Here is a 57,671-nt window from a genome sequence, read left to right as displayed (position 1 = left end):
TATTTGTTGAATTAGACAATGCTATCCCACCAGTCTTTTATCCGACGCCTGCAACCGTTAATCGCGGTGGTATGATTGTTCGTGTGATGGATTCTATCAGCTCAGCTGCCAAAGGTAGTGTGGTGGCAATTAACTTGGGTCGCATACATGGTGCGAAGCCGGGTGATGTATTGACTGTTTATCAAAAAGGCGCAGTCATACGTGATATTAAGGACAATGATACACCGGTACGTTTGCCGAGTGAGCCAAGCGGTATGGTGATGGTGTTCAATAGTTTTGACAATATCAGTTATGCTTATGTGCTTGAGTCTGAGCTGCCACTGAGCATTGGTGATCAGCTGTTGCCACCTCCTTATTTATAACCCTGCCTCAAGTTTTAGCGAGCAGATCTTAGATAAGCCTATAAGAGTCATACGATGATGACGGTAGCCACTTTTACTTTATCAGATGAGCAGCGTGCAATACTGGCGCTGTGGTTTGAGTTAAATGCGTCATTATCATCTTATCATAAACTCATTCATAACTATGATAGTGCGCAGCTTGCATGGCAAGCTGGCGTAGAGTCGTGGCGTCAACTAGGGATTCATCATAGCCATTTAACTCGTCATGAACATCCAGAGAAAACGCGCGCCAGCATCGATACCATTCAACAAGCATTGATAGAAGAAAAGTACGGTCTATTATTTGCCGACCAACCTAATTATCCTGCTCAATTGTTAGAAATCTACGATCCACCGCCGCTGTTATTTTATCGAGGTAATAGTGAATTGTTGCGTTGGGCACAAATCGCTATTGTTGGCAGTCGCAAGCCGACGGCACACGCGCAAAAAATTACCTTTGATATGGCACAGTATCTTGCACAAGCAGGCTACGTCATTACCAGTGGACTTGCCATTGGTGTGGATAAGCGCGCCCATCTTGGCGCATTGGCACAGACCGATGTAGCGTGCCAAGGTCGCACAGTCGGCGTTATGGGGACGGGTATTGATGTCAATTATCCCAATCATCATGATCGTCTGTTTAGCCAAATTATTGAGCAAGGTGGTTGCATCATCAGTGAACTATTACCGCATACGCTACCACATAAGCATACTTTTCCACGTCGCAACCGCTTGGTTGCAGGGTTGAGCCTTGCGACCATCGTCACTGAGGCAACGATTAAAAGTGGCTCGCTTATTACTGCGCGCCTCACATCCGAGCAAGGTAAGCAAGTTTTTGCAATTCCAAGTCATATAGACAATAGCAATGCTGAAGGGTGCCATCATTTAATACGTGAGGGTGCGACCTTGGTTTATCATCCTCAGCAAGTATTGGATGATATCAGTGTGCAATTGCCAAGCCAGTCTAAGCAGCATCAACTTGATCATAATTCAAAAGCACAAAGTCTTGATAAGTCAGTATTTAAGCAGTCTGCTACCATTAAAAAAACAATAAAACCTCAGGAAGTGAAGCCAGCGCCTAGTATTACTGTACCTGAGCATCTAACCACCTTGTTTGAAAAGTTGGACTGGCATGGTCAAGATTTGGATGCACTTATCCTTGTGACTGAGCTTGTGCCCGCACAATTGATTGGGCAGTTGATGGAGCTAGAGCTATTGGGCGCAGTGACGGTCCAAGGTGGACGCTATTTACGTATTTAATGATACTGATGTTTTTAAATATACTTGCAGCACTGCATTTTTTGTAAAATAAATTCACGCTATCTCTTTTCATTCTCTTTGTTCTAAAGGCATTATTTATGTCCTTATCTACACCTCTTATTACTGACTCTACTATACAAGCAGCTACTTGGCTTAAAAAGGGGCAGCTACTTGCTTACCCAACCGAAAGTGTGTGGGGCATTGGTTGTGACCCATTCAATAAGCAAGCAGTCATGCGGCTACTTAATATCAAGCAGCGTCCAATAGAGAAGGGGATGATTGTGGTCACTGATAGTCCCAGCCGCATTACGGCTCTGCTAGAAGGTTTGAGTATTGACCAACGTCAAAGGGTGCTTGATAGCTGGCAAGCTGATTCGAAAGACGCTACTGTCAAACAAGCGCATACTTGGCTACTACCTATTCCAAAAAATCTGCCGATTACTATTCCATCGTGGATTACGGGTACTCATGGTAGTGTTGCCGTACGTGTGATTGATCATCCATTGGTTAAGCGACTGTGTGAGCAAATGGTGTCAGTTAGCAATCCTTACGGTTTTGTCGTCTCAACAAGCTGCAACCCATCAGGAAAGCCACCTGCTCTGTCACTCATCGAAGCACAGAGTTATTTCTTAGGTGACAATGTAAACTCAAATGAGTGCGTTGGTTATCTTAAAGGGGAAACACTAGGCTATCAATTGCCAAGCCAAATAGGCGATGCATTGACAGGACAAGTTATTCGATAGTTTAATATTTAATAGCCAAAATTTCGCATAACTATCTCTGCTTCTTATTACTCAGCCCTGACGTCTACACTTGTCCCCTTGTTTTCATAGTGTGCTTTTTGTCACACTGATGAGAATATAATCAATAATAAGGATAATAAGTGATGAATATTTTAATTAGCGGTGGTTCGGGATTTTTGGGTAGTGCTTTTAGCCAAGAGCTGCAGAGGCGCTACCAACAGATGGGAAAAGAGTTACAGATTACTTGGTTGACCCGTGATAGTAATCAAGCACATCCTAGTGATATCACGATGATGACCTATGATGAACTTGCAAATTCAGATGCATACTTTGATGTGATTTTAAATCTAGCTGGCGCAGGTATTGCTGATGCGCGCTGGAGTGACGATCGTAAAGAGCAATTGCTAGCCAGTCGAATCAAGCCGACAAAAAATATACTGGCATTTGTTGCCCGCAGTCATGTAAAGCCAAAATTGCTTGTTAGTGGTTCAGCGATTGGTTGGTATGGCAATCAAGGCGATAAACCCTTGACCGAGAGCAGTGGTTTTCAGACAGATTTTGCCCATCAGTTATGCGATGACTGGGAGCAACTGGCGCTACAAGCAACTGAGTTTGGTGTACCAGTGACGCTTGTGCGTACGGGTGTGGTCATCCATCCTACAGGCGGTATGCTTAGCAAGCTCTTAACCCCTTTTAAAATGGGTGTTGGTGGGCAGTTAGGTAATGGTCAACAAATCATGAGTTGGATCAGCCGTGATGATTGGGTAGCGGCAGTAACATTTATTATAGAGCAGCAGCTTGATGATAGTACTTTTCAGGTTAATGAGAATACGCTCCATCCAGCAAACAATAACGACATGAAAATTTATAATTTAACCGCGCCAAATCCTGTAACTAATCATACTTTCACCAAAACATTGGGCGCTTGGCTACATCGTCCGACCTTTTTTACTTTGCCGGCGTTTTTACTCAAGCTGATATTTGGTGAAATGTCGACACTACTTATTGATGGACAGAAGGTGCTGCCGAAAGCATTGCTTGATGGTGGGTTTGAATTTAAACATCAAACGCTTAAAGAAGCCTTGGAACAACAAGCAGTAAAATAGTACTCATCAAATCTGGCATAATAAATCTATAGTAAGCGCTATAGCTATTTCATAGACTGAAAAAGCGGATTGTTTCACATGAAACAATCCGCTTTTTTGGTTTTTATAAAGGGATAAGCACATAAATAGTGTCAGGTTTCAATAAACAAAAACTCTGTCTTCAACAGGTAAGAATATTGACGTACTATACGTGCGTCTTTGGCTGGTTAAATTTTGTTATGTGGCTTTTTATAATAGGTACGCAACTACTGGCGTTTATGACGAGTATGATATTTTGGTGGTTAATCAAACCAAAATTTCGCTTTAGTCGTATAAGTTTAGTCCTCAGTATTTTTGTGATTAATAATACTTTTCTTATCTACGGGCTGAGTGAGTTTTGGCGAGAGCGCTTTCATGTCTATCTGGCCGCCAGTATTTTGCAAGGCTTTATGTTGTATGCTGGTTTGGTCACCGCTATCATTGCTATTATTTATACTCAGGTTTTTAAACAGAAGCTCAATAACGTATCCATTCGCGCGTTTGCAGTCGCTGTTTATACGGGGATTATAAGCTTGGCAGTGTTTAATGCCTACTCTCCAGTCATTCATCATTTGACGGTAAAAATGGAAAAAAATTTAGTCAAACCGATGAGAATAGCTTTAGTTTCTGATACCCATTTGGGTAGATGGTTTGGTAATCAGCAGATAGATAAAATGGTTGCGCTAATAGATGGGCAAAATCCTGATGTGGTGCTTATCGCCGGTGACGTCATGAACGATTCTACTGATGCTTATAATAAAACCAATATGCATGAGCATTTATCAAAATTAAGAGCGCCACTTGGTGTCTATGCAACTTTAGGTAATCATGATTACTCTGGTAATGAGATTGCGATTGCCGAAGCGATTGAGCGTGCCGGCATACAGGTGATTGATAATAAAAGTGTATGGTTGGATGATGCTGTATTGCTGGTTGGGCGTTCAGATGCGACAGACCCTAAGCGTCCTGCGGCAGCAGATTTGATGGGTGACATTCAAACTGATAAACCAGTGCTGTTTTTGGAGCATAGTCCTGAGGCTTTAGCAGAAATAAAGGACTTGCCAGTTGATTTACATTTATCAGGGCATACCCATGGCGGTCAAATATTTCCTTTAACCGTTTTACTAAAATGGTTTACGCCTTTGGTTTATGGCTTTAAAGCAGTAAATGGTAGCCAGTTTTTGGTCACTTCAGGCTATGGTATTGGAGCAGTGCCATTTAGGTTAGGAACGCGCTCTGAGATTTGGTTGATTACTTTACAACCGACCTAATACGCTTCAATATATTGTGATTAAATGAATTTAGCTCAGAATAAACACACAGTGCTTAAACCCCGCTCAAGGATTTGCTCATGCGTTACGCCTTTATTCTCACCATTATTGTGCTGCTAGAGCTTTTTAGCACGGGTGCAGCGCTCAGCTTGCAGTGGTGGCTGCAGCCTTGGATAGATTCGACAACTACATCGATTGCGGTATGGATAGGGGTGTTTTTAATTACTCATGTTTTATTATTACTAAGCGTTACCAAGTTATTTTCTAATAGCTATCGCTGGATGAGTGGTTGGATGTTGGTGATGCATTTCATGATACTGACTGCGGTAGCGACTGGTATATTGTATGGAGGGTCTTGGCTTTTAACCCCCTTGCTTGATAGTACGCTTGACCATTCAGAGATAATTGCTGCTGGATTACGCGTTTTTGCGCTGCTGTTTTTTATAGGGCTGTTTGCATATGCTTTATATAGCGCATATATACCCGTTGTGCGTGAGCTGTCGATTCATATTCATAAACCTTTAAACAATCCATTGCGTATCGCGGTCGCTAGTGATTTACATTTAGGTCGGCTATTTGGTAATAAAGCTATTGAGCGGCTGCATACCATGCTAAGCAAGTATCAAGCAGATATCTTATTGATACCAGGCGATATCATGGATGACAATACACAGGCATTTAACACTTATAATATGAAAGATAGCTTGGCAAAACTTGTCGCCAGTTTGCCATATGGTGTCTATGCGACGTTGGGTAATCATGATTTATATGGTCATGAGCAGCCCATCAGTAACTCTTTACGCGCGGCGGGCGTGCAGTTATTAAATGATGAAGCAACACACTTCAGCCATCAAGGAGAAGTGGTATGGCTTATGGGACGCTTTGATAATCATAAGCGTCAGCGCGTCGCAACGACTGAGCTGCTCGCACAAGTAAATAGTGCTGAGCCCGTGGTTCTTTTAGATCACAGACCCAGCGCTATCATCGAACACAGTCAGCTACCAATAGATTTACAAGTATCAGGACATACCCATAACGGTCAAATATTCCCTGCTAATTTTATCGTCAGCGCGATTAACCGTTTAGGTTATGGCTATGAAGCCATTGGCAAAGGACATTTTGTTGTGTCCTCAGGCTATGGATTTTGGGGGATACCGTTTCGACTAGGCTCCCGATCAGAGATTTGGATAATCAATCTTACAGGTACCAATGTAGGTACTTAAATTTAAGATCAATAAGTACTCAAATATTAAAATTCTAATTAAGCGCTCAATAGCGCTCTTGTTTTTATGATTTCACGCACAAAGTTAGCAAATCCTGTGATGATATGCTGAGTTTCTTGCCCTAATCTTTGGTGAACGCTCATAAAGTGAATAAATCCATGCGGTGCGCCAAGTACCGTATGGGTTTGTACGGCTATACCATAACTCTTTAGCTGATTGGCATAAGCAAACGCTTCATCACGTAAGACATCTAATTCTGCTGCAACGACATAACTTGGACAAACCTGTCGATTGTCCCCAAGCATCGGTGAGGTTAGGATATGCTGACGCGGTAACGGACTATTTTCTAAACAAGCGGCATCAAAAATGGCAACATCAGCATGGTCGAGTAATAGACCTTCACCATATAATTCCCAGCTTGGATAATCGGTCTCAATATCGGTCACAGGATATAAGGGCATCTGTGCCATAGGATGTGGTAAACCTTGTAATATATCAAAGGTCTTTTGACCTTCATCACCTAGATCCAACCAAGCCTCTTTATTTGGCGTGATGATTTGCTGAGCCATCAAAGTAGATAATCCACCACCTGCGCTATCACCTGCTAATACAATGCGTGATGGCAAAGCACCAAATTCTTCACAATGTTCAGCCAACCAAGCATAGGCACTGATACAGTCTCTTACGGCAGCAGGGGCAGGGTGTTCAGGTGCTAAGCGATAATCAACACTAACGACCGGCCAACCCGTCTGCTCACAAATAGCATGACAAAATTCATGATGGGTATTAAGATCACCAATACAAAATCCACCACCATGAAAAAACAATAGCACGGTCTCATCAGGATTAATGGTTTGCTCTTTTTTAAAGCCAAAACCATTATCAGAGGTCTCATTTTGATAGCAGCGAATGGTCATATCACAGTCGTCGGCATTGGTAATCGTCCTATCTTGCCAACTGATAGCGCTATCGCCTTTTTTATGAAACTGTTTCAAATTGATAAGCAAGTTGTCAGAAGCCTGCTGCCATACTTTTGGTGCTTGCATAGCGACCGCATCTGTTGCAAAACGTTTACGCAGCTCAGACATCTCTATCAGCTGCAAAGGCGTTTTTAGCTTGCTATTGACCGCAAGTATTAAGCGCAGATGGGCATCAACATGCAAATATTGCTTTGAAGTAGGTCCATCTAGACACTTTATCAAACTCTCAAGAATCGGCGTAGGTAAGCAGCCAAAGCTTTTTATGGCATAGTGCAGTAGATGCGGTTGATAGTTGGTCATCAGATGATGCTCGAGTATCTTTTCTTTAATAGATAAGCCTTTATCCTCGCGACTATCTTGCAAGACACTCTCTTCTATATCCGTTATTTCAGCTGATACATTGATATCAGTGCTTTTAGGGTTCTTATCTTGTCCAAATGACATAAGATTTAGGGTCTTCACCGCTTTATTGAGTAAGGTGTTGACTGATAGTACTGTTGAGTTAGACATAACACCTCTTAAAAATCATGGTGAATACTTATTAATGGTAAGTATTCACTGTTAGTATTTTGCTGACATTTGGCAAATGTGTAATGACTGTTATGCAGTCAATTTTGATTATAGCAATCATAAAATAATCGAAAATTAAGTTGGGTATTCTTTGGTAATAGTTTGGGTACAAAGCGTAAAGGATTGGGAATAAATGACGACTTTTTGTACCTTTTGTTGGTGTAACTACATATTTATGGTTAATAAAGATCAGCAATGTGTATGCGAAATTGATAGATATCCGACTGTTTTTTCTTTATTTGCATAGGGTTTTTTAGTGGTGAGAAAAATTCCTTGCATTGGGCTTGAAATTTGCCTTCATAACCTTTATCAAGCAGCTATTGAAAGGTGATTACATATAGTTATACAAAGAACCAGTAATAAAGGTTCAGTAGGCAGTATAAGCCTATGAATTATGAGTAAATGCATTAGTAATAACCACAAAGTGGCGAGCACTGCGCCAATTTTTTGTGTGCTACATTGCATCATTATTACGACACTATTAAATTATGACACTATCAAGGAGTTATCATGAGTGAGCAAAATAACAACCACGAATCGATCGATCAAAATGTTTCACATGACAATGTCTCACATGACAACGTGGCACACGATGAGAGCATCTTAGAAGAGACTTTAAAAGAATTTGACCCACAAAATAATGCTGGTGAAGAAAGTGTCATCGAAAATGATATTGATCTTGATACTTTTAAAGCCCGTATCGCTGAGCTAGAAGACGAAGTTAAACAAGCTAAAGAAAGTACCGCTCGTGCCAATGCCGAAACTTACAATGCGCAAAAGCGTATGGAGCAAGAGGCGGATAAGAGTAAACGTTTTGCCCTACAGAAATTTGCCAAAGAGCTTTTGGAAGTGGTGGATAACTTGGAGCGTGCGATTGAAAACGTCAATGCAGACGATCCTGTTACTGAAGGCGTGAGACTGACACATAAAGCATTGCTAGATGTGCTGAACAAAAATGGTGTCGAAGTGGTCGAGCCACAAGGCGAAAAATTCAACGCTGATTTTCATGAAGCAGTCGGTATCGACGCTGATGCCCCAGCTGATACGGTGGGTACAGTCTTACAAAAAGGCTATAGCTTAAATGGACGTTTATTACGTCCGGCGATGGTACGTGTCGGTCAGTAGTAGGACAGCCGTTAAAGCGATAGTATGTTAAGCATATAACGTCGTCAACGTAGTCCTAAATGGTCATCGAGTATATAGGCAAAAGATATTCAGTCTTTAACTGTGCTAAACCTTATTATTAGTGGGGCTTTTGACAAAAAATCACACAAAAGGCATTATTTGCATGGTTAGCGACTTGAAAAAATACATAAGCAAACCGATATAAAGCAACAAGTGACCGACTACGATCTAGTGATCGACGGTCTGATGCAATAAAATTTTATTTAAAAATAAATTAGGAGCAATTCAGTATGGGTAAAGTCATTGGTATTGATTTAGGTACAACCAACTCATGTGTCGCAGTAATGGAAGGTGATAAAGTTAAAATCATCGAAAATGCTGAAGGTACGCGTACCACCCCTTCAATTGTCGCTTATAAAGATGACGAGATCCTTGTCGGTCAGTCAGCTAAGCGTCAAGCGGTTACCAATCCAAACAACACCTTATTTGCTATCAAGCGTTTGATTGGTCGTCGTTTTGATGACAAAGTTGTGCAAAAAGACATCGGAATGGTGCCTTATAAAATCGCCAAAGCAGATAACGGTGATGCATGGGTAGAAATCAACGGTAAAAAACTAGCACCACCACAGGTTTCTGCTGAAATTTTGAAAAAAATGAAAAAAACAGCAGAAGACTATCTTGGTGAAACGGTTACTGAAGCTGTCGTAACCGTACCTGCTTACTTTAACGATTCACAGCGTCAAGCAACGAAAGACGCGGGTAAAATTGCGGGTCTTGATGTAAAACGTATCATCAACGAACCAACTGCTGCTGCTCTTGCTTACGGCATGGACAAAAAGCAAGGCGATAGCACTGTTGCCGTTTATGACTTAGGTGGTGGTACCTTTGACGTATCAATCATCGAAATTGCTGACGTTGATGGCGAGCAGCAGTTTGAAGTATTAGCGACCAATGGTGACACTTTCCTTGGTGGTGAAGATTTTGACTCAGCATTGATTGACTTCTTAGTCGCTGAATTCAAAAAAGACCAAGACGTCAATCTAAAAGGTGACTCTCTTGCGATGCAGCGTCTCAAAGAAGCGGCAGAAAAAGCAAAAATTGAGCTATCAAGTGCCCAAAGTACTGAAGTAAACTTGCCGTATATCACTGCTGATAGCAGTGGTCCTAAGCATTTGGTTGTGACTATCAGTCGCTCAAAACTTGAGAGCTTAACTGAAGAATTGGTACAACGTACCATGGGTCCTTGTAAGATTGCCTTGGAAGATGCAGGTATAAAAATCGGCGATATTGACGATGTCATCTTGGTTGGTGGTCAGACTCGTATGCCTTTGGTACAGCAAAAAGTACAAGAATTCTTCGGTCAAGAGCCACGTAAAGACGTGAACCCTGATGAAGCAGTAGCAGCCGGTGCAGCTATTCAAGGTGCGGTATTGTCTGGTGAAAAAACCGACGTATTGCTACTTGATGTGACACCATTGACGCTAGGTATCGAAACCATGGGTGGCATCTTGACGCCAATCATTGAGAAAAACACCATGATTCCGACTAAGAAATCACAGGTATTCTCAACGGCTGAAGACAACCAGCCAGCGGTTAGCATTCAGGTTTATCAAGGCGAGCGTAAAATTGCGAACCAAAATAAACAGCTTGGTCGTTTTGACTTAACTGATATTCCACCAGCACCACGTGGTTTGCCACAAATCGAAGTAAGCTTTGACATCAATGCTGACGGTATCATGAATATCTCAGCGACGGATAAAGGTACTGGTAAAGCTCAAAGTATCCAAATCAAAGCGGATTCTGGTTTATCGGACGAAGAAGTTGAACAAATGATTCGTGATGCTGAAGCCAATGCTGCTGAAGATGAGAAATTCGCAAATCTTGCGCAAGTGCGTAATGAAGCGGATGGTCGTATCCATGCAGTACAAAAAGCGCTAAAAGATGCGGCTGATAAAGTATCTGACGATGAAAAATCATCAGTAGAAGCGGCTATCTCTGAGCTTGAAGCAGCGGCGAAAGAAGATGACCATGAAGAGATCAAAGCCAAGCTTGAAGCATTAGACAACGCCTTCTTACCAGTTAGCCAGAAGATTTATGCTGATGCAGGCGCTAGCGCCGAAGGTATGGATCCAAACCAGTTTCAACAAGGTGCGGATAATGCTGGCGAGAGCAACCAAGCAGACGACGATGTGGTCGATGCTGAGTTCACTGAAGTAGAAGACGATAAAAAATAATTATACGGCTAATAAGTAGTTAAATAAAAAACGCATCCTTCGGGGTGCGTTTTTTTATTTCATTAATAAGATTGCAATTCACATGTCACGCTTTAAAAGCGCTTATCATCAGCACATCATAAGTCAAATTCACATGAGGTTGACCATCTTTATTTAATTCAGAAAACTGTTGCCAGTAATCTTGCTGAAATTGTTTTAGACGGGACTTGGTCCATGTAAATGGCTGACCACTACTTGACTGATCTTGCGTTCGATTAGTCGAAACCCCTGTTAGCTTCATATGTTTAAGAACAGCGTAGGGATTGGCAAAAGGTACATCAAAGCGCTGAGTTGATAGTTTGATATTCTCAAAACCTGCGACTTCTAATGCTGATTGCCAGTCACTGATAGCTGGATAATGTAGCCCTTGACCCGTTAGTTGCTTAATTTGCAAAAAGTTATCTGGCGTAAAAGTATTAAAGACTAATTGCCCTCCTGCTCGCAAACGCTGAGCAGATTGTTTTATAAAGCTCAATGGGTTATCAAACCACTGTACCGCATTTGCACTGACTATTAGGCTGTGCTCTATCAAACTAGGGTTTATTGAGTTAGAGACTTTGGATAATTCAATGGTTTCAGCATCACCAATTATTATGTTGGCTGTTGGTACTATCGATTGCAATATCGCTGCCCTTTCAGAACACAGATCATTGATAAACCAGTGCTGACTTTGAACGTTCTCTGCCAACAACCGCGTCATTTGACCTGTGCCTGCACCGATTTCAAATACGCTATCTTGCTTATTACGAGCGATAAGGGCAAGGAGATGCTGACAGATTTGCGCTTGAATATGGGCATGCTGGTCATAATCGCTAGCAGTGGCAAAATGACGCGCGATGGTTTGTTTTCTTGTGCTGAGAATGTCAGGTGTAGCAGGAGGTTTCATGTTGTTTGTTGCATCCAAATAATTCGCTTAACGCCAAAAGAAAGTAGTTACTAAAAAATAATCGCATTATAAATGCGCTATCAGCCGCTGACAGTCCTCATGGCTAAGCGCTGCATTCATCACTAAGCGAATACGAGCAGTATTGGCAGGAACAGTAGGCGGTCTGACAGGTAAGGCATAAAATCCTGCTGCTTGTAGCTGCTTTGCTTTTTCGACAGTGAGTGCATTATCGCCTAGTATATAAGGCACAATAGGGGAGGCATAGCCTGCATCTTGATGAATTAACGACACGCGATATCGTTCGGGAATAGCGTCACTAAGCGTGGCGGATAACCGTGCCAAATGAAGGCGCTGCTCCGTTAAGCTTGGCATTTTTGCTAAAATAAAACGTGTCCATGCGTGATTAATGGGTGGTAATGCGGTGCTAAAAATGAGGGGGCGCATCTGATTAATTAGCCAGTGTTTGACGACATCATCACACATGATATAAGCGCCAATAGAGGCAAAAGCTTTACCAAAAGTCCCCACCAGATAATCAATATCAGCCAGTGTTTGGGTTTCTTCTGCCAATCCTAAACCTGAATCACCTAAGATACCGATAGCATGGGCTTCATCGATATACAGCTCAATACGAGCATCTTTTGCTTTTAGTTGCACCAATTGCGCCAAGTCAGCGCGGTCACCATCCATACTAAAAACACTCTCCGTGACAATGATAATGCGCTCAACACTTGAATCTGCTTGCTCAATAAATTTGGCTAAATGCTCATAGTCGTTGTGACGATATCGACGATAGCTAACCAGCTTACTTTGGCTGAGGCGTATGCCATCAATAATACTAGCATGCACCAGTTTATCTGCCAAAATGAGCGTTTTAATTGGCAATGTCGTCAGTGCAGGCAAAATACCTATATTGGCATGGTAGCCGCTGTTGAATACCAGTACCGATTTTGATGAGGATAGGTTTTTCTTGTCTACAGCGTTTTGATACCAGTCTTGTAGTTCAGACTCCAATGCTTGCAGATGTTCATCGTTACCTGTCAAGAGCCTAGAGGAGGTGGCACTCATCCTAGGCATACTATCGACTGGAAATTGATTGAGTTGATTCAGGAAATCGCTCTGGAGTTGCTTATTACTGCCCAAACCAAGATAATCGTTGCAAGCGATATTGAGTAATCGCTTGCCTTCGCTAATGACATATTGCTCATGGTGTTGTAAGTTAGGTATCTGACGGTATTGATTCGCTGCTTTTAGCGCGTTAAGCGATTCTTGCAGACGATTGATAATAAGAGCAGTCATTGAGGTCCCTTTTTTTATTTAATCGCTTTTATTTGATCGTTTTTACTTATTAAAATGAGTTTCTGAGTAAATCGTCTCAAGAATAAGTAGGGATTATTGCACAAACTAAGTGGGTTGTAACAAAAGATTTCATATATCGGCCTTTGTAACTTGAACATTGATAAACACTTGCAAAACTTAACTTTCTTACCATTAAACACTGACAGAGTTTCTGACATGGTTTGTTACTATGTATACATCGTTAGCAAACAAGGCGATATGACTAAAAAGTCCACATAAATAAATAACTTGTTTGTCCACAGTGATTTTAAGGAGATACATATGAAAACTCTACAGAAAACTCTAATTGCATTAGCAGCCGGTTCATTACTAAGCATGGGTGCACAAGCTGCCGTTTCTTATGGCAACGGCTACACTGGTCAACCATACGTTGGTGCTAAAGTCGGTCAATTTGATTTAGACGTTGATGGCGCTGATGATCCAACCGCATATGGCGTATATGCAGGCTACAATTTCGATCCTAACTTTGGTATGGAAGCTGAATTTGTAGGCTCAGATGACGCAGATTACAGAGGCGGTGACATCGACGCAAAAACTTACGGCGCTTATGGTACCTACCGTTATGCTTTCCCAAATACTGGTCTATATGCTAAAGGTAAGCTAGGTGTTGCAAGAACTGAAATAGAAGCGACTGGTACTTCTCCAGCAGGTTTTTATAACGGTTCAAACAAAGATACTAGCTTAGCTGGTGGTGTAGGTCTTGGCTACTCAGTGAACCCTAACTTCAGTGTTGAAGCTGAATATGACAAGCTAGGTAGTGACGCAGATCTTATGACTGTCGGTGCACAGCTAAAGTTCTAATTTCTTGATACTTAATCTCTTTATATTAAAGTATTAATAAGAACGCCAAAAATAAAAAACGATCGCTTCGGCGGTCGTTTTTTTTGCTTTTTTTAAGCACAATATAACTAGTCTTAGTTTAAGGCAAATATGGATGTGATTTAATACTAAGAAAGTTAATTGGATTAAGACATTGTTTTTATAGCGCTTTTAAAACGTCCTTAGAGGAGTAAATGTGCTACATTGAAAGCTAGGATAACAAAGATAGGGAATAAGGCAATGATGGAGACTCTTTGGATGATTGAACCTTGGCATTGGCTGGTATTAGGCTTTTCGCTGCTGATTGTCGAGATGTTTGTGCCAACCTTTGCCAGTCTTTGGTTTGGTGCTGCTGCTATCATAGTGGCTGCGCTTGCATGGCTTCTGCCTGTTTCGGTATCCGTACAAATCATTATCTGGTTACTCCTCTCCGCTATCTTTTTGCTGGCATGGTTTAAGTTTATCAAACCTTTAGCGGTTGATCGTACAAAAGCAGGACTTGGCGGCAGTGTGATTGTCGGTGAAACAGGCATGATTATTGTGCAGCCGCAGCCAGATAGAGCGGGTATGGTGCGTTTTAATGTGCCTATTGTGGGTGCCACTGAATGGATGTGCCGTACCCGAGGTGAGCAAGTGGCAGTCGGTGATCGAGTAGTGGTAACAGATATCGTTGGTAACGAGTTGATTGTGAGTAGCATGATATCGAAGGCAGCTGTGAACCAAAATATGCACGTATAATAATAAGGATAAATTATGGAAAGCTTTAGCATTGTTATGGTGGTTTTGGTTGCACTGGTAGTCTTTACCGTGTTTAAAGGTGTGCGAATCGTACCACAAGGGTATAAATGGGTAGTACAGCGCTTGGGGAAATATAGCCAAACGTTAGAGCCAGGTCTAAACCTTATTATCCCTTATGTCGATGATGTTTCTTATAAAGTAACGACCAAAGATATTGTCCTTGATATTCCGTCACAAGAAGTGATTACCCGTGATAACGTAGTGATTATCGCTAATGCTGTGGCTTACATTAATATTATTCGCCCTGATAAAGCGGTCTATGGCATCGAAGATTATGAGTATGGTATCCGTAATCTGGTACAAACGTCTTTACGTTCAATCATCGGTGAGATGGATCTTGATAGTGCCTTATCTAGCCGTGATGAAATAAAAATGAAGCTCAAGCATGCCATCTCAGAAGATATTGCAGATTGGGGTATCACGTTAAAGACAGTAGAGATTCAAGACATTAACCCCTCGCAAACCATGCAGGCATCAATGGAAGAGCAGGCAGCGGCAGAGCGTCTACGCCGAGCGACAGTAACCCGTGCTGATGGTCAAAAGCAAGCGGCTATCTTAGAAGCGGATGGGCGTTTAGAGGCCTCACGCCGTGACGCTGAGGCGCAGGTGGTACTGGCGAAAGGCTCAGAGGAGTCTATCCGTCTAATCACTGCGGCAATGGGCACTGAAGAGATGCCGATTGTCTACTTACTTGGCGAGCAGTATATTAAAGCGATTCGTCAGCTGGCTGAGTCTGACAACTCAAAAATGGTGGTATTACCCGCTGATATTCTAAGTACCGTAAAAGGCATGGTCGGTGATAAGCTTAAGGTTTAAGCAAATGTGCTTTGACCCCATGCTATAAGCACAAAGTATAAAAAAAGCCAGTGAGTATGCTAAGCACTGGTTATTTTTTTGCCTTTAATTTATCTATCATTTTTTATGAAATACCGTTTTTGAATACTAAGAATATTGAGATAAGGAAAATGATAATGACTGAGCAGAAGCTAAATATAGAAATAATCTCAATTGTGGATTTTCCGCAAGGCAGTCCATTACCTTATAGCGTGCTTGACGCAACGCATACTAATGCTGCCTATCCTGAGAAAAATTTAGAAATACGCGGCGGCGGTTATGGTTCAGATGCGGCGGCACATCCAAGCAATACCAATCAATTCTACGTACTTACCGATCGAGGTCCCAATGCGGACTTTGATGGTATTGCAGGTAAAGGCAAGCAGTTTTTAGTGCCCAATTATACGCCGTCTATTGGACTGTTTGGGTTGCAAGCTGATGGCAAAATCATCAAGATAAAAGACATTGTGCTTAAAGATAGCAATGGCAATCCTATCTCTGGACTACCGAATCCAAAAGCCTTTGGCGGCACCAATGAAGTACCTTACGATATCAATGGTCAACCGATGACGGTGAATCCAGATTTACCGTTTGATGAAGTGACCAACCCTATTAAAAGTGATATCAATGGCTTAGATCCCGAAGGACTTGCAGCACTCATAGATGGCAGTTTTTGGGTCAGCGATGAATATGGTCCACATCTCGTCCACTATGACGCGGATGGGGTGGAAATTGCCCGTATCAATCCTTTTGCGCATGACGAACGCAATAATGTGATTATTAACGGTAAGCAGGTGTTATTACCGGCAGAGTTTACCAAGCGCCGCGCCAATCGTGGTATGGAAGCATTAACCATTACGCCAGATCAGACTACGCTTGTAGGTGTCATGGAGTCCTCTATGGACAATCCTGACAAATCGGGTCGTGGCTCTAGTTTGGCACGTATCGTCACTATTAACTTAGTTTCAGGGAAAATAGAGCAATATTTATATCGTCTTGACGCAGCAGAGCATGTAGCGTCAGGGATAGTCGCTATCAATGAACATGAATTTTATCTCATTGAACATGACCGCAAGTTTCCTTTACAAGATAAATCGGCAAAAAAACTTATTTATAAAATAAATATCTCTCAGGCAGCAGATATTGAAACCATTATCAGTGCTGATAATCCACATATCATCCAACAAAATGAGACTTTCGGCTTGACTATTGACGGTCAAGCGCTCGAGCAATTGATAGCAGAAAACGAAGCAAGCTGGCAACTACTTGAAACTATAGCTATCAAGCCTGTTAAAAAAACTTTGGTCGTCGATGTGCTTGCTACGCTAGATTATCCGCATGATAAGCTTGAAGGCTTATGGTTACGGCAAGACGGCTCGTTAGGTTTACTCAATGATGATGATTTTGCGCTGACAGATACAGAGATAGTGGATGCAAAAAGCACGATTGAACAAAAATACCTAGATAAAGAAAAAAACATAGAGGATGCCAATCGATTATATCTTGTGATGCCTACTGCATAAAGACGGTCTCTAATAATAAGACATTACATTTATCACTAACCAAAAAAAGACCTCAATCGAGGTCTTTTTTATTATTTATATTTTAGAGACTAATGATTTAAATAACTTTTGAGAAGCGGTCTTTATGTTTTTTATCCAGATATTCATCGAATACCATGGCTACATTACGACCCAATAAGCGACCTCTTGGTAATACGCGAATGCCAGCAGCATCCATATCAATCAAGCGGTCTTCTTGCATTTCACCAAGCTGTTGAATCTCATTGATAAAGTAGGTAATAGCATCGATGCCAAATTTCTGATTGATGTCTCTAAAATCCATATAATCGTGACATAGTAAATTCATAATCACGTATTCACGTAAGCGATCTTTGATAGAGGTTTTAATCACATTGACCGCTGGCATGATGGTAGGATTATTACGTGCTGCATCAATATTGTCTTTATATACTTGCAAATCAGTATGGTTTTGTAGGATATAACTGCTGTTGGCATTGGCAATTTGACTGATTGAAGACACGCCAAAGCCCAATAAATCACAATCGCCCATGATGGTATAGCCCTGAAAATTACGATGCAATTTGCCTTCACATTGGGCAACGGCAAGCTCATCATCAGGTTTGGCAAAATGGTCAATACCAATATATTGATAACCGGCTGCATTTAAAGTGTCGATGGTATTACCGAGCATCGTGAGCTTATCAGATGGAGTAGGTAAATCGTCCTCTTTGATTTGACGCTGCGCCTTAAAGCGTTCAGGCAAATGAGCATAATTAAATACCGACAAGCGATCTGGCGACATCTCGATAATACGGCGTACGGTTTTATCAAAGGTTTCAGGCGTTTGATGTGGTAAGCCATAAATCAAATCGACATTGATAGAATGAAAGCCTAATTCGCGCGCCTCATTTAATACATTTTCAATAAGCTCTGCTGAATGTACACGATTGACCGCAATTTGTACGGTCTCGTCTAAATCCTGTACGCCTAAGCTGACGCGGTTAAAACCAAGAGTACGCAATACTTTTAAGGTCTCGCTACTGAGCTCGCGCGGGTCAATTTCGATAGAGTAATCACCTTGATCTTCTGGTAAAAACTCAAACTGGGTCTGCAAAAACTCCCACAGTTGTATCAACTCATTATCTTGCAGGAAAGTTGGGGTGCCACCACCGAAATGCAGCTGTTTAACCAGTGGTTTTTTACCGTCTTCTGGTGGCGTTAATAAGCCACGTTTGTGTTTAATTTCAGCAATTAGATAGGCTAAATAATTGCCTGCATCGCTATTCTTTTTGGTGACAGTTTTATTGCAAGCACAGTAATAGCAAAGATGGCGACAAAACGGGATATGGAAATAAAGCGATAACGGCGCATGGGCTTCGCGCGCTTGGAGGATTTTTATTTCAAGCCCTTCTGGTATCGGAGAAAACTCTAAAGCAGTTGGATAGGAGGTATAGCGCGGTCCGGAACGATTATACTTATTAATGATATCTTGATCGAATGCTGGCAGCTGTTTGCTGGTGATACTGCCACGAGTACTGGCATAGGGATTGTCCGGCTGCATAACAGGACGCACCGTGGTAGGCTGCTCGCTTGCATTAATTGAGTGCTTAGGTGTGCTATTGATATCAAATTGTTCTGACATGCGAGATTCCTCGTTTGACTGTATCGACCGCTATTTTGCATAAGAAAATTATGGCTTTGCTAATAGCTGTATTTCTTCCGAAAGCTAATAAAAAACGATTGAAATAAGTAATGACTAGTATAACAAATCACAGCTTATAGTGGCATGGACAGCGAGGTTAGTTATACAGCGCCGTTAATCATATAGCTATCAAGTTGTATAGTTAGGTGATAAAAAAAAGACTCTAGGATTGTCCTAAAGTCTTTTCTATTACTATCAAATATTACGCTAATTTTATTCTCTTAATTGAATCTTATTGCCAATGGCTTGCTTAGAGATTTCACCAGCGCTAAAAGGCAGACGAATCCAGTCTTTAGCAGAATAACGACGGGTCTGATCACGATGGAAAGGACGAGTCGTATCACCAGCTTGCGAGAAGGCTAACAGCGCTTCAACGACAGGGCCTTTACTATCAAACGTTACTGATTGCATATAAGTTGGACCATTGGTCACTGGACCATAAGTGCCATCGCTGTTTTGACTTGAGCTTGCGACGTTGAAGACGCCTTCAGGACCAAAGCCACCATGCATAGGAATTTTCTCACCGTTTTTGCTTGCATCAATAACGAATTGCAAGCTGCCTAATGGGGCATCAAGCGCGATATTTTTACTGTTAAAGTAAGCAATTGAGTCACCTAATGCTCTACGCGTGTTCTCATTAATGATTAGATCACGTGGTGTATTCACTGGATCGGCTTCGTTAAAAGGAGTTCTGAATCCTGCATTAGTAAGTCCACTAACACGAAGGTTGGTCCAAAATTTTCTAAAGATATGAGCGCCTTTGCTATCAAGATTATTACGACGATCCCAAGTAGCTAAGACATTACATGCTTGAGTAGCATCGATAGTACTACCGCCAGTCAGAGGTAATATAGGAAGTTGCTTACAATTATCTATTACATCATTGAGTACCAGTTCAGCCGCATAACTACGATTACCATAGACAACTTCTTCCATATTTTTTATGTTAAAAGTAGTACCACCTAAACCATCTTTATTATCTAATCGATCCAAGATTTGCGTAAACGCCATGCGAGTCCGCAATGACAATGGAGTGGCTTCAGGAGTTGATACTCCAGCGAAAGACACTAAATTACGTTGTAGTAGTGGTGAGAATCCAGTTAATGGTTGTTTTGCATTACTGAGCCAATAACTGTCGTTAGAATTAAGGGCATAATCATCACGTATTATGAATGGTAAGTTTGAACCACCAAAAATTCCTGCTTGCGGAGAGTCAGCATCATTACCCCATTCACAGGCAGCAGTACTACCATTAAGTGCAGGTAAGTCTGAGGCAATCAGCAGAGGAAGAGCAGCTCCAGCGTTAGCACTACAGGCTGCTAGCTTTTCTCTAGTGACATTAGGTACGGTTGAAATATCAGCATAAAGCGCTTTACCGTTACGATCAGTAGCAATGGTATTGACAAACCCTAGGCCTAGAATGTTTTGCATTCTATCGACGAGATCCTCAACGCTAGTGGCCATATTCATACTACGCCACTGATTAAGTGCTCTTGGATTTTCAGAAGCCGCGTCACGGATAGTATAAACGACGTTATTAGCATCACCCCATGCTGGTAAATTAGGATTAAGTAGTTTAGCGTTTAAGATTGGTCCATATTGTGAAACATATATGTTTCGAGTCATTGTTTGATTGTTTGGCATCTTAATAGTGACTGGAACCGTTTCAATGTCACGTTGTTCAACCATGCCTGCGCTGTTGACATAGTTGTATTTAAAAGGATTACCCTTAACTAGACTAAGCTGATAAAGCGTAAAGCGCTTAGCAGTCGATACCGTATGGCTCCAAGCCACGTCTTTATTAAAGCCGATATTGATAAAAGGTTGCCCTTGCTGAGCCGAACCCATCACGTCAAGCTCACCTGGTATTGTGGTATGAAACTCATAAAAACGCTGTACGCCTTCCCATGGTTCATGCGGATTGCCATACATCACGCCACTATCAGTACCTGTTACTTCACTACCAAAAGCATAGGCATTACTACCGCCATCTAATACATTGATAGTCGTCATATCGAATTTTTCAACCGGCTCTGCTATAGGTTCAGGGCTACTCATTCTAGAGCTACCCATGACGATACCTGACACTGGGGGAGCTGTGTCTACGATTTGTCTGACGAAGTTAGAGAGTCCGCCACGTAAGTTGGCTTTGCCATAAACCGTCAACAAATCATCTAGCGTGATCTCACGTACCCATTCGGCATTGGCACAAGCAGGATCAATGTTAGCCACACCTGTATCACGTAGATAACGGCTAAAGCCTGCAGCATAGCCTGTGACCGCATCGATAGTTTCAGGGTCTTGCGCTGCTAAAAATTCAGCACGCCTAGCGGGAGTGTTATACCAGGTGTAAAAAACGTCGCTTCCTTCGTTGCCTTGAGCACCTAAATAAAGCAGGCTTTCACCTCTAGCAACGACAACTTCACGCGCTAGCGAACAAAAATTATCTTCGGCAAAGGCATAACCTACACCGTAGCCCAAGCCTTTATAGTCTTTAGCGGTGATATGCGGGATACCAAACTCAGTGCGCTGGATATCCACTGCATAGGTGTCATTAGTATTTCCATTGCTACTAAGATTGTCACTATCCGAACAACCAGACAATCCCAACGAGACTGCTGCCGTTAATAGCGTAAGCGTGTACACACGCCGATTAAGCACTTTGATGCTCATAAGCTTACCCATCCATGGTTAATTGGTATTATTTAAAGCTGTAGCAGAAAATCATTCAACATGCTTTAAACGATCAATAAATTCCTTTTATTGCTCATGCTTTTTTATTGTTTAGGTTTATTAACCGTCAGGCTTTTCAGTGGTTAATCTTGATGTCAGTTAAAACATCAAAATGTACTTAAAACCTATAGAAATTTGATGAATAAGATAAACAAAAAGCATTTCTCAATCATATAACAATTTCAAACGTCTACGCTAGTGAATAAACCAAACAAATAAATACGCAACATTTGCGCACTTATTAATAATCCTCTATGATCGATAAATCTCTCTATAGGAAAGGCTTATGTCGTTTGCTCAAGTCTATACCCGCTCGGTCGTCGGGCTGCACGCACCTGAGGTCATCATAGAAGTGCATCTGTCGCAAGGACTGCCAGCATTGACCATTGTTGGTTTGCCTGAAGCGGCGGTACGTGAGAGCAAGGATAGAGTGCGCTCAGCGATACTCAATTCTGGATTTCAGTTTCCTAATAGACGTTTGACAATTAATTTAGCACCCGCCGATTTACCAAAGGATGGTGCTCGCCTTGATTTACCGATTGCTATCGGTATTTTGGCAGCCAGTGATCAGTTGGATCCAACGGTATTGTCAGGGTTTGAGTTTATTGGGGAGCTGGCGCTCAATGGTGAGCTGCGGCAAGTAAGCGGTAGTTTGGCGGTTGCACGAGCAATGAAAGCTGAGGTATTGGCGACGCAACTGTTAAAAGGTGATGAGAAGATGATGTCGTCAACACGGCAACTCATTGTCCCAACCATCAATGGGGCAGAGGCTAGCCGTGTTGAAGGAATAACCGTATTGGCAGCGCCAAATTTAAAGGCTGTATGTAATCATTTGCAATCACTTACCGATAGCAGTTTTTTGGATGAACGCTTGACCGAAGTAGAACCGAATCAAATCCAGCAGCATATAGGCTATCAAGTAGATTTAGCAGACGTCAAAGGACAGCATCATGCACGGCGCGCTTTAGAGATTGCCGCAGCAGGTGGTCATTCATTGTTACTTACAGGACCACCGGGTTCAGGCAAAACCTTGATGGCGTCACGCCTGCCAACTATTTTGCCGGATTTGAGTGCAGAAGATGCGCTAGAGGTTGCCAGTACGTATTCGGTTGCCGATAGTGATTATGATTATGGCACACGACCTTTTAGACAAGTTCATCACACCATATCAGCGGTGGCATTGGTCGGTGGCGGTTCACGTCCCAAACCGGGTGAGATTACCCTTGCCAATAAGGGCGTACTATTCCTTGATGAGCTGCCTGAATTTGATCGTACGGTGTTAGAGGTACTGCGCCAACCACTAGAGGCAAAACAAATCACTATTAGCCGTGCCAACTCACAGATGACCTTTCCAGCAAATTTTCAACTGGTGGCAGCGATGAACCCGTGCCCGTGTGGCTATGATGGTGATGGCTCAGGGCGTTGTCGTTGCAGAGCTGAGCAGATTAAGCGCTATCAAGATAAGCTATCAGGTCCGCTACTTGATCGTATTGATTTGCATATCACCGTACCAGCATTACCGATTGCGGATCTGCAAAATGCTCAGGCGGGAGAAACCTCCGAGCAAGTACGTACTCGAGTATCGGCAGCACATAATCGCCAATTAATACGACAGAACAAGGTCAATAATGAGCTCAATCCTAGTGAGATGGATAAATATATTCAGCTAGGTGCGGGCGAGCAACAGCTATTACAGCTTGCTCAGCAGCGCCTTAATTTATCTGCTCGTGGCTACCATCGGGTACTACGCGTTGCACGAACGATTGCTGATTTGGCGGACAGCGCGGATATCACGAGCGTTCATTTATCTGAAGCGCTCAGTTATCGTAGTAAATGATAGTTTTGAGATCCAATTATAATAGATACACTTTTAAAAGAATACAGTGCTACTGGGATTAATTATTCGCAACCTCTGTCTGCGTAGGCGCAGTAAGCAAGAAAAATTAATCCCAGTAGCATCTTATAATTTTTGTACTTCTTTTATTTAAGACTGACTATATTTGCAGGCTAAATCTTTAATAAATAGTCCACCAAAGCGCTAAAATCATCAAAGGCTTCGGTAGGGTTGAGCTCACGAATATCTTGCCCATAGTTATAACCATAAGAAAGTCCAAGCGTGTCCATATTGGCATTTTGCCCCGCTAAAATGTCATTTCTTGAATCACCAATCATAACCGCTTGTTCTGGATTAACATTCAATGTCTCACAGACATGTAATAACGGCGCGGGGTCTGGTTTTTTTCTAGGTAAGCTATCACCGCCAAGCACTTCGCTAAAGATGTCTTGCCAGCCAAAGGATTGCAGTATTTTTGGCACAAAACGAATCGGCTTATTGGTGACCAATGCCAGCTTATATCCTGCTGCTTGTAGCTTTCTGAGCCCACTATCAACATCGGGGTAAGCAACAGTTTTGCTGCCACTGATATTTTTATAAGCATCAAAAAACACTTGCTCAGCATGGTCGATGCTTTCTTTAGTTAATTCACCCTCTAACACCTCTATCTTACCAACCAAAGCACGCTCAACAAGCATTCTTGAGCCATTACCAACCCAGTTACGAATGCTATTGAGAGGATAGGGCGTTTTGCCAAGGGTAGTCAGCATCGCATTAGTCGCATCTGCCAAATCTGGCACGCTATCAATAAGGGTGCCATCAAAATCAAAAATTAAAAGTTGCTTATCCATTATTTCTACCCGTTAAAAGTGCTGTATTTTTTATTGATATTCGGTTAATGTTGATTACCATAGCATAAGAAAACAGTAAGCCTTAATGTTGCTATCCTATTCAATATCTTTATAGCGCTCACGGTGTTCAGCTTTCATCGCTAAATAATCTTTATTTTCACGGCATAAATCCCATTTTTCTTTAAAGATACGTGCCGACTCTGCTTTGATAGGGTCTTCAATTTGTCGTGGTAACTCTTCGCGACCATGCGCGCCGCTTTGACCTTTTTTATCATCAGGGACAGCCCCTTTATATTTTTTGCCACCTTTATGATTGGCATAGCGGCGGGCACGGGTAAAACCCATTTGAATAAATTTGCGTGCCATATCAGCGCCTACAAAGTCATTGGCTGCTAGATAATCTAGAAACATCTGATAAATAGTATCGCTACTCTCAAGCGCAATCTCAGGAGTGGCAAAGCGCCAATGCTGTAGGATTTCAGACTTATAAGGCTCTACCAATAATACTCCTTGCTCACCGCGACCGACACGGTAAAGCTCAGGCTGCGCGCGCAAATCTAAATTTTTATAGTCCAAGTCATAATCAAATTCTCTCATTATCTTACCTATCGGCTATCCATAGATGCCTTAGTATAAAGAGACTACACGATTTAAATGTAGCATAGATATGTTATAGATCGGTGAAAGTGAGCATTAACAGAAGGGAGTCATTATTGCAGGCATAAAAAAAGCCTCAAACATCACTGTTTGAGGCTTTTTAGAATACTTTAAACGAATGGTGGCTCGAGGCAGGTTCGAACTGCCGACACACGGATTTTCAATCCGTTGCTCTACCGACTGAGCTATCGAGCCGTCTTCGTTGAGGCGCTATTAAACTAAATATAGCGCTTACTGTCAAGAGGTTTTTGCATTATATGTAATAAAAGGGCAAAAATAATGAACGAGTCATCGAAATAAGCCTATTTAGGCTAAAATTAATCCTTGACGCGTAGTAGCTCGTATTCACTCATAATACGATGAATCTCGGCATCAACCGGAACAAATGCACGCACGCCTTTTTTGACTTCAGCATCATAAACCAGTTTGATAAACTTAGCATCGATAGCACGACCGCGATTTTGCAGATGTACGGTGAGATACTGCAAGCGTTTGGCATCGGTCTGCCCATCATCAAAGCAGCCAACTGCGGCGATAGGCTTGTCATTAAACATACCGACATACAGCGTTTGACCACGTTTAAAACCTTGCTCAATAATAGCCAATACTTCAGCACCATCAGGCTGGCTATCATCGGTGTTATAGAGCGCCTCTAAGCGCTCGGCTAATTCGTTTTCACGAGCAGGCTTTTTGATGAGTGGCGCATCCAAACTATTGATGGCAATGGCTTCTAAAGGCATGTTTAATTCCTATAATTTGATACAGCAAGGCATAATAGAATCAGCAAAGGTGACGATTGATAAAACTGAAGCTATTATTTTAGCAGAATACGAGAATTTTGTGCGTGGTTTACTGCTTGGTCATGGCAGTAAATGGTAGGGTTTGCTATGATGAAGATAGACAAGGTTCTGTGTGCATCAAGCCTCATATTTTGGCTTATTGAACAGGTTTTTTGAATAAGCATTGAACTTATTTTTAGCCTGATTGTTTTATTATCTATTTTAGACGCTAGTAAGAATATATTGGGCATTTTTCGCCCTATTTTATTGACCGCTTTTCATTTATAGAGAGTAGCCATGACCGCCAATTTAACGACGACAGCCAATATACCCAATACAGCTGAGCAAGATCCTACGCAAAAACTAAATTTACATGGTCGCCCTGAACGTATCGCGACTGTTGAGCGTATTACTGCTGAGACCCAAGTGACCTGTACGGTCAATTTGGATGGTACAGGGCAAGGCACTGTGGACACTGGCGTCCCGTTTTTGGATCATATGATTGACCAAATCAAGCGTCACGGTTTGTTTGACTTAGACATCAAATGTACGGGCGATACTTTCATCGATGATCACCACAGTGTTGAAGATACAGGTATTACGCTTGGTCAAGCATTTAACAAAGCATTAGGTGATAAAAAAGGCATCCGTCGTTATGGGCATTTTTATGCGCCACTAGACGAAGCATTGACGCGTGCAGTGGTTGATTTATCTGGTCGTCCAGGTCTGCATATGGATATTCCCTTTACGCGCTCGCATGTCGGCACTTTTGATGTCGATTTATTTAGCGAATTCTTCTATGGTTTTGTGAATCATTCGTGGATGACCGTGCATTTAGACAATCTAAAAGGCAAAAACAGTCATCATCAAATCGAATCTACCTTTAAAGCCTTTGCTCGTGCGCTACGTATGGCGTGTGAATATGATGAACGTGCGCTAAATACCTTGCCATCGACCAAAGAGGCGTTTTAGATGAGTCGTGCCACAAAAATTGCACTATTAGATTATGGTATGGGTAACTTGCACTCAGCCAGCAAAGCATTGTCAGCGGTCGGGGCAGAAGTCTCTATCACCAATGACCCAAAAGTCGTGGCGGCAGCAGATAAGATTTTCTTCCCCGGTGTTGGTGCCATGCGTGATTGTATCGCTGGTATGCATGAGGCAGGTATTGATGACGTCATACGTCAGGCGATATTTAATAAGCCTGTTATGGCTATCTGTGTTGGCATGCAGGCGTTATTTGAGCAGTCTGCTGAAAATGGTGGCACGCCTTGTTTGAGCATCTTAGATGGCACGGTACCCGCTTTTGATCCAGCATGGAAAGATGAAAAAGGCGCACAAATAAAAGTACCACATATGGGCTGGAATACTATTAGTGGTATGGATTTTGAGCATCCATTGTGGAGTGGTATCGAAGACAAGGCGCATTTTTACTTTGTACACAGCTATTACTGTGAGCCAGCAGATAGCTCGCAAGTGGCTGCTATTTGTGATTATGGTCAGCCGTTTTGTGCCAGTATCTTGCAAGATAATTTATTTGCCACCCAGTTCCATCCAGAAAAAAGCCATACCGCAGGTTTGCAGTTATTAAAGAATTTTGTAGACTGGGATATTTAAAAATAAGTATGACATATTTGGTTGCGCAGTCAGGTTGGCAAAGGCACAATCTGAGCGAGGAAGGAGCACAGTACTTCTTTGCTCTCGCGCAAAAGAGTTTGCATGGTCGCAAACTCTTTTTTATTCTTATTTTAAGCTTAATGACTTCCTACTCTCTTATATGTGGAATAAATAGTGGACTTTTATCTCTTTAAAAACGGCGTCGTGAGTGCCACAGGATTAGAAAAAGATGCCCTACATATCTATGTGGGCATCAGTGTTTATCTATTGAGCGTTATTTTGCTGCGTCCAATCTTCAAAAAATACAGTATCAGAGCGTTTATCGCTTTAATTATGGTGACCTGTATTGCTTTATTAGGCGAGTATTTGGATAACCGTCAGACCATTACCGAGCTAGGTCTCGCAGGGATAGAAAGCGCAGAGCTGATGGCAAGTATCCACGATATTATCAATACTTGTATGCTGTCGTATGTGCTTTATGGACTTACCATGTGGACGAAGATTTTTCAGTCAATCAGTACAGTCAAACCTATGATTAAAAGGCAGAAAAAAACGGACTATTCATAAGTCCGTTTTTTTTTGCTATTTAACTATTTTTATCATTGAAGTTATGATGCTTTGCTATTTTTAGCCGCATCATACAGCTCGCGTACCACCTCACCAATCACTTTAATACCATCAGTAAGTGTCCGCTCATCCGCAGCGATACTCATGCGGATACACTCGTGTGCATGCTGATAATCGCTAACATCGACACCAGGGAAGAAGTACTCGCTTGGCACAATAAGGGTGCCTTTTTCTTTTAGGCGCTCGTACAGCTCAAGCGTACTAATCGGCAAGTCTTTAAACCACAACCATAAGAAAATCGCGCCTTCAGGCTTATGAATCATTAATGGGTAATCACCCAATGCTTCTTTTAATAGCTTCACAGCGAGGGTCGCCTGCTGCTGATAAAAAGGTTTAATCTCATTATCCGATAACTGCTTGATACGGTCGTTTTCTACTAGTGGCGTGGCAATGGCTGCACCAAAACGTGTCGGCGCTAGGTTTACTACCGCATTCATTGCGCTGACGGCTTCGATCACTTTCGCATCGGCCACGATAATCCCCGTACGCATACCGGGCAGACCAATTTTAGACAGGCTAAAGCAAAGAATCGTATTGTTATCCCAATTCAGATGCGCGTCAGAGTAGATGATATTGGGGAAGGGCATACCGTAGGCATTATCAATGATAAGGGGTATATCATAGCGTTTGGCAATCTTGGCCAAATGTGCCATTTCCTCATCCGTTAAGACATTGCCCGTCGGGTTGGTAGGACGTGAGCAGCAAATCGCGCCGATACGACCTTCTTTTAGGGCTGGCAAGTTCTCTAATGCGTCAAAATCGACACGATATTTAAAGAAGCCTTCCTCGCCATCATGCGTCACTTCATCGATATGTGGCAATACCGCTGCGAAATGCTGACCTTCGACATGCACGTCGCTATAGCCGATATACTCAGGGGTCAATGGCAGTAGAATGGACTTGTCTACAGATTCATTCATTTCATCAACGAAAGCGCCGCCAAATAGATTAAACAGATAGAAAAACGCATTCTGTGAGCCATTGGTCAGGGCGATATTTTCTGAGGTCAGACTCCAATCGTAATGACGGTTAAAGAAGCCAACTAAGGCGTCAATAAAGGCCGAATCACCTTGCGGATTAGAGTAATTCGCCATGCTGATAATCGCACTACTATTGGCCTCACCTGCATCGTTATCATTACCAAGCGCCTTATACGTCTCCAAAAACAACTCATTGACGGCATCAATTTTGGCAGGGTTACCACCGCCCAGCATGTTGACAGGCTGATCACTTTTTAGCGCATCGCCCAGATCATCCATCAATTGTGAGATGCCAGTGGGCTGGGTAAATTTTTGACCGAATTTTGAGAATTTCATAAGACTACCATGCTGTTTTGGAGGATATTGTAAGAAGGAATTTGATTGATAAAAGTTAGGCTAGTATAGCAAATGGGGGCTAGGTAATCCCCCCCAATAAATAAGCAAACTGCAAGGCTGATATTGGTTTATATTCTGAGACATTTGATGAAGCAAAAAACGCCTTCTATATGAGTAGAAGGCGTTTTGGTTTCAAGGTAATGTAAGCGCGAGAGTCTACCAAGCTACCGCTTCAATCAGGGTTAAACCGCGTCTTAAGGTGACTGTTTTTAGGTGAGCAAAGCTTTGCTTGTTTTCTAACAGCGACTAAAGAAAAATAATCACAATATCAGAATATCCTCTGTTATGATGTACTAACGTTAAATATATACTACATATAACCTATGCTTAATAATGATTAAACGAAAGTTATAATATTTGAACAGATGTTAAACGATAGGAAATAGAGAGATAAAAATGACTATGTCATCAAATATTAATATGTCCATCCGTGATTTCAGAGCATTAAAGTATGCCGATATAGCTATTGATGGAATAACCCTAGTAGCTGGAGAAAATGGTTGTGGTAAAAGTACACTGTCGAAGCTATTATATTATTCAGTAAATAATATCTCAAATTATGACTCTTTGGTTAGAAAGAATCTATACCGAGATATGAGGGATGTTGCGCAATTATTTGAAATTATGCTAAGAGATCTTCCTGAAGAGTCCGAAGATGAAAGTGTCAATAGAAGAAGCTATATAAATGAGATTCCTAATTTAGTCAGAAATATAAATGATGTAGATACTCCTTTAAAGATATTAGAAGATAGATGGATACTTCTTTTAAGGGAAGTAAAGAAAATTTACTCGGACAGTGCAATTGATTTTAGTGGTGAGATTCTAGGGCTTGATAAGAGTATACCAATAAGTAAACGTATACGAGTGAGCAGAATGAATCGGATACTAAAGGTGGTTTTGCAGGATGATATAGATGACATTAATTTAGAAGAAAATAGTGATCATAATGAAGTGATTCAGGAAGCAGACCCCTTTAATAAAATAGAAAAATTTATTCTTAGTAAATTTGAAATTGCTAGTCAAGCTATAGATATTCGACCAATATCTCTAATTGAAAAAGAGCTCAGTAATATTTTTAGTGAAGGTGATTTGCCCACAGAGTTTTGTATCAAAGAGTTTGGTGAAACTATACTATCTAGAAGCATTCAAAGTACTTCTTTACTTTTTTCAATTAATGACGCTATATATATCGATAATCCAATGATGTTTGCAGTCGAAAGTTCAGATAATCCTCACTGGAATGATTTAAAAAATCTACTTCGTGGTAGCGGTAGTACCTCTAATGAAATTTCGAATTTGATTAGTAATGAAATTATTAGTGGTGATGTTGAGTCAGTTGATGAAAATCATATAGTAAATGATTTCAAATTTAAGAGAAGTGATAATGCTGTGTTTAACTTACTAGATATGGCAACGGGCATTAAATCATTTTCTATACTTCAACTACTTATTAAAAATGGTCATCTTAACGATAAGACCTTACTGATAATTGACGAACCTGAATCAAACCTTCATCCTCAATGGGTAGTAGAGTATGCAAGAGTTATTGTTTTACTTCATAAAAAATTTAAAGTAAATTTATTTTTAGCCAGCCATAACCCTGATATGGTCAGTGCTATTAGATATATTTCAGAAAAAGAAGGTGTCTTGGATCGAGTTAATTTCTATCTTGCCGAAAAAGATGATGGTAAATTTGATTACAGATATAAATGGCTGAAACACGATATAGAACCTATATTTGAATCTTTCAATATTGCTATAGATAGAATAGATAGATACGGAGTATAAGCTTGCTAAAATATAATAAATGCGACACTTTAAATAATCCTGTTGCTATTTCGAACGCAAATTGCGTTAAGCTATTGGATGATATTATATTTAAAGATGATGATAGCCTCATTAAAGCAGGTAACTTATTTCAAAATAATAATGTCATAGATTTAGACAATGTAGAAATAAATTTAGCAAAATTAGAGCGTAGACAACAGAATAAAACAATGGATTGTGCTTTTTTGGTTACTAATAAAATAAGTTTGACACCATTCCGGTTGAATAACAACCTCAATTTTAGAGGTGTTATATTTGAAAGAGTTTATTCTAACGTTCAACTTGTAGAGTTGCGTTTAAATTTTGAAAACGCTAAACAGGTGAAGCAAAAAGATTTACAAAAGAAAATTGATGGGTCTATCAGAATATTTACTCCTTATAATTTATCAGTTAGACATCTATATATATTTGTTTTTCAAAGTAGTTTTCTTCAACAAATGAGGAGAAGGATGCGTAACATGAACCCTTCATGGCGTCGAGAATATAAGGTTATGCATTTAGCAGAGTTGAAGGCAACCTATTTTTAGGTCTTCTACTGTATTCAAACCATCGCTCTTACCCTTGCCATAATCCCACGCCCAATCACCAATTTTACATAGATAATGGCAATGGCAAACAGCAATGCCACTAACGCAATACCGCCGAGTCCTAAGTTTGCCCACGGCACACTAAAGCGTAGATTGAACCACTGAGTGACCGCTAGCCAAGCACCACCAGTGGCGATAATCACCGCAAATGTCGCCGCACTAATCCCAAGCACACCCAGCTCTAAGATATTGAGCATATACAAGTCACGCTTTTGCATACCCAATAGTCTAAACGAGGCACTCTCTTTCATACGATCTTGTGAGGTAGACAGTAGCGAGCTGATGAGCACCATGATGCCAGTCAGCAGGGCTAGCAAGGTAAAGATATATACCAAGCGGCTCATCTGCGCGACCAATCCTTGGACTTGCTCCGCGATAATCGTACCGTCAATACTGGTCACTGCTGGGAATTCGCGTACCAGTTTGCCTTGTAGTTCTGGAATGGCGTCTTCTGATACGTGGGCAGTAGCAAATTGAATCTGCGGGGCAGCAGAGAGAACGGCTGGCTCAAATAAAAAGTAGAAATAAGGACTAGGTCCTTGCTCATAACGCGAGCGGATACTGGTAATCTGCCCGACGATTTCAATCCCTTGAATATTAAAACGCACCTCATCACCCATGCCAACATTTAATAAACTGGCGGCAGTGTCCAAAATAGATAAAGGCGCAACGGTTGACGCTGGGTCTTTATTTTCAGTGTTAATGGGCGCGTAAAGCTGATTGTCTACTACAGCATCCGTAATAAATTCAGTGTCCATCACCGCATCTGCATAGCTTAGATTAAAGACACGCGCGGGATCATCAAAGCCATCAGCAGGCTCGATATCCTGTACCGGTATATTATCGGCAGTCACTACTCGAGCGCGAATAACAGGGTAATAGCTCACTGGTGCGCCAATAATGCTATCAATCTCATCATGCTGATCGCTTTGAATATCTAACAAAAATAAATTGGGTGCATCTTCAGGATAAGCGTTAATAAACTGGGCATTGATACTGTGATTGAGTGTGGTAATGAGGGTCAGTACCGCCACCGATAATGCTAAGGTGACAAAAAATAATGCTGATTGGTTGCCCTTACGTGCAAGGTTATGAATCGCAATACGCTGCATCCAGCCAATTTTAGCGTTACTTGCGATACGTGCCAGTAACCACAGCCAGCCGCGTGCCAATAGCCAAAATATACTCACAAAGCCAATTAACCCGATTAATAACTGCGCGCCAAATAACCATCCACCTACTTCATAAACAAAAAACACATATAGACCAGCCAGCATTAACCCATACCAAGCTAACGGCAAACGTTTATACCAAGGCAGGTTTTGCACAGCTGAGCTTGCACCTTGATTAAGCAAGGTAGCAGGTTTGGTGGTGTTCAATGTGCTCAAGCCACGTTGGGCGATGAGTAGCGTGAGCACCAAGGCTATGACGGTGGTTTTGATGGCACTGATAGGATTAATAGCCAAGCTAACGTCCGCTGGCAAGATAGCCACAAGATAAGGCTGACCGACTTTGAGTAAGCCAAAGCTGACTAAAATTGCTGCGATACAAGCGATGATGGCAGTGATAATAAGGAGCTGATAGTAGCTGCGTTTTAGCGACTTAAGGGGCTCACCCAGTGCCAAACGTATCGCATTGCTCGACTGCTGCTTGGTCACAAATGCAGTGATGACGCCATACATAGCCACTGCGGACAATAACAATACGGCAATGACCAAAAGCTTTAAAAACATCAATACATTATCAGAGATACGCGATACCGAGGTGTCCGCAGATTCTGCATCAGAGAGCTCGATATCAGGATAATTGGTCAGTATTTGCGTCAGTTTATCGCGCTGGGTCGCCATCAATTCTGCATTACCTGCCAGCTCAATACGGTAATTAATACGGCTACGCTGTCCCAATAGATTGGTCGCCTCTAACGCCTGCTGTGGCATCAAAATACGACCACCGAAGCCAAAGGCGCTCAGTGGACGATCAGGCTCTTTTGTCAGCACATCACTAATGATAAATTGCGCATCACCAATAGTGATTTGGTCACCAATATCAGCGCTTAAGCTTTTGAGCACTTCGGGGGCGACAACTACATTATTGGCTGTAAGCTGCTGCCATAATGGCTGTCCTGATGCCAGCTCGACGTCACCATATAATGGATAGGATTGAGAAACCGCTTTTATGCTGGCAAGCAAAGTCTGCTCATCAGTGACGACCATCGCGCTAAACTGATAGTCAAAGACCGTTTGTGTGTCGGCAAGGGTATCAATCTGCGTTAATACTTCGCTTGGCCAATCTTGCTTACTGTTTAAGATTAAATCGCCACCGACCAAAGCACGCTGATTGTCATTGATATAGGTGTCAACTGACTGCTGGATAGAGTCCAGTGTGAGGTAGGTCGCAAGTGACAAGGTCAAAGTCAGTAAAAATAATACTGGATATATCCAGCGCTGCCACCAGCTCCGACTAAGTGCTTGCGCCCCCAATCCTTGTAAGCCTAGTTTTTGTAAACCAAGGGTACTCGTCAATAGCTGGCGTACGATACCGCCATTAGCGTCTGACTCTTTAGCCATGCTGTCGGTATTATCAGTCGATAAAGTGTCTTCTATATTCTTATTATCCATCAAGATATAATCCGCCCATCATGCATGGTGATAACGCGATCTGCCATGTCAGCTAGTGCTGAATCATGGGTGACCACCACCAACGCCGAGCCAGTTTTCTGACGCAAATCCAGTAATAGCTGCATCACTTGATTGGCATTCTGTTCATCTAAGTTACCGGTAGGCTCATCAGCAAAGACAATCTTCGGGCGTGATACCAATGCGCGTGCAACCGCTGTACGCTGCTGCTCGCCACCTGATAATTGGTTTGGCAAGCTATGACGCCTATGACCCAAATCAACCGCCTCAATCAACTCATCGACACGCGCCGCATCTGGACGACGGGCGATGTCCAATGGAAAAGCGATGTTTTCAGCAACGGTTAACGTTGGTAGCAGATGAAAAGACTGAAAGACAAAACCCATATCACGCTGACGAATAACCGCCAAGACATCTTCATTTAATCGGCTTAAGGTTTGACCTGCCAGCTCAACGTCGCCGCTATCAGGATAATCTAATGCCGCTAATAAACCCAACAAGGTGGATTTGCCAGAGCCAGATTTACCCATGATCACCACAAACTCGCCAGCATTAACGTGAATGTCGACGTCTTTAATAATAGATAAAGACTGGTCACCAACGTGTACGGTTTTATTTAGCTTAGTGGCAGTGAGCAGCGCTGCTTGCGAGGTAGGTAATGCTGATGTCATTGTGCTGTCTCAGTAGGCGTATTGGTCACATTCGACGGATTTATTTTTTTAAGCTCAGGCTGTAATATCGGCAAGATATTGTTATTAACGATCAGCGTATAACCTTCTTTGGTCGGATGAATGGCATCTGCTTGGTTGAGCTTAGGGTCGCCGCCAACGCCATCCAAAAAGAAAGGAATAAGCGTCACGTTCATGTCTTTCGCCACTCTTGGATATATCGCTGCAAAGGATTTTACATAATCAGAGCCAAGGTTATCATAGATCTGCATACCACCTAGGATGACCACGCTATCATTGTCCTGTAGGCGCTTTACGGCAGTACGAATATTGGCTTCGACTGTCTTCACATCAATACCACGAATGGCATCATTGGCACCAATGGTCAAAATAGTGATATCAGGTTTGGTCTGTAATACCCAATCTAATCGATTGACCAAGCCTGTACTGGTCTCGCCGCTCAATCCTGAATTGATGACTTTGATATCTTTATAACCAAGTTCCTGCAAGCGTGTTTGTAGCTGAGCAGGGTAGTTGGCATTATTATCCACCCCAAGCCCTTCTGTTAACGAGTCACCTAATGCCAATATGGTCAAAGGCGCTTGTTGTTCAGCAAGGTTCGTTGTAGATGTAGTTTGAGACAGTTGGGTATCGGAGGGTTGACTGCTGTTTTGAGTACTGGCTTGAATATCAGTATCCGTCTGAGTATTACTAGCATCATGCGTTTTTTGGCAACCACTGATTGCGATTGCTACGGTCAATGCTACAACCGTGAGCAAGCGCTGCGGTAAGCGGAAAGGTCTGTTTATCATAATTCTGCTGTCCTATAGGCAATAGAGCCAGTCTAGCAGAATCAGATAAACAGCAATATGGTGCAAAAGTTAATCGATTAATGATAAAAACTAAACCTTCTTCCCATCGACCATCACCGGACGACTGACCAGCCACGCAAATCCTACGTTGACCACCATCAATATCAGCATAATAAGTAAGGGTAAATCCCAGCTGTCCGTTGCTTCATGTAACCAACCAGTCCCCAATGGACCAAAAAACGCAATCAAATAACCGACCGCTTGCGCCATACCCGACAGCTCACTTGATTGATTGGCGGTATAAGTACGCATTGAAAACAGCATCATACTTAAGGTAAAAATCGCTGAACAACCAATGCCCATCAGCGCCGACCACAACCACGCCAAATCAGCAGATAAATAGCTGACACCTAAGATACCAATCACATTTAAAACCGCTGCAAGTACCGCCAGTGCCTGAATAGGTCGTCCACGATTGACCAGCCACGTTAAGCTTAAAATCGCTACAGGTGCCATAAACTGGAATACTGAGTTCATCTGTCCCGCACTTACTGCTGACAAGCCTTTACTGAGCCAAATCGACGGTAAAAAACTGGCAGCTGTATAAAAAAGCAGCGATTGTAAGCCCATGAATATGGCAATTTGCCAAGCAAAGGGTGTGCGCCACATAGAGATGGGCGATGGGGCTTGAACGCCTTCAGCAAGCGGTACTACGGGCTGATGGTTTGAAGAACCCAAACGCAGTCGTAGCAGCACCCAAATCATTAAGGCAAACACGCCCAAAATCGACCAACCACCAAGTGCCCATTGCCAGCCTACTTGCTCAGATAATGGCAAGACCACGCCCGCGACAATCCCTGCCGACACGGTCATAGTGAGACTGAATAATCCAGTAACTAAAGGAATATGATTGGGTGTACGTTGCTTGATAACAGGCGCCGCAAGGGTATTGGCAAAACCAATCGCTAACGTCAGCAGTAATGTGCCGCCCAAAAAACCCATCCAAGTGGGAATAAGGCTGCGAATAATCATACCTATTGTTAGCAGGCTAATCATCGCAATTAAAGTGTTTTCAAGCCCAAACCGCTTACCAATCGCTGGCGAAATAAAAGCCCCAAGTGCAAAAGTCAGCATCGGCACCGCGCCAAGCCAGCCAATTTGGGTTTCGGAGATATTGAGCGCTCCTTGAACCACCGGCGCTATAGAACCTAGTGCCACAATCGGCGAGCGCATATTGGTCGCCAATAGAATCATGGCACACAACACCAGCCAAAACGTAAAGCGCGAAGAGGGCAGCTGAAACGGTAAAGGATTATCCGTCTGAGACTGTAAAGGCAAATCATTTTGCACATTAGGAGAGGTAGACATGGCAGCACGACTATTATTAGAATAAGAAAAAGGACACGTCATTAAACAGCGCCGAAGAGTCGTCGCTTGCAAAATAACACCGAAAAAATCTCACAAAGAAGATGAGTGAGACGAAAAAATAGAATGTCGAAATATTGGCAGAAAGCAATTCATATGAACTTGCTACCTTAACGGGTAAGGCAATATGAATATCTATAAGTAGTGATGTAGAACAATAACGCTGCGCCATAAAAAATAGCGCCAGCCCTTTTAAAAAAAGGGCTGGCGCTATTATAAGAACAAATGACGGCTAAATACTACCAGCGTATGGTAACAAACCGACTATATTATACCGATTTGCCCAATTGAGCCGCTTTTAAAGCGTTCTCTTGCTGTTCGGCAATTAGAGAATCGCATTTATTAGGATCATCACCGCAGTACGAGCATTTCTCATTGCCCATCAATTTGGCAACACCGCCACAAGACCCTCTAAGCGGCTTTTTATTGACCATATAACCGATACCCATAAAGATAAAAAACAGCATGAATACGGTAAAGGTGATAGCAAGCATGGGAAGCAGTTGGCTAAGCATAGAGGAGACCTCGCGTTAAAAGTAGGACAGTTATCTGTGTGATAACCTCTTAATAGTATAGCAAAAATTCATCTTGTCCGTTTGAGCTTCTCAGCTGAGTAAGACAATTTCAGAAAGATACCGAATTAGCTTCTATTAGTGTTTTTAGATTTAGCTGGACTTTTTATCAGCACGTAATGCTTGCATAGCAGGTGTTTGCACCACTTGCCAATCATCAATGCTGTCCGCAGCTGCTTCTATGCTCACACCATCTGCCAACACGACAAACAATGCCGCTATGTTTTGCTCCTTGGCGACGCTCAAAGCTTTTTTGTAAGGCATAGCAGTTAAGGCGGTTGCCCAAGCATCAGCCAGCGCGACGGTGTCTGCCGCGACGGTTACCGATGGCGCACCACCTACAATCGGCTCACCTGTAGTCGGGTCAATGGTATGACTGTAGTGCTTACCATCAAAGACGACTGAGTTGCGATAGTTGCCAGAGGTCGCCAGATGCATCGTGTTGCCATTATTTATCGGTTGGCGAATCACTGCCATAGTTTGACGCTCGCTGACGGTACTACCTTCAATCGGTGCATCTATCGCAATTTGCCAAGGTTGTTGTTGCGCACTGACACCAGAGGTTGCCACCTCACCACCAATCTCAACCATATAATTGCGAATTTGATAATTGTTTTTTAGCACATCAGCGATGACATCGACACCATAGCCTTTAGCCACTGCTGAAAAATCAAGCCCAATGCCATCTTTGGCTTTATAGATAGTCTTATCTTTTTGAATGATACTTTCAAAGTCGACCAAGGCTTTGGCTTGCGCAATCTCAAGCACCGTCGGTGGACTTTGCAAACGCTCAACGGTCATCGTGCTACCAAAACCCCAAGTGTCTATCAATGGCATCACTGTAGGATCAAAGGCGCCACCCGATAGCTCATAAACTTGTCTTGAAGCTACCAACACATGATTAAAATCTTCATCGATGGTAATAGGCTCATCTTTGCCTAGTTGATTAAATTTAGAGATGGTAGAGTCCGTTTGATAAGTGGACATACTGTCATTGATATCTTGCAGGCGCTTATCGATGGCTGCTTGTATAGCCGCTTCATCAGCATCCTTAGGCAACTGATAGCTAATATGATAGCTGGTGCCCATGGTCTCACCGCTCAGATTATTATAATCGGTCTTTTGCTGGCAAGCGCTCATCCCTAGTGCAGTGCTTATAGCAATAATAGGTAGTAGGGCGGTATTCATCGATTTGACAGAAAATGAGAGTGGTATTGATTTTTGCATGCTTGGGTTTTTCATATGAGTCATCACAACTTGATATAGCGAAGGGATAAATGAGGCGTTAGCTATTAAATAAGCTAAGCGTTGCCTATTTTACACCCCTTGTCACCCATAACGCCAATTGTCGGCTTAAAACATTTTCAGATATTGATTGCTATGTAATATATATAGCTAAAATACCTAAAAAAGCTACGGTAAGGCTGGTATGAATTTTTTGCGGTCTATGTAGGCATAGCAAGCAAGAAAAATTAATACCAGCCGTACGTGATGTAGCGATATCACATGTCACTAACTATATTTATTTAACATGCTAGATTTATTTGACTTGCGACTCACGAATGAGCTTATAAAGTTTTGGCGGTGATAGGCGATTAACCTTGGTAGCGAGCTTTTCTTTGCGACCAGCAACGATAATATACTCTTCCCCTTTGGTAAGGGCTTTGACGACTTGCTTGGCAAAGCTAGTCGCCGTCAGACCTTTATTGGTTGCCGCATCCATCGTCCCTTGTGCACTACCATCACCAGTCAAGGCATTAATAGAGATATTGGTTTGAATAAATCCTGGGAATATCGTTGCTACTTCTATTCCTTGTTCGTGCAGTTCAGCACGCAGACTGTTCGCCCACATATGAATAGCCGCTTTGGCAGCACCATAAGCACCGCGATATTGTGTACCGAGTAACCCTGCAACACTTGATATCATCACTATTTTGCCGCCACCTTGTTCGAGCATATCTGGCAATACCAATCTGCTCAGACGCGTCTGCGCAAAATAATCTATCTCCATAATTTGGCGTTCGATGTCTTCAGTGGTATCCATGATAAGCGCGCGTTGACTGATACCCGCATTATTAATCAGCCAATCGACTTTTCCTGCTTGAGTTTTAACGGTAGCGTATGCTTGTTTTGCTTGCTCAGCATCGGTTATATCAAAAGGGATAACGATATGTTTTTTACTATTTTTACAGCGGCTTTTTACCAGTGCTAGTTTCTCTTTATCACGTCCACTTAGAATAATACGAGCGCCGCGTTTGGCAAAGGCGATGGTTAATGCTTCGCCGATACCGCTTGATGCGCCTGTTACCCAAATGGTCAAATCTTTATAGTTGGTTTTCATAGGAATCCTTTCCGTTTCGCCCATAAAAAAAGAGCCTCAATTGAGACTCTTAATTTAGCATATATTATTCTGTTAATTGTGGTTGCTTAACGATTAAGCTTAACCACCCCAATTAACCACCAAAGTCATCAAGCATGATATTTTCATCTTCAACACCCATGCTGTGCAGCATATCGATGACCGCCGCATTCATCATCGGTGGCCCACACATGTAGTATTCACAATCTTCTGGATTTGGATGGTCTTTGAGATATTCCTCTAACAAGACATTATGGATAAAGCCTGTATAGCCATCCCAATTATCTTCTGGTAATGGATCAGACAATGCCACATGCCACTCAAAGTTAGCAAACTCTTCTTCTAGCTGATCATAATCTTCAACGTAGAACATCTCACGAATAGAACGCGCGCCATACCAGAAACTAATCTTACGATCAGAGTTGAGGCGTTTGAGCTGATCGAAAATGTGCGAGCGCATCGGTGCCATACCAGCACCACCACCGACAAATATCATCTCAGCTTCGGTCTTTTTAGCGAAGAACTCACCATAAGGACCAGATACTGTGACTTTATCGCCAGGTTTTAGGCTAAAGGTCCAAGAAGACATTTTGCCCGGTGGAATACCATCAGGACCACGCGGCGGCGGACTGGCAATACGGATATTAAATTTGATTAAACCTTTTTCATCCGGATAGTTAGCCATTGAATAGGCACGGATAACAGGCTCATCAACTTTTGAGACGTATTTAAAGATGCCAAAGTTATTCCAATCGTCTTGATACTCTTCAGCAATATCAAAGTCTTTATAATGCACTTCATGCGGTGGCGCTTCTAACTGTACATAACCACCAGCACGGAAGTTCACTTCTTCGCCATCTGGAATCTTCAGTACTAATTCTTTAATAAAGGTCGCAACGTTATCATTAGAGATAACTTCACATTCCCACTTTTGCACATCAAAGAATTCAGGATCGATCTCAATTTTCATGTCTTGCTTAACGGCTACCTGACAGGCAAGACGCATATGATTGCGAATCTCACCTTGGGTAAAGTAACCTTCTTCGGTAGGCAGAATAGATCCGCCTCCTTCAATCACGCGGCAACGACACTGGGCACAAGTACCACCGCCACCACAAGCTGAAGATAAGAAAATACCTTCGCTTGCCAATGTCTGTAGCAGTTTGCCGCCTGCAGGTGTTACAACGTCATTCTCGGGATTATCATTAATATGGATAGTAACATCGCCTGAACTGACCAGTCGTGAGCGCGCTGCCAAAATAATGGCAACGAGACCCATGATGATCAAGGTAAACATAGCAACGCCACCAATCGCCGTAGCGTAATCCATGGTAGGTATCCTTAATCTATGGAGTAGGGGAGCGAAAAGACGTCATTGCGTTTTCTCTGAACCCCTACCGAATAAATGAATTAAATAGGTCAAATCGCTAAATAAGCTTTTAAGCTCAGCGGTTTAAATTGACATACCGCCAAACGACATAAAGCCAAGTGACATCAGACCAACCGTGATAAAGGTAATACCAAGACCGCGCAGCGGCGCTGGAATGTCTGAGTATTTCAATTTTTCACGAATACCTGCCAATGCGGTAATCGCCAGTGCCCAACCAAAGCCTGCGCCGACACCGTACACCACTGATTCACCAAAGTTATAGTCACGTTCTACCATGAACAGTACGCCACCTAAGATGGCACAGTTGACGGTAATAAGCGGTAAAAACACACCGAGTGCGTTATACAGACTTGGGACGAACTTATCCAAGAACATCTCTAGAATCTGTACGGTGGCAGCAATCAAACCGATATAACTGAGTAAGCCTAAGAAGCTTAAGTCGATATCAGGGAAACCTGCCCATGCCAGCGCACCATCTTTTAGGATGAACTGGAACAGTAGGTTATTTAGCGGTACAGTAATCGCCATCACGACAACGACTGCTACCCCAAGACCGATAGCGGTTGAAACTTTTTTTGATACCGCTAAAAAGGTACACATGCCTAAGAAGTAGGCCAGCGCCATATTCTCGATAAAGACCGAGGTTATAAATAAACTGACATAATGTCCCATTAGTGACCGCCCCCTTGAGCCATGCCTTTAGACTGCGGCTTCATTACAAATTCAGCGTCTTCGACCTGATCAGGTTTCCATGTACGGATAATCACGATAAACAGGGCGATAATAAAGAATGCTGACGGTGGTAATAACAATAGACCATTTGGTACATACCAGCCACCATCGGTCGCGGTTTGCAAAACAGTCATGCCAAACCAGCTGCCTGCGCCCAAAAGCTCACGGATACTGGCGACAAATAGCAATACTGCCGAATAACCTAGACCGTTACCGATACCATCCAAGAAACTTGGAATAGGTGGATTGCTCATCGCAAATGCTTCAGCACGTCCCATCACGATACAGTTGGTGATAATCAAACCAACGAATACTGATAAGCCTTTACTCACATCATAAGCGACCGCTTTTAGGACCTGATCGACCAAGATAACCAGAGAAGCGATAATCGTCATCTGCACAATAATACGAATGCTCGATGGAATTTGCTTACGAATGATAGAGATAAAAAAGCTTGAAAATGCTGTGACCAAGGTCAATGCCACGCTCATCACCAGTGCATTTGCTACACTGGTCGTTACCGCCAATGCCGAACAGATACCTAATATCTGTAGAGCAATAGGGTTATTATCAAAAATGGGCGAGGTTAAAATACTTTTTGTATCAGCCATGTTATGCCTCCTTGCCGTGTGCTGCTGGTATCACTGCTACCAGTTCGGTTACAGAATGCGCCTGCTGTTGATGTAAGTTTTGACCCAGTTTTTTATAAGGGCTTTGACTTGCTTTGACTTCAGCATCTACCAGTGTTTTACCGCTCTCTTCACGCAGCTGATCTAAGTACGGCTTATAGCCTTGCTCACCCAACCAAAACTGGATCATGTTACTGACGCCGCGACTGGTCAAAGTTGCACCACTAATACCGTCAACCCAGTTCTCTTTTGGATTACCAGCTTTGGTCACGCCAGTAGCAACGGCACCTTTGTCATCATAAGAATGAATACCACTCCACATCGCACGCCATTCTGGCTCTTCGATACGAGCGCCTAGACCTGGAGTTTCTTTATGGTCATAGAAACTGATACCTTTGATGGTATTCATGTCGCTTTCAAGGGTTAAGAAACCATAGATAGTACCCCACAGACCGTAGCCTTGGATCGGTAGTACCACTATTTCAGGTTGTCCAGCGTCGTCATTTTTGACATAAACTTTGGCATATTTAGGCTTACGACCGATACCGGCAGGATCATTACCACCCAAATCTTCACTCAGTGCTTTATTCTTAGTTGCTTGGCTGGCGTCATAGGCATTACGGTCAGGGATGCCAGCAGCGGTCAGCGCGTCATCATCAAGGTAGTTGCCTTTATTTAGGTCAACGATTTTTACCTCAAAATCTTTAAAGCGCTCCGCCACATCTTCATTGGTATCAGACGCAGGGTCAAACATACCCGCGGCAACCAAGATGTTTTTATTACGGTCTAAGCGCGCGTTTTCTACTTGCGCAGGCTTTAGACCCACAGCCGCAGCTGAGACCAATACCGAACACACCAAGCATAGCGTCAACGCCACACTGATGGTTTTTGCGTTATTACTTTTGGGCTTGGACATAGCGAACCCTCCGAGCAGTTTGGCGTTTGATATTTGCTTGAGTGACAAAATAGTCAAACAGTGGCGCAAATAAGTTAGCAAATAAAATGGCTAGCATGATGCCTTCTGGGAAAGCTGGATTAATGACACGAATCAATACGGTCATAAAACCAATCAAGATACCGTAAGCCCAGCGCCCTTTATTGGTATGCGCAGCAGATACTGGATCAGTTGCCATAAACACGGCACCAAAAGCAAAACCACCGATCACTAAGTGCCAGTAAAACGGCAAGCTCATCATCATATTGTCTTCAGAGCCAATCATATTAAACACAAGAGATGTGGCAATCAGACCAACCACACAACCTGCCATGATGCGCCATGATGCAATGCGCGTCCAAAGTAGGACAGCAGCACCCATTAAGATAGCTAGCGTCGATACTTCACCGATACTGCCTTGCATGTTGCCTAAGAATGCATCACTCCACGTGATGGCATTGCCATAAACATCGACAAAATCTTGTGGGACAACCCCAAGGGCAGCGAGACCAAGTGGCGTTGCACCTGAGAAACCATCAACGGCGGTCCATACTGAGTCGCCTGACATATAAGCCGGATAAGCAAAGTATAAGAACGCACGACCCGATAGGGCAGGGTTAAGAAAGTTTTTACCCGTACCACCGAATACTTCTTTTGCCACGACCACACCAAAGATAATACCTAAGGCAACTTGCCATAATGGGATATCGGGTGGCAGACATAGTGCAAACAGTACAGAGGTAACAAAGAAGCCTTCGTTGACTTCGTGTCCACGCACCACAGCGAAGATAATCTCACAGAGAATACCAACCCCAAAGGTCACAAGGTAAATCGGTAAGAACTGCATAGCACCGTAGACGAAACTTGCCCAGATACTGTCTGGGTTGTAGCCTGCCATACTAGTGATAATGGTGCGCCAGCCTTCAGGCTGTAAGCCGAGGGTTGCAATCGCAGTCAATGCTTGATGACCGATATTGTACATACCCCAAAACATTGCTGGGAAGGTACATAACCAGACGGTAATCATAATACGCTTAAGGTCAATACCGTCGCGCACATGTGATGAGGCGTATGTCGTTGAGCTTGGTTGACGCAAAAACGTATCAAACATCTCAAAGATAGCGTAGTATTTTGTGTGTTTGCCACCCTTGGTGAAAGACGGCTCCATACGATCGAACATATTGTGTAAAAATTTCATCGTGGTTAGCCCTCCAGCTCAATGCGCGTTAAGTTATCACGCAAAATATCGCCGAATTCATATTTGCCAGGAGATACGAAGGTGCATAATGCTAAATCTTCTTCGTCCAATTCAAGTACACCCAAATCTACAGCCGTGATAATGTCTTCGACAATCAAAGCACGCAATAGCTGGGTTGGCAGATAGTCTTGTGGCATGACTTCTTCATAGACACCGATTGGCACCATCGCTCTAGGTGAGCCATTGCTCGTGGTGGTGAAGTTATATTTTTTGCCACCAAAAAACTGCGAAATATAGATAGGCAGTTTAGAGAAGCGGTTTGCGCCTGGCGTAAAGAAGTGGAACGCTGGACGCTCACGACCTTCTGCTAGCACACTGACTTGATTATCAAAGCGACCAAGATAGGCAATATTGCCAAATACTTGACGCCCAGACAGCACTGAACCTGAAATCACACGGTTCTCGCCAGCTGTCAAATTACCTTTGGTCAAGGCAGCAATATCCGCACCGCGTTCGGTGGCGATAATATGAGGATTGCTAACAGCAGGACCAGCTAAGCTCAACAGGCGACGCGTATATAAACGCCCGCTAGTAAATAGCTTGCCAATCGCAATCACATCTTGATAACCAATCGTCCAAACGCTTGTACCGCGCATGATAGGGTGCAAGAAATGAATGTGCGTGCCTGCAAGACCAGCAGGATGTTTGCCCGCAAAGCTATGATACTCAGTGACATTATTAGCTGCAGTTTTTGCAACTGGTGTCAACTGACTATTGCCATGATGGCAGACAAAAGTCTTTGGGCTCAAAGTGGATAATACAGCAAGACCGTCGTTGAACGCTTGCAGTTGCTCATTGATCAGCAACATCGGGTCAAATGCCAATGGATTGGTATCCATGGCTGTGACGAAGATAGCATGAGGACGCGCACCGATTTCAGGAGCACGGCTAAAGGGGCGCGTACGGAACGCCGTCCATTCACCAGAGGCAAGCAGTTGGGTTTCAACGACTTCAGAATCTAGGTCAGCAAGTTGCTGGGAGTCGTAGCGCTGAAATTCTACTTCCGCACCATTTGGCTCGACCGCAATTACAAGACTTTCAAACACACGACGTTCACCGCGTTTAATGGCGATGACTTTACCAGCAGCAGGCGCAGTGTAGATAACGCCAGCCCGTTTTTTGTCTTCAAAAACGGGTTGACCTTTTGCTACTATATCGCCTTCTTTGACATTCATCGTCGGCTTCATACCAACGTAATCATAGCCAATAAGTGCCACATGGGCGGGTCTGTGCTCAGATATCTCGCGGGAGGGTTCACCAGTGATGGGTAAATCCAAACCTTTCTTGATGGTAATCATAAGCGAAAACTTAGTCCATAGTCTAAAACGATACCAGACGTCCTGTGTGGTATATCGGCAGCATGAATGGTAACGCCATCACTAAAATAACCAAATCATATCTTATAAAAAGACAGCGATAAGGTTTTTAATAATGACACTTCATGACTACTAGTAAGAGTATTAACGCTGACCTTAGACTCCTTAACAACACGTTAATGTCTTATTCGAATGACCAAAGTGGCGACTGGCTACCAAGGTGTATACTAAAACACTGCAATCTAATTCTCATCTCTTAAAGAAATGGTGTTAGACAAAATACGGTTTTACCATACGATTTATTAAAATCTTAAAATCCATACTATTTGTGAGATTTAAGCAGCACCACCCATTTGCTTAAATACAAATGAGAGATAAATGACTTATGATACTGAGATAGAAGCTATCTAAGCGCTATTGAATAACCTATGATTATAGGATAAATATTAGGACTGAGTAACAGCCGTTGCTAGGCGAAACGTTTAATAGCGTATCAATACCGCATTATCATCTATCTTGTAATGATCGAAACCATCTATAGGTAGCAGACGATCTGGCTTTATCGCACAAATACAAATTTACCTAGGATTATACGCTAAACTGACCTAAAATTGCCAGTTGGTAATCGAATTTACCCAATGTTGCTAGTAATCCTTTGTGCTAAAACTTATGGTTATGACTGTCTGTTTTCTGCTGCAATAGAGAGAAAACTTTAGTTGATTTTATGACTAGAGTACTTACATCATTTTTAAATCACTATCATGCTTATATATCTTTCGTAGTGAATTGACTTTACCGTGACCTGTTTAAATTGGCAGTTCTAGACATTTTATATTAAGTTTGTGTTTAAATGGCTCTTGTAAGCTAACCTACCTCCAAGTTTTGATTATTAATATCGTTTTATAAGGAATCCTATATGTGCGCTGTCCCTGTGATTATCCCTGCTATCGATCTCAAAGATGGTAAGTGTGTGCGCTTAAAACAAGGTCGTATGGAAGATGATACGGTATTTTCTGATGACCCTGTTGCGATGGCGGCACGTTGGGTAAAAGAAGGGGCGCGCCGTCTGCATTTGGTCGATCTAAACGGCGCATTTGATGGGATTCCAGTGCATAAGCAAGTGGTGCATGACATTGCAAAAGCTTTTCCTAAACTGCCAATTCAATTGGGCGGTGGTGTGCGCAATATGCAAACTATTGAGCAGTATATTACTGCTGGTCTGACCTATATTATTATCGGTACCAAAGCGGTTGAAGATCCGGATTTTGTTGCTGAGGCGTGCCGTGAGTTTGCTGGACACATTATCGTTGGTATCGATGCCAAAGATGGTATGGTTGCAACCCATGGTTGGGCAAACGTGACTGACACCAAAGCCACTGAACTTGCCAAACGTTTTGCTGATGTTGGCGTGTCTTCTATCGTCTATACCGATATCGCCCGTGATGGCATGATGCAAGGCGTTAATGTCGAGCAAACCGTTAATTTAGCACGTGAAGGTGGCTTACCAGTGATTGCATCAGGCGGCGTCACCGATATGAAAGATATTGAGTTATTAAAACCTTATGGTGATTGCATTGAAGGTATCATCACTGGTCGTGCTATCTATGAGGGCACGTTAGATTTGGGCGAGGCACAACTTTATTTGGATGGTAAATAATATTTGAAAAATACGCTTATTAGATTTTGAATAGATAAGGCGTAATCAAGGATGCTTATGGCCGCTTATTTTGACTGCATTACATCACGCAAGTGCCTAAAAATGTGGAGTCAATGGCTGCTATTAAGCATCATGTTCAGCTTACCGGCTTATGCCGTTCAAGAAAGCGAAACTGTTAATCCTACTGTATTAGACAGTAATGCTGCCAAGCCCGGGCTTGATAGCAAGGCATTACCTAATACAGCTAATGACGTTAATACTACCCCTCTTCCTAGTAATATTCCTGAAAGCACCAATTTGCCTGCTCAAGCGCCAATTGCAGCACCTCCGTTGATACCTATTTCAATTGAACCTGCACCTCCTATCGATGGCGAGAGCAGTAATAACACTCAAATTGAAACTGCTCAAACTGTGCAACATGATAATGACATCCGCCAACGTATCAGTGGGATATTCTCAGAAATTGAAGGCTTGCAAGCAATTAATGTTGGTGTCACTCAAGGCGTTGTTACTCTAACTGGTGAAACACCCAACGAGAAAAAAGCCCAACAAGCCATTAATCTCACCAATCGTTTGACAGATGTTGTCACAGTCGAAGATAAGATTAACCGAACGCTTGATGTTCAGGACAATGTCACGACGGTTTATCAAAGCATCAAAGCTCAAGCCAAAAATCTTATCAAAGCTGTGCCGTTGTTATTGGTCGGGATTATTTTATTTGCTTTAGTAACTTGGTTTGGTAGTTGGTTGTCTAATCGGCAAAAAATGTGGCAGCGCTTAACGCCCAATCCTTTTGTCGCAGAATTATTGTCGCAGACTGTCAAAGTCATTTTTATTATTCTGGGGCTTATATTAGCACTAAGCTTGATTGGCGCGGAGACGATTTTGGGAACGCTACTTGGCGGCGCTGGGGTCATCGGTATTGCCGTTGGTTTCGCAGTTAAGGATACTATTGAAAATTATATTGCCTCTTTAATGCTCAGTATTCGCCAGCCATTTCGCGCCCGCGATCATATTTTGATTAATGCTCAAGAAGGAATAGTGGTGCGCCTGACGTCGCGCGCGACTATTTTAATGACGTTAGATGGCAATCAATTACGTATTCCCAATGCCGAAGTCTTTAAAGCCACGATTTTAAATTACACCAAGAATCCTGAGCGCCGCTTTACCTTTGAATTAGGCGTTGATGCCAATGATGATCCGCTTGCTGCTATCAAAGTGGGTATCGATGCGATTGCTCAACTGGGTTTTGCCTTAGATAAGCCAAAAGTCACCGCGATTATCAAGGAGGTAGGCGACTCAAACATTATTTTGCAGTTCCAAGTATGGGTCAATCAATCAGAAGCTGATTTTTCCAAAGCCCGCAGTATAGCTATTCGCGAGACCAAGCATGCTTTAGAAGATGAAGGCTTTAGCTTACCTGAGCCCATTTATCAGTTACGCTTTAACCATAATCTAGAGCAAGCTTTTGAGTATTTCCAAAGCAGTCGAAATGGTGATAAGTCTCAAGAGGACATAACAGTAACGCCCATCATCGTTAAACCCTCTAACGATTCTAAAATAGCTAGTGACGCTCAAGCGGCTGAAACTACGATTGAAGATAAAGATAAGCAACAAGCAAAGGCGCGGGCAAAGCATATCTTGCAAGGTCGGAATGCCGATCAAGTGCTTGATGCGCGCCCTGACGAAAAGCTAATGGAAAAGGTTGAACAGGAAATTGCCGAAAATTCAGATGAAACTGATTTATTAAGTAATAGTAGCCCGCAAGAGTAGCGTTGAATACCAACTATAAAAATCGGCATAGAAAATGCATCGAAATGTTTATCTACATTTTATCGAACTAGACGAGACATTTTTATGCAAATGAAACATCTGATTATATTCGCGGTCGTTGGTATGGTTGTGTTATTGAGTTTTAATGTCATGAATGGCACTCAACGTGAACAAAACCGAGAAATTATAGCAGCGAGTAGTGAGGCAGCTGTATCTGAAAATAATGGTTCTGATACGAGAAATGCTAATGACAGCCATACATCAGATATCGCAAGCAAGCCCTTAGGTCAGCAGCCGAAAGCCGTTCTAGATGATGCTACTACCAAGATCGATCAGGCACAGCAAGCAGATGCTGCGCGCTTAGAGCAAATGAGTCCTGCGGAGCAGTGATAGATCTGTTATTAGAAAACTGAAGACACAAAAAAGGCTAACGATAACGTTAGCCTTTTTTAATACTTATAGATTCAAGCTGGTTTAGCTCTTTTTACTACTGCCTCTACCACCACGACTGCCGCTTCTCTTCGCAGGTGATTTCTTTGGCTGATCTTTGCTTGTGGAGCTGCGGTTTGGCTGACTAGAGTTTGAATGATCTTTCTTAGTTTGATTCATTTTACTAGAGTGCAGCTTTGCTTGTAAACCAAAGTCAATTTGTAGCAGATCCATATTAACGCCAGCTACTTTCACTTTAACCAAATCGCCCAGCCCAAACACTGTGCCTCTATCTTTACCGATAAGCTGTTGCTGCTGCTCATCATAAACAAAGAAATCGTCACCAACGTTTGAGATATGCACCAAACCATCGATATACAAATCCGTAAGAGTAATAAATAAACCAAAGTTTGTGACGGTAGTTACAACACCATCGAACTCTTCGCCGACATGATCTTTCATATAATGACATTTGAGCCATGATTCTACGTAGCGTGAAGCCTTTTCAGCACGGCGCTCAGTATCTGAGGTTTGCATGCCAGCACCTTCTAATGAAAAATCCATCACAGGCTGTTTGGCATTTGTCACTTTCGCCTTGATCGCACGATGCAACATTAAATCAGGATAACGACGAATCGGCGAGGTAAAATGGCTGTACTCGTCGTAAGCCAAACCAAAGTGACCGATATTGTCAGGTGAATAGTTCGCTTGCATCATCGAACGTAACAGCATGCTATGAATACTGATAGCGTCAGGACGCTCTTTAGTTGCTTCAATGATACGCTGATAATCCGCTTGAGTAGGATTTTCTTCTGGGAAGCTTAGACCAAAGTTTTTGGCATATTCATGGATACGCATCGACTTTTCGCCATCAGGCTTATCATGATTACGATATAACACAGGCAGCTCGTTTTTTAGTGCAAAGTTTGCTGCACAGGTATTGGCAAGCAACATGCACTCTTCGATAAGCTTTTGCGCATCACCGCGCGTACGAGGCAAGATGGCTTCGATACCACCTTTTTCATTGAACTTAATATAAGTTTCAACGGTCTCAAACTCCATCGCATGACGCTCTTCACGCTTTTTGAGGAGTAGCTCATACAGTTGATGTAAGGTATCGACAGATTTTTTGACCTCTTTATTTTCTGTCAACGATTTTGGAACACTACTGTCTTTTGGATTTTCAAGATAAGCGTTTACTTGATTATAAGTCAAGCGCGCTTGCGAGTGCATGACGCCAGGATAAAACTCATAACTGGTGATTTTACCAGCACGTGATATCTTAATATCGGCAACCATACAGAGGCGATCAAGATTAGGGTTCAGCGAACAGAGACCATTAGACAGTACTTCAGGCAACATAGGAATCACTTGATGCGGGAAATATACTGACGTACCACGCTCGTAAGCATTTTGATCAAGTGGCGAGTTCGGTGTCACATAATAACTGACATCCGCAATCGCTACCAAGACGCGATAATTACCACCAGAACGCTTTTCTGCAAACACAGCATCATCAAAATCACGAGCATCTTCACCATCGATCGTCACTAATGGTAACTCACGTAAGTCGACACGACCTTTTAGATCTTTTTCAGTCGGCTCTTTATAATCATTTGCTTGATTGAGCGCGGCTTCACTGAACTCTGATGGAATATCATAATTAAGTAACGTAGTCTCAATAATCAGTTCGCGATCATTGTCATCAGATAAGACTTCAGTAATTTTGCCCGTGGCAAATTCATGCTGATTTGGCCAATCAATAATATCAACTTTTACCGGCGAGCCTTGCTTAGCATTGAAAGCCTGTACATTGTCTTCTGTGACGGTAATCGGCTGATGGTTATTTGGGCTACCAAGTTCAACGCAGTAACCGTCTTCATCATGAGCCAGCGTACCGATAAAATGATTTTGACGACGCTCAACGACATCAACGATACGACCTTCAGTACGACCGCGGTTGTCTGTTGACGTGCCAACGGCTTCTACTGTATCGCCATTAAAGACCCAACGCATTTGTTTTTCATGCAAGAATAGGTCAGGCATATCACTCAATAATACAAAGCCAAAGCCCTTTGGGTGGGCTGTTACTGTACCGGTGACAATATCGTGCTGAGTGACCGTACGATAGCGATAAGGGCGACCGTCACGATTGACTTGGCCATCGCGCGTCATCGCTTTTAGGCGGTTACCCAAAGCGTCAAACTGATCAGGATCAGCAATATTAAAGGCTTTTGCCAATTGCTGATGGGTGATTTCACCGTGTTCATTAATCGTGCTTAATATAAGCTCGCGACTAGGAATCGGGTTATCATATTTTTGTGCCTCACTTGAGGCGTTTGGATCATTCCAACTCATAAATTACCGTATCTATTTTTAAATTATTAATAATGACTATCTTAACACGAACAACGTCCCAATATCTTAGGTCAATTGTCTTATCTGTATTTGATAGCGAGTAGTCGTTAGTGGTCAAATTTTATTAAAAGTGAATGCTTATCTAAATCAAATATCAATATCGACCGTATTTGATTGATTGGTTATTTTTTCCATGTTCAATTCTTTTGACACTTCTAATACCGTGGTCTGATTAGATTTATCGAGGTATTTTTGGGCTTTATCAACCTCAGTGGTCAAGGTATTGACCGTTTGCTTCATATTCTCAAGCGCTTCAATTTTATAATTGCTAATCATATCCATGGTGTCATAGACATTATTGAAGGCATTTTGCAATTTATCAAGCTCAATAGTGCTGCTGGTCGCTTGCTCATGAATCTCAAGTGATTGACGCTTGAGCATTGCCGAAGTTGATTCAATCAAGCTACTGGTCGTTTTATTCAAAGCAGTAATTTGGTCAAGCACCAGTTTTTGGTTAGTCATGGCTTGTGCGACAACCACTGCCGTACGTAGGGCTGAGATAGTGGTAGTAGTGGCGCGATCTACCCCTTTAATCAGCTCTAAATTGTTTTTACGGATAGTATCCAATGCTAAATAACCTTGAACGTTTACCGCCAATTGTGTCAAAAAGTCGGTATTTTTTTGGCGGACATAAAACAGCATCTCTTCTTTAATAATACGTGCTTTCTCAGGGTCAGTCGATTCTATCGCATAGACTTTTTGCTCGAGCTGCTCATCGATTTTTTTACCCACATAGATATATTGGCGAATCGATTGCATCAGCTCCCACATATTAATTTTTTCTTGCTCAATCATAGCATTGTCTTTGAGTAGCTCATCTTTACCATTATATAGGCTCGTTACTACTGCATTAATATGAGATTGCGCTGACTCATACTGACGGAAATAATCTTGTACTTTATTACCAAATGGAATCAAGCCAAATAGCTTGCGTGAGCTGGTCAGCTCTTTTTTGCTGGGGTCCAAATCTTCGACGATACCGCGCAGCTCCGTCAATGATTTTGCAATAGGAGAGTTATCAAATAAGCTATCGTTGAGGCTCTTAGCGGGTAGCTCTAACATACGATTAGACACTTGCGCCGATTCACGGATTTCTTTATTACCTAAATTATGAATAGATTGGACGTTCTGTTGAAATTCAGAGCTGTGTACAGAGTTATTGATGACATGATCGACAAAAGCATCGACTTTGGCATCAAGCTCTGGAATATCGCTGTCATCTAACTTGACCATCTGATCTGCTTCACTCTTTTGTATCTCTTTAACGGGTTCTGGCGCGGTTAGAGTAATCGTTGGTGTAGAGGTGTTAACAGGTGGGGTTAATTCTTGCATAAGGCTTCCTATGATATCTAAAAGAGGTTATATTTTTATTAGCGACATTTACAGTCGAGGTATGGATTATTTTTATCAGTTTAATTGTTTTTATTGAAATTATGATTCATAAAGATAGAGTAAGTCTTTAGATTACCGTGTAATGAAAAGGTTGAGAAGATGGGTTTTGTAAAGCACTGTCGACTTCATATATTTAAGGTTAACGATAGTCAAAGAGGTACAAGTGTCATAATTAACTATAAATATGCTTATTAAGCCCTACATACTAAAAACCACCAATACGCCGTAGCATATTGGTGGTGGGAAATCATGAATATCTATATAAACACAGCCACTACTAAGAATAGACGATTAAAAAGTCTATTTTTTCTTAGTAGGTCCTAACAGCATACCCATTTGACGACCTTCCATCTTAGGATACTGTTCGACGTTTGAGATATCAGCCGTATCTTCAATGATACGATCAAGTTGCTTGCGACCAATTTCTTGGTGCGCCATTTCACGTCCGCGGAAACGGATGCTAATTTTAACTTTATCCTGATCTTCTAAGAAGCTAACGATTTTTCTCAGTTTAACCTGATAATCGGCTTCTTCAGTGCTAGGACGTAGCTTCATCTCTTTTAGCTGAGTCTGCTTTTGGTTCTTTTTAGCTTCTTTCGCCTTTTGCTTCTGATCATAGAGGAAATGTTTATAATCCATGATTTTACATACTGGCGGTTTGGCTTCGGGAACCAGCTCTACTAAATCTAGACTGTCTTCACGTGCCGCTTTCATCGCGGTGTCGATATCGACCACGCCCATTTGTTCACCGTCTTCTTTGACCAGACGGACTTCTTTGGCACTGATATCTTCATTAATGTTCAAACGGTTTGACTGTTTAATAGGTATTACTCCTGATCTATTTTTGGGATCTGTCGGCCCTTTTCGGCAACAGCTGCTTCTACTAATGTGATAAACTCAGCGACACTCATCACGCCTAGATTTTCGCCTTCGCGAGTCCTAACGTTGACGCTGCCTGATTCGACTTCTTTATCCCCTAATACTAGCATATAGGGAATACGTTCTAATGTTTTCTCTCGTATCTTAAATCCAATCTTTTCGTTACGCAAGTCACTAATGGCGCGTAAGCCTGCTTTTTTCAACTCATTGACCACATTTTCACACGCATCTGCCTGTTTATCTGTGATATTCATGACTACCACTTGTTGCGGCGCTAGCCATACTGGCATCCAACCGGCATAGTTTTCAATCAAGATACCGATAAAGCGCTCAAATGAACCTAAGATGGCACGGTGCAACATAATCGGTACTTCGCGCTCGTTTTGCTCATTGACGAATTCGGCATCAAGACGCTCAGGCATATTTGGGTCAACCTGAATCGTACCGCACTGCCATACGCGACCCAATGAATCTTTTAGACTAAATTCAATCTTGGGACCATAGAAGGCACCTTCACCTGGTAGATAAGCCCAATCAAGACCAGAACTATCCAATGCATCGGCTAATGCTTTTTCTGCAAAATCCCAAGACTCATCGCTACCGACACGTTTTTCAGGACGAGTCGATAGTTTCATAATGATATTATCAAAACCAAAATCTTCGTAAACAGCAAGGGTCAGCTTAATAAAATCAGCGACTTCTTGTTGAATCTGCGACTGTGTACAGAAGATATGAGCATCATCTTGAGTAAAACCACGAACCCGCATCAAACCATGGAGCGAACCTGATGGCTCGTTTCGATGGCATGAACCAAACTCTGCCATACGTAATGGCAAGTCACGGTAAGATTTTAAACCTTGATTAAAGACTTGCACGTGACAAGGACAATTCATCGGTTTTACCGCATAATCACGATTTTCGCTCGAAGTGGTAAACATATTGGTCGCATAGTTGCCCCAATGTCCAGAACGCTCCCACAAGCTACGATCGACAATTTGCGGCGTTTTAATCTCTTCATAACCATTATCGTGCTGTACTTTACGCATATATTGCTCAAGTACTTGATAAATCGTCCAGCCATTGGCATGCCAAAACACCATACCTGGTGCTTGCTCTTGCATATGGAATAGATTTAACGCTTTACCAATTTTACGATGGTCACGTTTTTCGGCTTCTTCAATACGCTGGATATAGGCTTTTAAATCTTTTTTATCCGCCCAAGCCGTACCATAAATACGCTGAAGCTGTTCATTTTTGGCATCACCGCGCCAATAAGCACCTGACATTTTGGTCAGTTTAAAGACTTTTAAGAAGCGGGTATTTGGCACGTGTGGACCACGGCACATATCGACATATTCTTGATGATGATATAGACCAAAGGCTTCTTCGCCTGGCATATCATTAATCAGCTTAAGCTTATATTCTTCACCACGTTCTTCAAAGATTCTAATGACTTCAGCACGTGGCGTTATTTTTTTGATAACGTCATAATCTTGCTTGATGAGCTCCATCATGCGTTTTTCAATGGCTGCCATATGCTCAGGCGTAAAAGGCGTTTCGCTATAGATGTCATAATAAAAACCATCATCGATAACGGGACCAATCACCATTTTCACATCAGGATATAACTGCTTAACGGCATGGCCTAATAGGTGAGCACAAGAATGGCGAATGATATCGACACCGTCATCATCTTTTGGTGTAACGATTTCAACTTTCGCATCATGGGCGATAGGGTCATGCGCATCTACCAATTGACCATCCACACGTCCAGCGACAGTCGCTTTAGCAAGCCCTGTCCCAATACTTTGCGCCACTTCCATGACCGTTGTATTACCTTCGAAGTTTTTTACGCTACCATCGGGTAAAGTAATCGCTACCATAATCTATTCACCTTTTTGCGTCCGTTGGCAGTGATGATTGCAACCATCAATCATATAACCGTAAGACTGCGTCAATTATATCTAATTACTATGATATGTTGTAAGAGATGGTATTACTTAAAGGCAAGGCTCAAAGCAGCAGCTTCTTAGCTAAGTCTTAATAAACGAAGTGCCATTAAGTAATATTATAAAGTCAGCTATTATAGCAAAAAATGTCTATTAACACTAGATAGATGGGGACTAAGGGCAGTTATGAATAGCCATCTATATGGTCGTTAACAAGTTTCCATATATAGGGGCTTTCTATACCAATATCAATACACTCAAATAAAAGGCTCTTTAGCGATAAAGCAGCTACTCAAAATAGATTGATAGTAGGCAGTGGTAATGCAATTAAATAGGGTCATTTATGACTAAAGGTGCATTTACAAGATTATTTAATGACAGTAAAGATAATTAATGCGTTAAGTGTTTGAAAACAATAGACTATTTAAACCTTACTTAAATTAGTTTAAAAACCTTTGATAAAGCAGTTGACACCCCAGTCAGAATCTATATAATACGCCCCACAGCAAAGGAAGCTAGGCAATAAGTTAACCAACTTATCACTTAGATTACTGAGTTGAAACAAATTAAGAAAAGAAGTTGACAGACTATTAAAACATGATATGATGGTCAGCTCGCTAAATAGGATAAGCCAGATTGGTTTAGCATATTTAGTTAGAATACTTTAACTGGACGACAGTTAGAG

General features: G+C 42.3%; 48 protein-coding genes and 1 tRNA gene (1 of these 49 running past the window's edge). 22 read left to right on the top strand and 27 right to left on the bottom strand.

The window, feature by feature from the left end:
• From FQ082_RS05065 to FQ082_RS05040, 6 genes are all read left to right on the top strand, one after another.
• Positions 1–362: the 3' end of a LysM peptidoglycan-binding domain-containing protein gene (locus FQ082_RS05065; protein ID WP_226939318.1), read on the top strand. Its footprint begins 736 nt before the window's first position; 362 of the gene's 1,098 nt are visible here — the last part of the coding sequence; the start codon falls outside the window, past its left edge; its stop codon occupies positions 360–362.
• 54 nt (positions 363–416) lie between these two features.
• The gene (gene dprA / locus FQ082_RS05060; protein ID WP_011514761.1) at positions 417–1,640 is read left to right on the top strand and encodes a DNA-processing protein DprA; all 1,224 of its coding nucleotides are present in this window, start codon (positions 417–419) and stop codon (positions 1,638–1,640) included.
• Positions 1,641–1,738: 98 nt separating this feature from the next.
• Positions 1,739–2,383, top strand: coding sequence for an L-threonylcarbamoyladenylate synthase (locus FQ082_RS05055; protein ID WP_149492287.1), 645 nt, complete (start codon positions 1,739–1,741; stop codon positions 2,381–2,383).
• A gap of 143 nt (positions 2,384–2,526) precedes the next feature.
• Positions 2,527–3,489, top strand: coding sequence for a TIGR01777 family oxidoreductase (locus FQ082_RS05050; protein ID WP_149492286.1), 963 nt, complete (start codon positions 2,527–2,529; stop codon positions 3,487–3,489).
• A gap of 335 nt (positions 3,490–3,824) precedes the next feature.
• Complete coding sequence (locus FQ082_RS05045) at positions 3,825–4,778, top strand: metallophosphoesterase (protein WP_262498160.1); 954 nt, start codon at positions 3,825–3,827, stop codon at positions 4,776–4,778.
• A gap of 80 nt (positions 4,779–4,858) precedes the next feature.
• Positions 4,859–6,001, top strand: coding sequence for a metallophosphoesterase (locus tag FQ082_RS05040; RefSeq protein WP_149492284.1), 1,143 nt, complete (start codon positions 4,859–4,861; stop codon positions 5,999–6,001).
• Between the two features lie 38 nt (positions 6,002–6,039).
• On the opposite strand, the gene FQ082_RS05035 is transcribed toward FQ082_RS05040, so the two are convergent.
• Complete coding sequence (locus FQ082_RS05035) at positions 6,040–7,491, bottom strand: alpha/beta hydrolase (protein ID WP_149492283.1); 1,452 nt, start codon at positions 7,489–7,491, stop codon at positions 6,040–6,042.
• A gap of 570 nt (positions 7,492–8,061) precedes the next feature.
• On the opposite strand from FQ082_RS05035, the gene grpE reads away from it, so the two are divergent.
• Both grpE and dnaK read left to right on the top strand, forming a co-directional pair.
• Complete coding sequence (grpE, locus tag FQ082_RS05030; protein ID WP_149492282.1) at positions 8,062–8,676, top strand: nucleotide exchange factor GrpE; 615 nt, start codon at positions 8,062–8,064, stop codon at positions 8,674–8,676.
• Between the two features lie 290 nt (positions 8,677–8,966).
• Positions 8,967–10,910 (top strand): molecular chaperone DnaK, encoded by a 1,944-nt coding sequence (dnaK, locus tag FQ082_RS05025; RefSeq protein ID WP_149492281.1) that lies wholly within the window; start codon positions 8,967–8,969, stop codon positions 10,908–10,910.
• Positions 10,911–10,995: 85 nt separating this feature from the next.
• On the opposite strand, the gene FQ082_RS05020 is transcribed toward dnaK, so the two are convergent.
• Positions 10,996–11,835, bottom strand: a complete 840-nt coding sequence (locus FQ082_RS05020) for a methyltransferase domain-containing protein (protein WP_149492280.1) — start codon at positions 11,833–11,835, stop codon at positions 10,996–10,998.
• A gap of 66 nt (positions 11,836–11,901) precedes the next feature.
• A complete protein-coding gene (locus FQ082_RS05015) occupies positions 11,902–13,134 on the bottom strand; it encodes an 8-amino-7-oxononanoate synthase (protein ID WP_149492279.1) in 1,233 nt (410 codons plus the stop codon).
• A gap of 321 nt (positions 13,135–13,455) precedes the next feature.
• On the opposite strand from FQ082_RS05015, the gene FQ082_RS05010 reads away from it, so the two are divergent.
• From FQ082_RS05010 to FQ082_RS04995, 4 genes are all read left to right on the top strand, one after another.
• Complete coding sequence (locus FQ082_RS05010; RefSeq protein ID WP_011514751.1) at positions 13,456–13,995, top strand: porin family protein; 540 nt, start codon at positions 13,456–13,458, stop codon at positions 13,993–13,995.
• Positions 13,996–14,253: 258 nt separating this feature from the next.
• Complete coding sequence (locus tag FQ082_RS05005) at positions 14,254–14,751, top strand: NfeD family protein (RefSeq protein ID WP_051130951.1); 498 nt, start codon at positions 14,254–14,256, stop codon at positions 14,749–14,751.
• Between the two features lie 15 nt (positions 14,752–14,766).
• Complete coding sequence (locus FQ082_RS05000; RefSeq protein ID WP_011514749.1) at positions 14,767–15,627, top strand: SPFH domain-containing protein; 861 nt, start codon at positions 14,767–14,769, stop codon at positions 15,625–15,627.
• Positions 15,628–15,782: 155 nt separating this feature from the next.
• The gene (locus FQ082_RS04995; protein WP_149492278.1) at positions 15,783–17,168 is read left to right on the top strand and encodes an esterase-like activity of phytase family protein; all 1,386 of its coding nucleotides are present in this window, start codon (positions 15,783–15,785) and stop codon (positions 17,166–17,168) included.
• Positions 17,169–17,265: 97 nt separating this feature from the next.
• On the opposite strand, the gene hemN is transcribed toward FQ082_RS04995, so the two are convergent.
• Both hemN and FQ082_RS04985 read right to left on the bottom strand, forming a co-directional pair.
• Positions 17,266–18,729: an oxygen-independent coproporphyrinogen III oxidase gene (gene hemN, locus FQ082_RS04990; protein WP_410477380.1), complete on the bottom strand. Its 1,464-nt coding sequence runs from the start codon at positions 18,727–18,729 to the stop codon at positions 17,266–17,268.
• A gap of 354 nt (positions 18,730–19,083) precedes the next feature.
• Entirely contained in the window at positions 19,084–21,543 is a 2,460-nt protein-coding gene (locus FQ082_RS04985; RefSeq protein WP_149492276.1) for a penicillin acylase family protein, read from the bottom strand.
• A 346-nt stretch (positions 21,544–21,889) separates the two neighbouring features.
• Here FQ082_RS04985 and FQ082_RS04980 point away from each other — a divergent pair, with 346 nt between their 5' ends.
• A complete protein-coding gene (locus FQ082_RS04980; RefSeq protein WP_149492275.1) occupies positions 21,890–23,440 on the top strand; it encodes a YifB family Mg chelatase-like AAA ATPase in 1,551 nt (516 codons plus the stop codon).
• Between the two features lie 170 nt (positions 23,441–23,610).
• Here the strand turns inward: FQ082_RS04980 and FQ082_RS04975 are convergent, their stop codons facing one another.
• The 4 genes from FQ082_RS04975 to FQ082_RS04960 form a co-directional block, all read right to left on the bottom strand.
• Complete coding sequence (locus tag FQ082_RS04975; protein ID WP_149492274.1) at positions 23,611–24,288, bottom strand: phosphoglycolate phosphatase; 678 nt, start codon at positions 24,286–24,288, stop codon at positions 23,611–23,613.
• 96 nt (positions 24,289–24,384) lie between these two features.
• Positions 24,385–24,885, bottom strand: a complete 501-nt coding sequence (locus FQ082_RS04970; protein WP_149492273.1) for a DUF4385 domain-containing protein — start codon at positions 24,883–24,885, stop codon at positions 24,385–24,387.
• A gap of 179 nt (positions 24,886–25,064) precedes the next feature.
• Positions 25,065–25,140: transfer RNA gene (locus tag FQ082_RS04965), tRNA-Phe, on the bottom strand.
• A gap of 122 nt (positions 25,141–25,262) precedes the next feature.
• Positions 25,263–25,685 (bottom strand): hypothetical protein, encoded by a 423-nt coding sequence (locus FQ082_RS04960; RefSeq protein ID WP_149492272.1) that lies wholly within the window; start codon positions 25,683–25,685, stop codon positions 25,263–25,265.
• On the opposite strand from FQ082_RS04960, the gene FQ082_RS12995 reads away from it, so the two are divergent.
• From FQ082_RS12995 to FQ082_RS04945, 4 genes are all read left to right on the top strand, one after another.
• Complete coding sequence (locus FQ082_RS12995; protein WP_020444528.1) at positions 25,684–25,824, top strand: hypothetical protein; 141 nt, start codon at positions 25,684–25,686, stop codon at positions 25,822–25,824. The two genes, FQ082_RS04960 and FQ082_RS12995, sit on opposite strands and share 2 nt — an antisense overlap.
• Positions 25,825–26,021: 197 nt before the next feature.
• Positions 26,022–26,696 (top strand): imidazoleglycerol-phosphate dehydratase HisB, encoded by a 675-nt coding sequence (gene hisB / locus FQ082_RS04955; RefSeq protein ID WP_011514741.1) that lies wholly within the window; start codon positions 26,022–26,024, stop codon positions 26,694–26,696.
• Positions 26,697–27,341 (top strand): imidazole glycerol phosphate synthase subunit HisH, encoded by a 645-nt coding sequence (gene hisH / locus FQ082_RS04950; protein ID WP_149492271.1) that lies wholly within the window; start codon positions 26,697–26,699, stop codon positions 27,339–27,341.
• Between the two features lie 174 nt (positions 27,342–27,515).
• Complete coding sequence (locus tag FQ082_RS04945; RefSeq protein WP_011514739.1) at positions 27,516–27,908, top strand: hypothetical protein; 393 nt, start codon at positions 27,516–27,518, stop codon at positions 27,906–27,908.
• Between the two features lie 41 nt (positions 27,909–27,949).
• On the opposite strand, the gene FQ082_RS04940 is transcribed toward FQ082_RS04945, so the two are convergent.
• Complete coding sequence (locus tag FQ082_RS04940) at positions 27,950–29,284, bottom strand: valine--pyruvate transaminase (protein WP_149492270.1); 1,335 nt, start codon at positions 29,282–29,284, stop codon at positions 27,950–27,952.
• A gap of 456 nt (positions 29,285–29,740) precedes the next feature.
• On the opposite strand from FQ082_RS04940, the gene FQ082_RS04935 reads away from it, so the two are divergent.
• Together FQ082_RS04935 and FQ082_RS04930 are read left to right on the top strand one after the other, a co-directional pair.
• Entirely contained in the window at positions 29,741–31,132 is a 1,392-nt protein-coding gene (locus FQ082_RS04935; RefSeq protein WP_223145344.1) for an AAA family ATPase, read from the top strand.
• Positions 31,133–31,134: 2 nt separating this feature from the next.
• On the top strand, positions 31,135–31,698 hold the full coding sequence (locus tag FQ082_RS04930; RefSeq protein ID WP_149492269.1) for a hypothetical protein: 564 nt from the start codon (positions 31,135–31,137) through the stop codon (positions 31,696–31,698).
• A 14-nt stretch (positions 31,699–31,712) separates the two neighbouring features.
• On the opposite strand, the gene FQ082_RS04925 is transcribed toward FQ082_RS04930, so the two are convergent.
• From FQ082_RS04925 to FQ082_RS04865, 13 genes are all read right to left on the bottom strand, one after another.
• A complete protein-coding gene (locus tag FQ082_RS04925; protein ID WP_149492268.1) occupies positions 31,713–34,376 on the bottom strand; it encodes an ABC transporter permease in 2,664 nt (887 codons plus the stop codon).
• Entirely contained in the window at positions 34,376–35,065 is a 690-nt protein-coding gene (locus FQ082_RS04920) for an ABC transporter ATP-binding protein (RefSeq protein WP_149492267.1), read from the bottom strand. Before FQ082_RS04920 ends, FQ082_RS04925 begins: the two co-directional genes overlap by 1 nt.
• Entirely contained in the window at positions 35,062–35,874 is an 813-nt protein-coding gene (locus FQ082_RS04915) for an arylesterase (RefSeq protein WP_149492266.1), read from the bottom strand. Before FQ082_RS04915 ends, FQ082_RS04920 begins: the two co-directional genes overlap by 4 nt.
• Before the next feature lie 90 nt (positions 35,875–35,964).
• A complete protein-coding gene (locus FQ082_RS04910; protein ID WP_149492265.1) occupies positions 35,965–37,284 on the bottom strand; it encodes a CynX/NimT family MFS transporter in 1,320 nt (439 codons plus the stop codon).
• Positions 37,285–37,568: 284 nt separating this feature from the next.
• Complete coding sequence (gene nqrM, locus FQ082_RS04905) at positions 37,569–37,814, bottom strand: (Na+)-NQR maturation NqrM (RefSeq protein WP_011514732.1); 246 nt, start codon at positions 37,812–37,814, stop codon at positions 37,569–37,571.
• A 150-nt stretch (positions 37,815–37,964) separates the two neighbouring features.
• The gene (locus FQ082_RS04900; protein WP_149492264.1) at positions 37,965–39,113 is read right to left on the bottom strand and encodes an FAD:protein FMN transferase; all 1,149 of its coding nucleotides are present in this window, start codon (positions 39,111–39,113) and stop codon (positions 37,965–37,967) included.
• A gap of 298 nt (positions 39,114–39,411) precedes the next feature.
• A complete protein-coding gene (locus FQ082_RS04895; RefSeq protein ID WP_149492263.1) occupies positions 39,412–40,212 on the bottom strand; it encodes an SDR family NAD(P)-dependent oxidoreductase in 801 nt (266 codons plus the stop codon).
• 112 nt (positions 40,213–40,324) lie between these two features.
• Positions 40,325–41,560: an NADH:ubiquinone reductase (Na(+)-transporting) subunit F gene (gene nqrF, locus FQ082_RS04890; protein ID WP_011514729.1), complete on the bottom strand. Its 1,236-nt coding sequence runs from the start codon at positions 41,558–41,560 to the stop codon at positions 40,325–40,327.
• A 123-nt stretch (positions 41,561–41,683) separates the two neighbouring features.
• The gene (nqrE, locus tag FQ082_RS04885; protein WP_011281361.1) at positions 41,684–42,292 is read right to left on the bottom strand and encodes an NADH:ubiquinone reductase (Na(+)-transporting) subunit E; all 609 of its coding nucleotides are present in this window, start codon (positions 42,290–42,292) and stop codon (positions 41,684–41,686) included.
• Positions 42,292–42,963: an NADH:ubiquinone reductase (Na(+)-transporting) subunit D gene (locus FQ082_RS04880; RefSeq protein WP_149492262.1), complete on the bottom strand. Its 672-nt coding sequence runs from the start codon at positions 42,961–42,963 to the stop codon at positions 42,292–42,294. The genes nqrE and FQ082_RS04880 overlap by 1 nt, the downstream gene beginning before the upstream one ends.
• A gap of 1 nt (position 42,964) precedes the next feature.
• A complete protein-coding gene (locus tag FQ082_RS04875; RefSeq protein WP_149492261.1) occupies positions 42,965–43,897 on the bottom strand; it encodes a Na(+)-translocating NADH-quinone reductase subunit C in 933 nt (310 codons plus the stop codon).
• Complete coding sequence (locus FQ082_RS04870; protein WP_011514726.1) at positions 43,878–45,113, bottom strand: NADH:ubiquinone reductase (Na(+)-transporting) subunit B; 1,236 nt, start codon at positions 45,111–45,113, stop codon at positions 43,878–43,880. The genes FQ082_RS04875 and FQ082_RS04870 overlap by 20 nt, the downstream gene beginning before the upstream one ends.
• A gap of 5 nt (positions 45,114–45,118) precedes the next feature.
• Positions 45,119–46,471, bottom strand: a complete 1,353-nt coding sequence (locus FQ082_RS04865) for a Na(+)-translocating NADH-quinone reductase subunit A (protein ID WP_149492260.1) — start codon at positions 46,469–46,471, stop codon at positions 45,119–45,121.
• A 934-nt stretch (positions 46,472–47,405) separates the two neighbouring features.
• Here FQ082_RS04865 and hisA point away from each other — a divergent pair.
• The 3 genes from hisA to FQ082_RS04850 all read left to right on the top strand — a co-directional run bounded on the left by hisA (position 47,406) and on the right by FQ082_RS04850 (position 50,309).
• Complete coding sequence (hisA, locus tag FQ082_RS04860) at positions 47,406–48,146, top strand: 1-(5-phosphoribosyl)-5-[(5-phosphoribosylamino)methylideneamino]imidazole-4-carboxamide isomerase (RefSeq protein WP_011514724.1); 741 nt, start codon at positions 47,406–47,408, stop codon at positions 48,144–48,146.
• A gap of 57 nt (positions 48,147–48,203) precedes the next feature.
• Entirely contained in the window at positions 48,204–49,919 is a 1,716-nt protein-coding gene (locus FQ082_RS04855; protein WP_149492259.1) for a mechanosensitive ion channel family protein, read from the top strand.
• An 84-nt stretch (positions 49,920–50,003) separates the two neighbouring features.
• Positions 50,004–50,309: a hypothetical protein gene (locus FQ082_RS04850; RefSeq protein WP_149492258.1), complete on the top strand. Its 306-nt coding sequence runs from the start codon at positions 50,004–50,006 to the stop codon at positions 50,307–50,309.
• A gap of 84 nt (positions 50,310–50,393) precedes the next feature.
• Here FQ082_RS04850 and rnr read toward each other — a convergent pair whose 3' ends face one another.
• The 4 genes from rnr to thrS all read right to left on the bottom strand — a co-directional run bounded on the left by rnr (position 50,394) and on the right by thrS (position 56,920).
• Positions 50,394–52,706 (bottom strand): ribonuclease R, encoded by a 2,313-nt coding sequence (rnr, locus tag FQ082_RS04845; protein WP_149492257.1) that lies wholly within the window; start codon positions 52,704–52,706, stop codon positions 50,394–50,396.
• A 147-nt stretch (positions 52,707–52,853) separates the two neighbouring features.
• Positions 52,854–54,098 carry a toxic anion resistance protein gene (locus tag FQ082_RS04840; protein WP_149492256.1) on the bottom strand — a complete coding sequence of 415 codons (1,245 nt, stop codon included), beginning with the start codon at positions 54,096–54,098 and terminating at the stop codon, positions 52,854–52,856.
• Positions 54,099–54,458: 360 nt separating this feature from the next.
• Positions 54,459–54,962, bottom strand: a complete 504-nt coding sequence (infC, locus tag FQ082_RS04835; RefSeq protein WP_011281352.1) for a translation initiation factor IF-3 — start codon at positions 54,960–54,962, stop codon at positions 54,459–54,461.
• A 23-nt stretch (positions 54,963–54,985) separates the two neighbouring features.
• A complete protein-coding gene (gene thrS / locus FQ082_RS04830; protein WP_149492255.1) occupies positions 54,986–56,920 on the bottom strand; it encodes a threonine--tRNA ligase in 1,935 nt (644 codons plus the stop codon).
• Positions 56,921–57,671 lie beyond the last annotated feature (751 nt).

Source organism: Psychrobacter sp. ANT_H56B, assembly GCF_008369245.1.
In the GTDB taxonomy this organism is placed as follows: domain Bacteria; phylum Pseudomonadota; class Gammaproteobacteria; order Pseudomonadales; family Moraxellaceae; genus Psychrobacter; species Psychrobacter cryohalolentis.
Note: the sequence above shows the minus strand (reverse complement) of the source record. Positions and strands in the feature narration are given on the sequence as shown.

Coding starts and splice junctions, on each gene's coding strand:
- dprA (WP_011514761.1), top strand. CDS start 417: ATGATGACGGTAGCCACTTTTACTTTATCAGATGAGCAGCGTGCAATA.
- FQ082_RS05055 (WP_149492287.1), top strand. CDS start 1,739: ATGTCCTTATCTACACCTCTTATTACTGACTCTACTATACAAGCAGCT.
- FQ082_RS05050 (WP_149492286.1), top strand. CDS start 2,527: ATGAATATTTTAATTAGCGGTGGTTCGGGATTTTTGGGTAGTGCTTTT.
- FQ082_RS05040 (WP_149492284.1), top strand. CDS start 4,859: ATGCGTTACGCCTTTATTCTCACCATTATTGTGCTGCTAGAGCTTTTT.
- FQ082_RS05035 (WP_149492283.1), bottom strand. CDS start 7,491: ATGTCTAACTCAACAGTACTATCAGTCAACACCTTACTCAATAAAGCG.
- grpE (WP_149492282.1), top strand. CDS start 8,062: ATGAGTGAGCAAAATAACAACCACGAATCGATCGATCAAAATGTTTCA.
- dnaK (WP_149492281.1), top strand. CDS start 8,967: ATGGGTAAAGTCATTGGTATTGATTTAGGTACAACCAACTCATGTGTC.
- FQ082_RS05020 (WP_149492280.1), bottom strand. CDS start 11,835: ATGAAACCTCCTGCTACACCTGACATTCTCAGCACAAGAAAACAAACC.
- FQ082_RS05015 (WP_149492279.1), bottom strand. CDS start 13,134: ATGACTGCTCTTATTATCAATCGTCTGCAAGAATCGCTTAACGCGCTA.
- FQ082_RS05010 (WP_011514751.1), top strand. CDS start 13,456: ATGAAAACTCTACAGAAAACTCTAATTGCATTAGCAGCCGGTTCATTA.
- FQ082_RS05005 (WP_051130951.1), top strand. CDS start 14,254: ATGATGGAGACTCTTTGGATGATTGAACCTTGGCATTGGCTGGTATTA.
- FQ082_RS05000 (WP_011514749.1), top strand. CDS start 14,767: ATGGAAAGCTTTAGCATTGTTATGGTGGTTTTGGTTGCACTGGTAGTC.
- FQ082_RS04995 (WP_149492278.1), top strand. CDS start 15,783: ATGACTGAGCAGAAGCTAAATATAGAAATAATCTCAATTGTGGATTTT.
- hemN (WP_410477380.1), bottom strand. CDS start 18,729: ATGCAGCCGGACAATCCCTATGCCAGTACTCGTGGCAGTATCACCAGC.
- FQ082_RS04985 (WP_149492276.1), bottom strand. CDS start 21,543: ATGAGCATCAAAGTGCTTAATCGGCGTGTGTACACGCTTACGCTATTA.
- FQ082_RS04980 (WP_149492275.1), top strand. CDS start 21,890: ATGTCGTTTGCTCAAGTCTATACCCGCTCGGTCGTCGGGCTGCACGCA.
- FQ082_RS04975 (WP_149492274.1), bottom strand. CDS start 24,288: ATGGATAAGCAACTTTTAATTTTTGATTTTGATGGCACCCTTATTGAT.
- FQ082_RS04970 (WP_149492273.1), bottom strand. CDS start 24,885: ATGAGAGAATTTGATTATGACTTGGACTATAAAAATTTAGATTTGCGC.
- FQ082_RS12995 (WP_020444528.1), top strand. CDS start 25,684: ATGTTTAATTCCTATAATTTGATACAGCAAGGCATAATAGAATCAGCA.
- FQ082_RS04960 (WP_149492272.1), bottom strand. CDS start 25,685: ATGCCTTTAGAAGCCATTGCCATCAATAGTTTGGATGCGCCACTCATC.
- hisB (WP_011514741.1), top strand. CDS start 26,022: ATGACCGCCAATTTAACGACGACAGCCAATATACCCAATACAGCTGAG.
- hisH (WP_149492271.1), top strand. CDS start 26,697: ATGAGTCGTGCCACAAAAATTGCACTATTAGATTATGGTATGGGTAAC.
- FQ082_RS04940 (WP_149492270.1), bottom strand. CDS start 29,284: ATGAAATTCTCAAAATTCGGTCAAAAATTTACCCAGCCCACTGGCATC.
- FQ082_RS04935 (WP_223145344.1), top strand. CDS start 29,741: ATGACTATGTCATCAAATATTAATATGTCCATCCGTGATTTCAGAGCA.
- FQ082_RS04925 (WP_149492268.1), bottom strand. CDS start 34,376: ATGGATAATAAGAATATAGAAGACACTTTATCGACTGATAATACCGAC.
- FQ082_RS04920 (WP_149492267.1), bottom strand. CDS start 35,065: ATGACATCAGCATTACCTACCTCGCAAGCAGCGCTGCTCACTGCCACT.
- FQ082_RS04915 (WP_149492266.1), bottom strand. CDS start 35,874: ATGATAAACAGACCTTTCCGCTTACCGCAGCGCTTGCTCACGGTTGTA.
- FQ082_RS04910 (WP_149492265.1), bottom strand. CDS start 37,284: ATGACGTGTCCTTTTTCTTATTCTAATAATAGTCGTGCTGCCATGTCT.
- nqrM (WP_011514732.1), bottom strand. CDS start 37,814: ATGCTTAGCCAACTGCTTCCCATGCTTGCTATCACCTTTACCGTATTC.
- FQ082_RS04900 (WP_149492264.1), bottom strand. CDS start 39,113: ATGAAAAACCCAAGCATGCAAAAATCAATACCACTCTCATTTTCTGTC.
- FQ082_RS04895 (WP_149492263.1), bottom strand. CDS start 40,212: ATGAAAACCAACTATAAAGATTTGACCATTTGGGTAACAGGCGCATCA.
- nqrF (WP_011514729.1), bottom strand. CDS start 41,560: ATGGATTACGCTACGGCGATTGGTGGCGTTGCTATGTTTACCTTGATC.
- nqrE (WP_011281361.1), bottom strand. CDS start 42,292: ATGGGACATTATGTCAGTTTATTTATAACCTCGGTCTTTATCGAGAAT.
- FQ082_RS04880 (WP_149492262.1), bottom strand. CDS start 42,963: ATGGCTGATACAAAAAGTATTTTAACCTCGCCCATTTTTGATAATAAC.
- FQ082_RS04875 (WP_149492261.1), bottom strand. CDS start 43,897: ATGTCCAAGCCCAAAAGTAATAACGCAAAAACCATCAGTGTGGCGTTG.
- FQ082_RS04870 (WP_011514726.1), bottom strand. CDS start 45,113: ATGAAATTTTTACACAATATGTTCGATCGTATGGAGCCGTCTTTCACC.
- FQ082_RS04865 (WP_149492260.1), bottom strand. CDS start 46,471: ATGATTACCATCAAGAAAGGTTTGGATTTACCCATCACTGGTGAACCC.
- hisA (WP_011514724.1), top strand. CDS start 47,406: ATGTGCGCTGTCCCTGTGATTATCCCTGCTATCGATCTCAAAGATGGT.
- FQ082_RS04855 (WP_149492259.1), top strand. CDS start 48,204: ATGGCCGCTTATTTTGACTGCATTACATCACGCAAGTGCCTAAAAATG.
- FQ082_RS04850 (WP_149492258.1), top strand. CDS start 50,004: ATGCAAATGAAACATCTGATTATATTCGCGGTCGTTGGTATGGTTGTG.
- rnr (WP_149492257.1), bottom strand. CDS start 52,706: ATGAGTTGGAATGATCCAAACGCCTCAAGTGAGGCACAAAAATATGAT.
- FQ082_RS04840 (WP_149492256.1), bottom strand. CDS start 54,098: ATGCAAGAATTAACCCCACCTGTTAACACCTCTACACCAACGATTACT.
- thrS (WP_149492255.1), bottom strand. CDS start 56,920: ATGGTAGCGATTACTTTACCCGATGGTAGCGTAAAAAACTTCGAAGGT.